Raw genomic sequence first — 57,671 nt, 5'->3', positions numbered from 1 at the left:
ATAAACTTTAATTCTATACCAACTTCAGCAAAAGCCATTTTTACAAAATCACGTACCGGAGTGGTTTTTCCTGTGGCTATCACCCAATCTTCAGCTTCTTCAGCCTGAAGGATCATCCACATCATACGTACATAATCTTTCGCATGTCCCCAATCCCGTTGTGCATCGAGGTTTCCCAGATAGAATTTATCCTGTAAGCCTAAAGCAATTCTTGCTGCTGCACGGGTAATCTTTCTGGTAACAAATGTTTCTCCACGTAAAGGAGATTCGTGGTTAAATAATATTCCGTTGCTGGCAAACATTCCGTAGGCTTCCCTGTAATTAACAGTGATCCAGTAAGCGTACATTTTTGCAACCGCATAAGGACTCCGCGGATAGAAAGGTGTGTTTTCAGATTGTGGTACTTCCTGTACTTTTCCGTAGAGTTCTGAAGTGGAAGCCTGGTAGATCCTTGATTTCTTTTCCAGTCCCAGTAACCGAACAGCATCAAGAATACGTAAAGTTCCAAGGCCATCTGCATTTCCTGTGTATTCCGGTACCTCAAACGAAACCTGAACATGGCTCATGGCCGCAAGGTTATAGATCTCATCCGGCTGAATTTCCTGAATTAACCTGATAAGATTAGTACTATCTGTCATATCACCATAATGAAGGATAAACCGCTGATTTTCTTCATGTGGGTCCTGGTACAAATGATCCACCCTGTCTGTGTTAAATTGAGAAGATCTTCGTTTTAGTCCGTGAACAATATATCCTTTCTTTAGAAGAAATTCACTTAGATAGGCTCCGTCCTGCCCGGTTACTCCGGTGATTAATGCTGTTTTACTCATGTTATTAATTTTGCTCTATGCGCTATGCTTTAAGCCTTAAGCTTTTAATTTCTGGCTCAGACTAAACAATTTTTGTTTTATTAAATTGATCCTGACATCAAGATCCTGATAAATACTCTCCTCAATAAAATTTAGATCTTTTGCTAAAAGAACAAAGTATTCCAGTTCGTGTGCAGATCCTAAGCTTATCTGTAAAAACCGATTAAAATCCTTGTCAGAGTCCCTGCCGCAGCCTTCGCTAATATTTGATGGTATTGAATATGCCGCTCTTTGCATCTGAGAAGTTATTTGAAATTTTTCAGAATGCGAGAAAGTTGATGTTAATTTTATAAATCTCAAGCGTGAGCTCGTGAGAAAGTTTCCAGACATCATATTTTTTAAAGTCTCTCATTTTTATTGCTTTGGGCCATAAGCTGTAGGCTTTTTTGCATATAGCTTAGAGCTGAAGCATTCACAAATTCGCTATAGGTCTTTTGCATAAAGCTCAAAGCATACAGCATGGAGCTTTTAAATCTACCTTACCAGTTCAATATTCTTTTTCTCCAATTCCTGATAAAGCTCTTTCACCTCCTGAGAAGCAGCTTTTGACAGCACCAGGTAAGCATCGTCTGTAGAAACCAAAATACAGTTTGTAAGACCTACAAAGGAAACATGTTTATCGCTGCCAATTTGCATATTTCCAAATTTATCCACCGGTTGACCCTGTTCTTTCAGGTAGTCATACACAGCCTCAAAACTGCCCATATCACTCCATTGGAAATCTGATCTTACCACTTTAATCCTGTTACTTCTTTCCATCACCGCATAATCTACACTTATGGAAGGAATATCAAGAGAAGATTCCGTTTCGAGTTCTCCGTTTGCTGACTTCTTCCATGCTGCCAGCGATCGCTTATAAACTTCTGGAGAATAGTTCTGGAGCTCTTCCAGAAAAATCCCGGCTTTAAAGCAGAACATTCCACTATTCCATAGAAAACTGCGACGTTTTAAAAAGTCTTTAGCCGTATCTTCATTAGGTTTTTCGCGGAAGGATATTACTTCCTCTCCCTCAAATTCGATATAACCATAACCCGTTTCGGGACGTGTTGGTTCTATTCCAAAAGTTACAATATTATTCTCCTGCGCCAGTTTTATTGCCTTTTGTACCGCACCATCATATTCTCTACCCTCTTTAATTATATGATCTGCGGGAGTAACAAGAAGAATATCTTCCGGCTGTGCTGCGAATGCGGCAAAAGCAATAGCGGGAGCTGTGTTACGCGGAGTTGCTTCAACGATATTTACGTAATCTGAAATACCTATTTTACTCAAAGTCGTCTCAGAAAGATTTCTGTTACCCTTGTTTCCGACTACAATCAGATCATTCACAAAGGAAGCATTTCGCTGTACTGCCAATTCAAAAAGGGAATGTTGCGAAAATATTTCCAGATATTGTTTCGGTCGGGATTGACGCGAAAGCGGCCAAAGCCTACTCCCAACTCCTCCTGTTAGAAGAACATGAAATATAGATGACAATGTGTTTTGGATTTTTTGTGAATTGTTAAGTGACAGCTGTTCGCATTCGTACTTTTTGCCGCCCATTATAAGAGATTTAAAATGAGTCGATTCGATACAGCTTCGCTACTGTGAATCCCATTTTTTTGAAATTCATTCGGCAAAAAGCAAAAAAAATACGATGAAAAGCATTCCCTCTTTTGCAGGTGCAAATATAGAATTTCACATAGCATTAACAAATTAAGTGAAGATTAAATTTCCCTGCGATGTGTTAATAAAAAAGTTTTCCTGTAGGAAAGCAGGTTTACAGGAAGTAGCAGAGCTTCAGTAGATTACTGAATTGATAATAATCTATTCTACTCTTAATGATTTACTAATATTAGCATGGTACAACTGCTAATTCCTTAACAAATAATTATTTCTTGCGTAGGAAGTTTTCTTCCTAAATTTTTTATTAACAGGGACAAATATTTTGGGAGCTGGTTAAGGAGATAATCTTTAGGCTGTAGACAGGGAAGTAATTTTATTTTTAAATACTAAATAAAATTTTTGTTGGTGCTAAAAAAGCCAAACCTAAGTGTAAATAGGCTTCGACAGGCTCAGCCTGACTCAAAGAAATAACGTTATTCCAGGGCAGACCGGGTGCTTAATTCTATAAGTTACTTTTCCTTCACTCTTCCCTCCATTCTATTATAAAGATCATCCTCCTAAAATGCCAGTTATCGATCTTTAAAAGGTTTGGAGTTGGAATGTTTTGGCCTATTCTCAGTGGTGAGATTCCCAATCAATAATTCTGATTCTTTTTCATTTTGAATTTTTTCGGTAAACTTTCCTGATAGTCCCACTGACTCTGAGGAAGTGCGGATGAGCTTTAACAGGCTCAGCCTGACTTAAGAAATTTGATGCTATTCTTCCCTTCACTCTTCCCCTTCATTCTATAAAGGTCATCCTCTTTTACATAATTTAAAGTTGAACAAATTCACTCTTCACTTTTTTGCAGAAGATTTCTGAATCCTGTAGATAAATTTCATTAAAAAGAATACAGAAAGCGCTCCAAGCATATGCCAGAGCCAATGTGTACCCATTTCGAGATCATCCATATGTTTATCTATTGCCTAAAGCTTACTGCGATGCTAAAACTCAGAAAAGCGAATTGAATCTGGAGAAAATGCCGATTATCTGTTCTAAAAAGATATAGAAATATAGGAAGTAAAAGTCAAAGGGCAGTTCCCGCATAGTGCATGGATTCCTGATACATTCCAAATGGCAAATATCGTATTCCGAATACCAGAATAAGGACGATAATTGTAAAAATCAATCTTTGCCATATTCCGGTAGGCGCACTTAGCTATAAAATACACTGAAACCGCAAGACATAACAGCAAAATAGGAAGCCAGTCCAATATTAGCCAAATTTCATGGCTCCTTGTGGCATGATAAACTGTACCTCCAATAAAGCCAATTTTCAGCAAATGGATACTTAAAGCAAGAAACTTCTGCTCTTTATAATAAGGAAAACTTTTTGCCCAAAAGTAGATAGCAAATATCAAAAAGAAAACACTGCTGAAAGCATTAAACGGCTCTACAGGAAACATTCCTGCTATCGCCTCCTGGTAAACAGGGCCGCTGTCGTTTGGGAAAGACAGCAATGTGACCAAAAATTTCCATTTATAGAATGTACTCCTTTTCCATGAAATACTGGACAATAGCTTCTTTCATCAAAACCGTTTGCTCTCCGGCCTTTAATACGGGAAGCTGTTCAATTGTTTTGTAGTGTGGCCAGCCATCATCATCAAAAAAGTCGAATTCGTAGTAGCCATAAGGTTCAAGCAACCGGCAAATCGCAATGTGCATTAAATCCAGTTTATGATCTTTTTTAAACTTCCGGTGCGGCTGACCCAACTCCTGGACTCCAATAATATAAATTATAGCATCCAGGTCCATTAATTCTCCATCTGCAAATTGATTGGAAATTTTCTTCTGAAGTACTTCCCAACGCTCCTTTAACTGTTCATCTCTTGCCATGCAGCAAAGATAATATTCTTACTTAATGAAATTACTATATTTGAGTTATGAATATAATCGATATCGTTCTCGCCCTTATCTTACTCTATGGTGCAGTAAGAGGCTTCTTTAGAGGAATTTTAGCCGAAATTGCGTCGCTTGTCGGGATTATTTTGGGAATTTACGGCGCGATAAGGTTCTCACATTTACTAAGTGATGTTCTGGAAAACTATGTAGACTGGGACATGCAGTATGTAAACCTCCTGTCTTTTGCCATTACTTTCTTTATCATTATGTTCCTTGTGTCCCTGGCAGGAAAAATTCTCACCAATATTGCTACTTTTGCTGCCCTCGGAATTGTAAACAAAATACTTGGTGCAGGATTTGGCCTTTTAAAGGTTGCATTTCTAACTAGCGTTATCATTATGTTCTTTAAATCTACCAATGAAGAAATTAACCTGATACAAGAGGAAGTTCTGGAGGAGTCTGAATTATACGAACCTGTAGAACGTATAGCTCCAATTTTATTGCCTTCCATTCTGCGGGAAGCAAGAGAGAAAAATATTCTTGAAGATCTGGATGAACTTACCGGATATTCTATAACAAAGATGCTGTTTTCTTTCTCTCAGGATTTGAGAAAATCCGGGTGGCTAAGCGATTGATACTACTGATATCTCTTTGTATTATTAGTTTGAGTACTTTAATTTTCTTCTTCCGACGTAATTAAAGAGCCGGAACGGTAGGAATAGTGAAGAAAACATAACTATTGAACTTCAAAAAAGTATTTTAAAACAGCTTAATTACTTAAATCAAGACATAAAAAAAGGCTGTCTTTGCAGGCAGCCTCTCTTAATCTAAGATATTTCTATTTTATAAAAAATCCACTTTACCAGAACCAAGGTTATAATAGGCCGGCACAATTTTCACTTTTCCGCTTTCCGCAGCTTCCTTTATAATTGTAGAACGGGTTTTAAGTTCTTCGGCAGTTAGCTGTGCGTTCTTCTTCACAACATCATTTACAGGAGCGTCCTTACCAGAAGCTGAGATCGCCGGAGCAATATGAGAAAGAAGGTGGTTTAAATTATACCCGTTATCTCCGCCGCTCATAGCAGCAGTAACAGCACCACAACTTTCGTGACCCATTACCACAATAATTTGGGTACCCAAATGTGCTACTGCATATTCCATACTTGCGATAGAGGAACTATTTGCCACATTACCGGCTACCCGCACAGTAAACAACTCTCCCAGGCCACTATCAAAGGCAAGTTCCGGCACCACACGACTATCAGCACAGCTCAAAACTATAGCGTATGGCGATTGTCCCTGGGTTAATTCCTCCCTTCGGGATTTATCCTGTAATTTACCTTCTTTCTTATCGGTGGTAAAACGTTCATTACCTTCTTTTAACCTGTTTAATACTTCGTCTTTTGTCATAATTTCTTTTCTTAAATATTAAATTCTTTCTCTTAATATTATGTAATATTTTGTCTAATCCACAAAAAAATACTACGTCAACTTCTGCAGGTTAGATTGACATAAAATTTATTAAGTGCTTTGAGTTTCTATGCCGGTTTCTTTTCTAAGGCAAAAAACTCCTTATAACTATCCGGATTTTCTACTACCCCTCTCTCTGAAATTACTTTAATAGATATATTTCTTTCAGCTGCTTTGACCTTAAAATCATCCAGAATTTCAATGATATCACTATCGAGATATCTGGATTTGGTGACATCTAATATAAGAATCGAATCTGTTTCGAGATTATTCAGTTCTTTAATTATTGCACCTTTATTAATAAAAGTAACTTCTTCAGCTAAAGTCATTTTAACCGTTTTGTTTCCGTTATCCTGATTTTCAATATGCAGGAAATAGGAATTTTGATAAGATTTAATCAGTATCACAACAATTCCAACAGTTAAACCTAGACCAATTCCTATCAGCAGATCTGCAAAAACGATTCCCAGAATAGTAACAATAAAAGGTATAAATTGCTTCCAACCCGCAAGAAACATCTGTTTAAACAATGCCGGCTTTGCTAGCTTATACCCCACAAGAAACAGAATTGCAGCAAGTACCGAGAGCGGAATGAAGTTAAGTATATTCGGAATTACAATTACAGAAATCAATAATAAAAATCCATGTATAATGGCCGACATTTTAGTCTGACCGCCAGACTGTACATTGGCAGAACTCCTTACAATAACCTGTGTAATTGGCAAACCACCAATTAAACCTGAAAGGATATTACCTCCTCCCTGTGCAAATAACTCCCTGTTGGTAGGTGTGGTCCTTTTATGCGGATCCAGTTTATCTATTGCCTCGACGCTCAGAAGAGTTTCAAGACTTGCCACCAATGCAATGGTAAACCCCGTTACCCACATCTGTACAGTACCAATCATTTCAAAAGAAGGAAATGTAAATTGCCCTATAAAGGAATCAAAGCTATCGGGAACCGGTACATTTACCAGATGATCTGTAGAAATAGACATTGCTGAAGAAGAATCTGCAGTAAATAAGTAGTAAAGGATTCCGACAGCAACAGCTACTAAAGGTCCCTGTACCAGTCGGAAAATTTTGGCTTTCTTGGTTAAAACCGTTTCCCATAAAACTAATATAGCCATAGCTACAATAGCAATGAACGTTGCGCCGGGACTGATGTTATTCAGCGAATTGAAGATTTCGGAAAATGTATTTTCTCCATCAATCTGGAAAAAAGCCCAGTCTCCCTGAGGATCATCATCATACCCAAAGAAATGAGGAATTTGTTTAAGAACGATTATAATACCTATACCGGTAAGCATTCCTTTAATCACCGATGAAGGAAAATAATAGCCGATAATTCCGGCCTTTAGAGCACCAAAACCAAGTTGTATAAAACCACCAATAACCACGGCCAGTAAAAGATTTTCATATCCCATATCGGTAATAGCGGCAAGCACTATCGCTGCCAGACCCGCTGCAGGACCACTGACACCAAGGCTGGCGCCACTCAACGCACCAACTACAATACCTCCAATAATCCCGGCAATAAGTCCGGAAAAAAGAGGTGCCCCGCTGGCAAGTGCTATTCCCAAACAAAGAGGGATGGCCACAAAAAATACAACAATACTTGCCGGTAAATCTTTATTAAGATTTTTAAACATAATATCTACAGATTACAAGCAGAATTTCTCTGCTTTAAATGAATAACAAAAAATGAAAATTGAAAATCCCTGGGCATAGGTTATTACAACCTAAACACATCAAGTCATTCCGGTTTTAAACCGGGTATAAGGGAATTCCTAAAAAAGTGTAGTGTATTATGCTCTTTTTGGAGGCGGCGAGACCACTTCCAGAAATACATTGTGGTATTTTAAATGGAAATAATGATCAACAACCTTTCGCTCCTGTAGAAAGTGAATACTTTCGTAATTGGAATGATGATTCTGATCAAAATTAAATTCGAAGAAATTATATCCCGAAGGAGTCTCTTCTTCATTGACTAAAAAAGCCGCAGAGACATCAACTGTCTTGTCTATGCAAACCACAATAGTTGGTGTTGCAATAAATGCAAGGAAGATAAAGGATAATATGTATGCCGCTTTTTTCACGAAATACAAAAATAAGATAAATTAATTAACGATCAAGTTTATGCTCTATACTTTATCGTTAATTCCACATGAGGTTCTTTTACAGGACCTTTACATCATCCTGTAATATCCATCCCTGATCACCATTTGCAAGTTCAATCTTAATCCATTCCTGATAGGTTTCCAGCACTTTCGTTTTTGTACCCTCGTGCAGGACAAATGCTTCTTCGCCTCTAACCGATGGTTCATTCTTGACCTGAGCTTCCTGACTAAAAATTATAGCAAACTGATTGTTTTCCTGAATTTCCTCTTTCGCATAAGCAAAGTAAAGACTGGCAAAACAGCACACCACAGCCGCCACAGACACTCCAAAGAGTATTCTTTTTACCAGAGGCTTGCTCATATAATAATAGGCGAGGAATAAGCCGGCAAAAAGCAATGAAAAGAAAATGGCAAATTTCGCCCATGAATTCGCACTAAAGCTAGAAATAAAGCTGTCCAAATATTTTTGAAAGCCTGTTTGCTCTACTTCTTCAATGGCATCTAGAGCCATATTTCTGGCGAATTCAATGTTATTGTTTATATCGGAATCTCCCGGATCTAATTGCAATGCTTTCTCGTAATTATAGATACTGGGGGCGATATTGTTCAATTTGTAATGAGCATTACCGAGATTATAATATAAGGCTACAGATGTTTCTCCTGACTCCAATATGTCCTCATATTTTTGGACTGCCTGTTCATAATTACCTTCTGCGTAGGCAGTATTTGCTTCTTCGAAAAGCTCTTCATTTTGTGCAAACAGCGAAACTGAAAAAAAGAAAAGTATGTAAAGTAAATTTTTCATTTCTAAATTTGTTTGTCTAAGGTTGAAATTACTCCTGCTGCTTTCTCATAATCCTGCTTCATAGTCACAGAAGAAGCCGGGGTATAACGTGCAAATTCACAACTTTCGAGCAGGCTTATAAATTCGTTAATAGTAGAACCATCTACCCCGCGGGAAGCCAACACTTCTTTTATTCTATCCTTACTCATTTCACTGGTCTGGATATGAAGTTTGGCCTTTAAATAGTTATGCATCGCCTTTTCCAGAGCTACATAGAATGCAGCCTGATCGCCGAGGTTCTTTTTTGCTTCTGAAAGATATTTTCTCGCAAGCCTGTCTGCCCTTTTCCTTCTGTTTCCCACTTCATCATTAGCAATTGCTTCGCGTTTTTTTCCAAAGAGTATAACAAGAGGGATGATAAGCGCTGGTAACAACACCATTCCCCAAAAGGAAACCGAATTGAAAAATTCCTGTTGCTGAAGAGGCCTTAAATTGGTATTTAATTTTATATATCTAAACTGATCTCCGTTTGTTGTAACGGCCTGCCTACTGGCAACACCTCCCGGAGAACCTGTTGCTACAGCCGGTCCTTCTTCTACATCAAGCAGGATCTCCTCTGAAGTTATTGTTTTATATGTCTCGCTGTCCAGATCAAAATATGAAAAGTCTAAAGCAGGAACAGGATATTTCCCTTTTCGGGTTGGAACAATAGTATAATTCTTTGAGATGCTTCCCTGCATCCCATTCAAAGTAGTGTTTACATTTTCTGATCGTTCCGGTTCATAAATCTCAAGAGAAGCCGGAACTGAAAGATCCGGAAGCTCAAATAACTTCAGATTTCCATTACCCGTTACCTCTACCGTAGCCTGTAAAGATTCTGAAGCATCCAGAGTCCTCTTACTGGCTGTAACTTCAAAATCAAAATCACCGACTGCGCCACTAAAATCTGCAGGCTTACCTTCCAGAGGCAAAGGTTTGACATCTATAGTCCTGCTTCCCGCGGCAACAGTCTTTTGCACCGTACGGTAAATTCTACTTCCAAAGATATCCCTTCTTTCACTGGGGACATCTACAGATACTGAGAGTGCGAGGGGTTCTATGTCCAACTCACCCGTTTTCTGCGGATATAAAACTGTTTTTCTTAGTACCACATATCGGTATGGCTGACCTTTGTATTCGCCATTTTCTGCGCGTAGCTGCCTGATATCTATGTTCTGACTCCAGAAGTCGCTGAATTTGGGGTTATCAATGTCACGCCAATTACTCACGCTAATACTTGGGCTTACGTACAGTTTATAAACCACAGTTATTGCCTCATTAAGATAAGGATTCGTATTAGATATCTCGGCTACAAGGTGAAGATTTTCTGAAGCGACTATGTCTGTATCGGTACCAGATTCAGACTCTTCCACAGCTGCCGTGACTTCAATGTCTATGGGAGAGGTTTTATAAATTTTATCATCAACTTCGATTTCTGCCTGACCTATAGTCAAATTCCCCCGTGATTCCGGCTGAAGAAAATAAGTATAGGTTTTGGAATAAGATCCTTTACCATTGATAATACTTCTGCTAACGGACTGATTTGGGCCGCCAATAATACGGAAACCATTAAAGGAAGGCGGACGAAAATTATCACCATCCTGGTTCATTTCGAAATCCACCCGTAGGCGTTCGTTTATCCCCAGCTTCTCTTTACTAACATTAGCCTCAAACCTTACCTGCGCCTGCAGCAGGTTGGCGGTAAATAGAAATAAGCTTATAAATAATATTTTCAATTTCATTTTCTATCCTCTTATTGGGATTGAGTAAATATCAAAACAGCATTACCAGTCTTTCTCAGACTGTACTTTAACCCCTTTGGCCTTTTCAGCATTTATCTTATCCTGAACTTTCTTTTCCTCATTATCCATTGCATTCAGCAAACTCTTTATTTGCTGAGGTGATAATTGTCCTTGCGCAGGTTGCTGCTGCTGAGGCTGTTGCTCCTGCTCATCACCATTTTCACCTTTATCCTGCTGCTCTTTTTGATCCTGCTCTTCCTTATCCTGATCGCCTTTATCCTGGTTTTCTTTATTCTCGTTCTCTCCTTCATCTTTCGGCTGGTTGTCCTGGTTCTCCTTATCACCGCCTTCACCATCCTTTTTCTGATCGTCCTGGTTTTCCTGCTGATCTTTATTTTCTTCCTGATCTTCGTTCTGGTCCTGGTTTTGATCCTGATTTTGCTGCTCTTCTTCAAGCATTTTCTTCGCCAATGCTAAATTATAGCGGGTTTCTTCATCTGAAGGATCATTTCTTAAAGCATTTTTATAGGCTTCTACAGCCTCTTTATATTCTTTCTGCTTCATAAAAGAATTTCCCAGATTGTGATTAATCCTGTGCTTCTCTTCTTTACTTCCAGAAATTTCATGTGCCTGCCTTAACCGGTTTGCAGCTTCAGGCGTCTTTTCTTTGTTATAGTAAAGATTACCCAAATTGTATTTTGCCGCAGTACTTGAAGGATCTTTGGCAATAGCTTTTCTATAGGAAGCTTCTGCCGAAGCAAAATCATTTTCTCCCATGGCATCTTCAGCCTCACGGAGATATTCGTTCACTTCCCTTTCAATTTTCTTTGGATTTTCCTGAGCCGTAAGCAAAGAAAAACATGAGGTAATTGCTACAAAAAGTACCGTTGCTAAACTTCTATATTTTAAATTGTTTTCCATTCTAATCCTCCTTTCGCTTTCTTTCATTAAACAGATTTAACTTCCTCACCCATGCTGTACTACGTTCCAGCAAAAATATGTCCAGAAACAGTAATAACAATCCTAATGCCAAAAACCACTGAAACTGCGATTGAAAATCGGCAAATTGTTTTGCTTCAAATTCAGATTTTTCAATATTTTGAAGTATTTCCTGTACCTCATCTGTCACCTGAGCAGTACTATTACCTTCAATATACTCCCCATTTGCTTCAGAAGCAATTTCCTGAAGCGTCTCCGGAACAAGTTTCGTAATTACAGTTTCCCCCGCATTGTCTTTTTTAAAATTAAGTACAACCCCATTTCTCTTAACAGGTATAGGCCCGCCTTTTTCAGTCCCCACACCAATAGTAATGATCTTAATCCCCTCTTCTGCAGCCTTTTCAGCAACATTTTCCATATTGCCCTCATGATCCTCTCCATCACTGATGATAAACAAAACCCTGTTGGTTTGCTCCTCATCATCATAATAGGTTGTGGCAAGGTCTATGGCATCACCAATTGCTGTTCCCTGGGACGAAATCATGTCTGTATTAAGCGCCTGTAGAAACATTTTGGCCGCAGCATAATCTGTCGTGATCGGCAATTGCGGAAAAGCGCTTCCGGCATAGGCAATAATTCCCACCCTGTCACTGCCAAGGTTGTTGAGAATTTGCGTGACCAGCTGTTTGGATTTCTCAAGCCGGTTGGGTGCTATATCTTCTGCCTCCATACTTTTAGAGACATCGATTGCAAATACAATATCAACACCTTCTCTTTTAACCGTCTCCAGCTTTGAGCCCATTTTAGGGTTTACAAGAGCCACTACCATACTTCCAATCGCAAGCAGAATAACGATTAGCTTCAATACAGGTTTAAATCGTGACCTGTGTGGCGTTAGATAGGCCAGTAGGCTGGAGTCTGCAAATTTTTTCTGAGTACGTCTTTGCCAGAATATAAGAAACAGAAACAGCAGTACTATCACCGGAATGGCAAGTAAAAGCCAGAAGTATATTTTCTCTTCTAAAACCATTTTTTAACTAGTTAATGCTATTAAATCTTAATACCTGCTTTTGTTCTCTAAAACATTTTTTATACAAAACTTCTGAATAATGTATACCTCAGCAATATTTCGAACAACAGCAATCCGCCTGCCAATAGGATTAGCGGACGAAATTTTTCATCGTAATTATAATATCTGAACTCTTCGATATCAGTTTTTTCCAACTCATCAATTTCAGCATAAATCTGCTCCAGTTTTTCATTATCTGTTGCCCGGAAGTATTTTCCACCTGTAGCATCAGCTATCTGCTGCAATAAAGCTTCATCTATTTCTACTTTACTGTTTCCATACTGAAACCTTCCGTTAGGCAAGATCCCTATTGGGGATAAAGCCATTCCATTACTTCCAACGCCAATGGTGTAAACCTTAATCCCGAATTCTACCGCGAGTTCACTGGCGATCTTAGGATCTATAAATCCGGAATTATTTACTCCATCTGTTAGTAAAATAATCACTTTACTTTCTGCTTCGCTGTCCTTAATCCGGTTTACCGCCGTGGCAAGCCCCGAACCTATTGCTGTACCGTTCTGCAAAACATTATTATACTCTATATCCTCCAGTGCACTCAGTACAATTTCTTTGTCGCTGGTAATTGGTGTTTTTGTAAAACTTTCCCCGGCATAAACCACCAGACCTATTCTATCTGAAGGGCGATCCTTCACGAACTCCTTGGCCACTTCTTTTAGCGCATCCAGCCGGTTTGGCTGTAAATCCCGTGCCAGCATACTTGCCGATACATCTATTGCCATTACAATATCTATACCTTGTGTACTGCTGGTCCTGGTCGAGACATCTACAGTTCTGGGTCTAGCCATTGCAGTAATAATAAGAGCCAGAATTAGTAATCTGATAACAAAAAGTAATGGCTTAAGCTTTGCCAGGAGGCTGTTTTCAATTTTAAAACCTTTAATAGTAGAAATTTTTAACTCAGCCGTTTGCTTATTCCTCTTCCAGAAATACCAGGCTATGGCTATTGGCAAAAGCAGCAAAAGCCAGAAAAACTGCGGATCTTCGAAAGTGAAATTTGTAAACATCAGTTATTCAAATTTTTTAATTCTACCGAATCTGTGATACGTTGAGCAATTTCTTCGGCATAGACATCATCTTCATTATATATGATAGTAATTTGCTGATAACCTCCGTTTTCAGCAAAATTCAGAATTTCATATTCATTTTGAGTTAATTCCCCTGTAACAGGATTTTCTATCTCCAGGGTTCCAAAAGCACGAATACCTTCAGCTCCGTTTATCGTGGTAAACTGCTCCCTCTTCATAATAATGTTTTTAGCACCTTGTTTTTCCAGATAAGCATAAATTCCATCTACGGCCGTTTCGAGGTTAAATTCCACCTGTTTATTGAACTGCATGGTATTTACAACCGTATAAAAATTACTTATAAGGCTACCATACATAAATGTTTCACTACCCACCAACATTTGCCTGGCCTCCTCGGGCAGCTCTATTTCCCCACGCTTTAATACCTGGGGTGTGGTAATTGCCACGGGAGGATATCCATATTCACTTCTTATCCATTCCCCTTCCAGCAACTCCTTGGTAGGATGCCCTAAATAGGTGTCCTTAACATAGGTAAAACCCTTAGTAGCAATGAGTGCCGTCGTAGCTATAACAAGCGCAAAAGCTCCAATAACTACCCCGATAATTATACGTTTGCGCCTACGTTGTTTTAGTTTTTTCTGACGGTACATCTCATCCCGCATCAGCTCCTCTTCTGTAGGAGCGGGAATTGAGGTTTTGACGTCATCCACAATGTGCTTTACATTTGACCGATCGGCTTTAGCCGTAATAACATCGGGCCTGGAATTGGCAAATTTCGCCAAATCTGCTCGCTGAAGGATAAGCTGCAGGTCATTAATCGTTTTCCTGTCCAGTTTTAAATTTCCCGAGTCACATTGCATTTCCAGATAAGCAATAAGTTCGCTTGTAGTACTCTCCAATGCGCGGTCATAAACTTTCCTGTCCAGGTATTTCCTTACCGAAAAAGTAAGCTGGGAATAATATTCTTTAACTTCCCTTTGCTCCAGTAAATGTGACTCATCAAGCTTATTAAGCTCCAGCATTGCCTGTTCATATGGTGGTAACTCTTTTTCTTTTTCAGCTTTTCTTTTCTTCCGAAGAAAAAAGAACAGAACAGCTAAAACAAGCATTAACCCTAATACCCACCAAAACCAGGCAGGAATAGAAAACCCTGAAGGTACTTCAACTGAAGGTTTTATAGGAAACATTTTTTGCTTTGTAGTGTCCACCACAACGGTAGAAACTTCTACCAGCATCGAATCTGTAAGATATTGCCGGTCATTAATAATGACGTTTTGCTGCGGAATGGTGTAAGTGCCGGAATCGAACTGCGTGAGCGAGTATTCCTTTAACAACCGGAATCTGTTTTGAACTCGGGAAGTATCGGCAGTCATGGATTCTACCACTTCCATGGGAGAAAATGTTTCTCCTTCAGGAAAAACCACCAGGTTAATAGAATCTGTTTCTACGGAAATACTATATTTTATCTGTTCCCCAATTTTAATACTGGTAGAATCAATTTCTGCTGAAACCTGTGGCTGCTGAGCTGAAGCAAGAAAGGAAAAAAGAAACAAGAAAAAAGAGAAAATGCTGCTACACCTCCTCTTACCTGTTAAATGCTCCAATATTGATCTCTTCTTTAAATATGAACTTCCTTTTTTCATATTGATTATGCTCTTCTCTTAAAATAGCCAAGTAATTTTTTTACGTAGCTCTCATCCAACCTGTTCTCAATAGTGCCGGCACCACTAAGGGTAAAGCTTTCCCGAAAATAATTGACTTTTTCTTTATAGTATTTTGCGTAGCTGTTACGCACAGACTTTGAACCTGTATTTACGGTTATAGATTCTCCGGTTTCCTCATCCAACATTTGTACCAAACCTAAATTTGGAATTTCCTCTTCGTGTCTGTCGTAAATCCTGATTCCGGTTACATCGTGCCTGCCGGCCGCTATTTTTAGTGTTTGCTGATAATCTTCTGCCATAAAATCTGAAAGAATAAAAACAATGGCTTTCTTCTTCATGACATTGGAAAGGTACTTTACAGCACCGGCGATATCGGTCTTTTTACCTTCAGGCTTAAATTCCAGGAGTTCCCGGATAATCCTTAGTACGTGAGAACGGCCTTTTTTTGGTGGGATATACAGTTCGATCTTATCTGTAAAAAGCATAAGACCAATTTTATCGTTATTCTTTGTTGCAGAAAAAGCGAGAGTAGCTGCAATTTCTGTAATTACATCTTTTTTGAATTGCTTTTCTGTACCAAACATTTCAGAACCTGAAACATCTACCACAAGCATCATGGTAAGTTCCCGCTCCTCTTCAAAAACTTTTACAAAAGGTTCGCTGTAACGTGCGGTAACATTCCAGTCGATATTTCTTACATCGTCACCAAACTGATACTGCCGCACCTCACTAAAGGTCATCCCGCGGCCCTTGAAAGTAGAATGATACTCACCACCAAAGACGTGATCGCTAAGGCGGCGGGTTTTAATTTCAATTTTCCGGACTTTTTTAAGTAACTCTTTAGTATCCATTGTTTCAGTTCACAGGATTCAGTTGCAGTTGGCAGCTTTATAAACGGAAATACTGCTACTGCATACTGCTAACTTATTTAAGGTACTTCAATTTCGTTTACAATCTTGCTTACAAGATCATCAGAAGTGATATTTTCTGCTTCGGCTTCATAGGTAATTCCAATCCTGTGTCTTAGCACATCGTGGACAACTGCTCTTACATCTTCGGGAATAACATAACCCCTGCGCTTAATAAAAGCGTAACATTTTGCAGCAGTGGCAAGGTTAATACTTCCCCTTGGAGAAGCTCCAAAGCTTATAAGCGGCTTGATTTCTTCAAGTTTATATTTTTCCGGAGTTCTGGTGGCAAAAATGATATTCAGAATATACTGCTCAATCTTTTCATCCATATACACATCACGAACAGCTTGTTGCGCACGGGCAATCTGATCCAGGCTTACCACCGGATTCACTTTTTCAAAAGCACCCTTCAGGTTTGCACGAACAATTAGCTGCTCCTCGTTCATCTGTGGATACTTAATGATCGTCTTCAGCATAAAACGGTCGACCTGGGCTTCAGGTAAAGGATAAGTTCCTTCCTGCTCCACCGGGTTTTGCGTTGCCATTACCAGGAAAGGACGATCCAGTATAAAAGTTTCATCCCCAATGGTTACCTGTTTTTCCTGCATGGCTTCCAGTAAAGCAGACTGCACTTTTGCCGGGGCACGGTTAATCTCATCTGCAAGCACAAAATTGGCAAATATCGGTCCTTTCTTAATGCTGAAGTCATTGAGCTTCATATTATAAATAAGCGTTCCCACAACATCTGCCGGCAATAAATCTGGCGTAAACTGAACCCTGCTAAAACTCCCCTGAACTGCCTGAGACAACGTATTGATGGCGAGGGTTTTTGCAAGTCCGGGAACACCCTCAAGTAAGATATGTCCCTGACCAAGAAGGCCAATTAGCAGGCGCTCCACCATATGCCTCTGGCCCACAATAACTTTGTTCATCTCTGAAGTAAGCACATCTACAAACGCACTTTCTCTTTCAATTCTCTCATTAAGGCTGGCAATGTCTACCGAAGAATCATTTTCTATCATCGCTTTTAAATTTTAAAGTCGTGAATATACATACAAGGAAACTAGGTCGCAAATTGAAAATTAAATAGTTGCTCATTTGTTAACAATTGGTTAAAAATAAAGAGCGGCTTAGTGTGGCCGCTCTTAAAGGTTTTTTAAATTTGAAAAGCTTAATCTATAAAAAGCGTTTCCAGGTCAACCATTTCGCCGGCTTTAACCACCACGTTATCCTTTTCGAAATTTGGCAAATTTGATGCCACATCTGGAATGACTGTAATTTTATAAGTTCCGGCAGGTACACCATGTAATTTAAAATTACCTTCCAAATCTGTATAAGCGGAAATAGTAGTAGAAGCATTTTGCGCCCTTACAAGACTCCTGGAATCTGAAGGGTGAACTTCCCCGATTATAGAACTGGCACCAGCCTGAGCAGAAACCCTGATTACAGGTTTAAGAGAAAATCCTCCATTACCCTGTCTTACTACAGATTCTTCTACGTCAAAATCCAAAAGAAAAGCATAATGCTCTCCCGCTTCCAGTTCCTGGTTCACGTTAAGTTTTAATCCAGACTGCTGCGCGCTGGGCACGGCAATAGCACTTTCTTCACCATCAACAACAATTGCATTGTCTGTACCAAGCACCAACCTTATTTGCCCAAGATACCCGGCTGGCACATCCACATCTGCAAGAACCTGAGAAACTCCTCCTGTTAACTCAAGCAGGTCGTACCTGCCCGTATTTACATCACCAAGACTTTCCCAACCTTCATCGTCTGTACCGTCCATATCTGTTTTAATCATCACATCCTGCACATCTATAAATACAGCATCATAATCTCCCGGGGCATCTGTAATACTTACCGTTATTTGCGCTTTACCTTCTCCGGCACTACCATTGTCATCATCACTACAGCTAAACAGTGTAAAAGCCAGAAAACTCAATACAAGAGCACTCTTCATTTTCAAATTTGTTAGGGTCATATTCATTTAGTTTTTAATTGATTTGGTGGGATAACGGCGATTTTCGCTACTAATTTTGTTACTTCAGGAAGATTAACGAAATTTAACAGGAGTTAATCCAACTTTTTTAATTCCGAAGAAATACTTTATTATTTTAGACACAAAAATTATATGAAAACTGCATTAATTACAGGAGCCTCTAGCGGAATAGGCAAAGCAACGGCTAAAATCTTTGCTGAAGAAGGTTTTAACCTCATCCTCTGCGGAAGGAGAAAGGAAAAGCTGGAAGAGCTGAAGCAAGAACTGGATGACAAGTCCAATATTCACCTCCTTACTTTTGATATACGTAATAAAGAAGAAGTATTCAGCAGCATTGAAGGTCTGCCTTCAGATTTGGCAAATATCGATATCCTGATTAATAATGCAGGAAACGCACATGGCCTGGACCCTATTCAGGATGGAAATGTAGAAGATTGGGATGCGATGATGGATATTAATGTAAAAGGACTGCTTTATGTTTCCAAAGCAATTATTCCGAAGATGATAGCGCGGGCTTCGGGACACATTATCAATATTGGATCTACCGCAGGGAAAGAGGTTTATCCCAACGGAAACGTCTATTGCGCCAGTAAACATGCGGTAGATGCAATAACCCAGGGAATGCGAATTGACCTGAACGGAAAAGGAATCCGTGTAGGAGCTATTAATCCCGGAATGGTCGAAACTGAGTTCAGCGAAGTTCGGTTTAAAGGAGATAAAGAAAAAGCACAGAAAGTCTATGAAGGATTTAAACCGTTACAACCTGAAGATGTTGCCGATATCATAAGGTTTGTAGTGACAAGACCCTCTCATATAAATATTGCAGATCTTATGGTGATGTGTACTGCCCAGGCCAGTAGCACTATTGTAGACAAGGAGTAAATATTTCTTTTTTTTTATTACTATTACTTATTCTTATGGCTCATTATGATCGTTTTGAAGATTTAGAAATTTATAAAGCGGCTCGTGTTCAATGCCAGAATATCTGGTCTTTAAGATAATATTGCAGAAGGTTTTGGAAGAGGCGGGAACAAGGAATTTATACAGTTCCCTGGCTTTGCAAGAGGTTCAAATAGCGAAACAAGAGCGCAATTGCAGAGATGCCTCGACAGATCATATTTATCTGAAGCAGAATTCAATAAATTTTACTCCGAATCTGAAAAATTAAACGAACAAATATCGAAATTTATCAATTATCTGAAGAAGTCGGATAGAAGAGGATCCAAATTCGACTAATAATTAATAGAAATAGATTAATAGAGAATTCTCTACATGATCAACAAACGTCTTTTAATAAAAAACCTGCTTGCGCATAATGACGAGAATAGCTTTTATGATAAGAAGTTACGGCTTAATCTTGGCGAAAAAGAAGGTAAGGCTAAGTTTTTAAAACACGTTTGTGCGCTTTCAAATTCTAATCCCGAAAACAATTCCTATATCGTAATTGGTGTGGAAGATGAAGATAATAATATTGTGGGCATCGACTTTTTTGATGACAGCAAAATTCAGAACCTGGTGAATGCCTATCTTCAGAACCCGCCGATTATCAGTTATGAGAATATTCCTTTTCCGCATTTGCCAGATCATCTTGTGGTAGGTTTGGTGACCATCAGGCCCAATCACGGCAAAATTTGTTCACTGCGGAAAAATATCTGGAAATACTACGGCGGTTCAATTTTTCTGCGTGATGGTAGTATAAGCATGCCCAAAGATTTTGATATTAAAATTGAAGATGTAAACTCGCAGATAGTTGCTTCCATAGAAAACCACGCGCAAAATAATATTGAACTCACTTTGGACGGGGTTTTTGATTTTATGAGAAAGCGTCAGGACTTTAATCCGACTTATAAAGTTTTTAAAGAGTACTTTGTGGTTTGTTGGGCAGGAAAACAGAAAAATGGCAAGGACTCTATTTACTTTTCCCGGGTAGATATTGAGTTAATTAACGAGCAGGTAAAATTATTTTATTCAGATTTAGATGAAGTGAGCATAAACGTAGAAGAGGATTCTTTCAGAATCATTGAATATGTCCACCTGGGGCTGCACGACAGTTTTAAATATTACCCGCTGGAAGAAGTATGTATAGAGTTTAGGGATAATGCGAGTTATGAGATACAAAGTAAATTACTTTTTAATCCGCCAAAATTTGATCAAAAAACCTTACATCATATTTATAACATCAACAATGCGCTTATCCAGCGGTTAAAGCAAAGTTTACCTCTAAATAAATTTCAGGAAAAAGATTTAAGGAGCTTACCTTCTACTTATTTATTATGTTATTTGAATAACTTTGAAGATGCTATAAATAAACTTCAAGAAGCAAAGCCTTATTTGAAGAAATATAGTCCACAGGTATACCATTCTTATAAAGAGAGTATGCGTATCTTGAGAAAAGTAAAATATAATTAAATGAGCAGGAAGATAGCAATAGGTGATATTCATGGAGGATTAAAGGCGCTCGTTCAGCTTCTTAAAAGAGTGGATATTACTCCGGAAGACGAAATTATTTTTTTGGGTGATTATGTGGATGGCTGGAGTGATTCTGCCAATGTCGTTTCTTACCTTATTGAACTTGCGAAACAAAACACCTGTATTTTTATTCGTGGTAACCACGACGATCTTGCCCACCGTTGGCTAAAAACAGGAGAACTAAATGAACAATGGCTACAGCACGGCGGCCAGTCCAGTATGGATGCGTACAGGAATTTGACTTCAGAAGAAAAAAAAGCGCATATCGAGTTTTTTGATCAGATGATGAATTATTACATTGATAAACAAAACAGGCTTTTTGTACACGCAGGTTTCACCAATCTTCACGGGCCACTAAGTGAATATCATAACACAGGCTACTACTGGGACCGGACGTTATGGGAAATGGTACTTGCCCTTGATCCCGCGATGCAAAGATCTCATAAATATTACCCGAAGAGGCTTCAGCTTTTTGAAGAAATTTATATTGGCCATACCCCGGTTACACGTATAGATGAATCAACTCCTTTTCACAAAGCAGGCGTATGGAATATTGATACCGGTGCAGCTTTTAAGGGCAAACTCTCTGCTATAGAGGTAAACACCAAAGAAATATGGCAAAGTGATCCTATACATGAGCTCTACCCCAATGAAAACGGCAGAAATTAAGAGTTTTTTATTATAGACTCTGTTAACATATTCATATCTTTGAACCTCAATGTCTTTAACTGAAAATGAAGTCACAGAGCAACATCTGTAACTATAGCGTTAAGATATTCTAGAGGAAAAAATCACACACAATTGCACAGTTTATAATGTCCAATTGCAATTATAGAGAAGAAAAATGGCTTTAGAGAATGTTCGATTAGAAGTAATGAAAACCGTAGAGAAATCTGTTGACGGTTTTATAGATAAGTACCTTATACCTGTTGACGATATCTGGCAACCTACAGATCTTCTACCCAATCTTCAGAATGAAAATTACAACGAGGAGATCATCCAAATAAGGGAAGAAGCAAAAGAGCTGGGATACGATTTTTGGGTGGTATTGGTGGCCGATATGGTTACCGAAGAAGCCCTGCCTACCTACGAATCCTGGTTAATGGATATGGAGGGGGTAAAACAACACGGTGCTTCCAGAGGAGAACAAAATAGCTGGGCCAAATGGGTTCGCCACTGGACCGGAGAAGAAAACCGCCACGGCGACACACTTAACAAATATTTATATCTCTCCGGAAGGGTGGACATGAGGGAAATCGAAAAGACCACACAGCACCTTATTAACGATGGATTTGATATTGGGACCGGAAGGGATCCCTATCGTAACTTTGTATATACCAGTTTTCAGGAACTGGCTACAAATATTTCCCACAAACGTGTAGGACAGCTGGCTAAGAAAAAGGGAAATAAGATGCTCGCCAAAATGTGTAACATTATTGCAGGTGACGAGATGAGACATTACATGGCATACCGTGAGTTTGTAAAAACAATTTTTGAGCACGATCCTAGTGAGATGATGCTTGCTTTCCAGGATATGATGAAGAAAAAGATCGTAATGCCTGCACAATTCATAAGGGAATCTGGAGATGATATCGCTTCAGCTTTTGAAAATTTCTCCAATGCTGCTCAACGTCTGGGAGTTTATACGACCTATGATTATATCGAAATTTTAAGAAAATTGAATAGTTATTGGGAGATTGATAAAATGACTTCGCTAACAGATGAAGCAGAAAAAGCGAGGGATTATTTAATGAAAATGCCAGATAGAATGGCACGTATTGCAGATCGTATTGCTGTACCAAAAGATCAGCACCAGTTTAAATGGGTAGCGCCTAATGGTACACTTTAATCCTGCATGAATAATTAAAAACAGAAACCGCTTCTAACTGGAGCGGTTTTTCTTTGTAGCATCTTTAACCTCAAATAAAAAATAGTTCCTACTTTTATAAAAACGAAAAAGCTATGAAAAAGATTATTTTAGCCATTGCAGGTTTTTTTATCATGCAAAACGGTTTCGCACAGATAGATTATATGCAAAATGAAGTAAAGCTCAACATCGGGAATACTATTGCTATCGCATCTGTAGAAGTAGGTTACGAATTTTTTCTTGATTACAACCAGTCCATTGATGCACAAATCCTTTTCAATGACCGGATGAATTACCATTCAGAAAAAAATTCCCGACAGTTTAATACCACCAGTTTCATGCTTGGATATAACTTTTATTTTGGAACAGAAAGTGCCGGTTCGGGACTATATGTAAATCCTTTTGCTAAATTAAGAACAGGAGAATTTACAGAAGTGGTGCAGATCGCAGACAATGATGTGCGGCAGGTTACAGATATGGACGCTTTTATTATAGGTATTGGCGGCGGCTACAAATGGAATTTCAACGACACTTTTGTACTGGGCCCTTTTGCAAATATCGGAAGAAACTTCAGTAACGAGGTAAAAGAGAGATTTTCTGCATTGGAATTTAACGCCGGCTTCAGCGTAGGCTATCGATTTTAAATTATCAAAAATTTCAGCAAAGATGATATCCAGACATTGGTCCTGCAGGATAAAACGAGAAGAAGAAGGTAATTACGTAAAATATCTTAAAGAGGAAGTTCTGCCACATTTATCCACTCTGGACGGTTTTCTTGGCGCGAGTATCAACCGCAGGGAAGTTGGGGATTTCCCCGAATATCTTTTTATTTCGGAATGGACTTCTAAAGAAGCCATAAGAGCTTTTTCCGGAGAAAATATCCAGCTTGCGGTTGTTTCAGAAAAAGCTCAAAATATGATGCACAGTTTTGATCGGGAAGTCCGGCACTACGAACTTATCGGCTCTGTTTGATCTGAAGAACCAGAATCAGAATCAGCTACACCACCGTTTTTCCACACTTTGTAAGCAGCAAGATCTTTTTCAATAAGGTTAAGGCAAAAAGCCACTACAGCAGCATCATCCAGGTAACCTATAACGGGAATAAAGTCTGGAATTATATCTATAGGCGAAAGTACATAAAGCAAAGCGCCCCCCACAGAAGCAATAATATTCCAGGGCATTTCTCTGTAGCTTCCATTGGCATAATCCCTCACCATTGAAAATAAAATTTGCACATCCCCAAAATACCGACTCAGTGTGCCCTTACTTTCAAATTTAGATTTTATCTTTTCCTCTTCAGCTATAACTTTATCTATATCCTTTTTTTTGAAGTTCTTCTGCCTTTTATTATGTTCCTCTTCAGCATTTCCTTTGGAAAACAAGCTCATATTCTATTTTTTAAATTATACTCATTCCCTAAATTACGGAATATAATTTAGCAGCCGCCAATGTTTAAGAATATTTAAGATTCTATAAAAATTTTACCTTTAAAAAAAATCTACTCCTCATCTGCCACAAACCTCGGGTCTACAGGCATCACTTCCCCGCAGTTATCGCAAGTCCGCAATTCTTTACTTCCGTAGAAATGCTTAAAATGTTTCAAAAAGTCCTTTTCAATATCATGTAACGGGAAATAAACCTCATAAAGCTTGTTGTTGCAATTATCACAAAACCATAAAAGTCCGTCCTTTCCGCTCTCATTTTTCCTTTTCCGTTCCACAACCAGCCCAATAGAACCTTCATCGCGAACGGGAGAATGCGGCACTTTCCCCGGATTAAGATACATATCCCCGGGCCCTAATTCCATTGTCCTTTTTTCCCCTTTATCCTGAATATGCACCCTTATATTTCCCTCCAACTGGTAAAACAGCTCTTCAGTTTCGTTATAATGGTAATCCTTCCGCGCATTTGGCCCCGCAACCACCATCACAATATAATCACCAGACTCCCGGTAAAGATTCTTGTTCCCCACCGGCGGTTTAAGCGTATGCCGGTTTTGATCGATCCATTTATTAAGGTTAAAAGGTTTATTAACAGCCATATTTTTGTTTTTATAGCTTAAAATTAAACAATCTTCACAACAAAGCGATGCGTAAGGCCAATAATCATTATGGCACCTGCTGTTTCCGCTACGCTCCAACAGCACCGCGCTATACGCTGCAAGTCCTCGTCGCCAAAAAGCTCCTGCGGGCTTTACGCTGCTATCGCTGGTGCGAAAAAGAATTGAAGAGTGAAGAGTCTTTCCACTTTCCTCTCTACACTTTAAGAGCAACGCAAAAAATGCCAATTATTGACCTATACAGAGAAAAAGAGTTAAAAAGCGAATAAGTTAAGGAGTGAAAATTACCAATTTCGACCCCAAATAAATCCGCCAGGGTTTCACGCGATTTGGTTACAGTTTCAGGCTTTCCACTTTCCTCTCTCCACTTATAAGAGCATTCAAAAATGACAATCATCGGGCTGCAGATAAGTGAAAAAGTGAAATTAAGACTACTGCGCTGCAAGAAACAAGAAGAAAGATCTTCTCCCTGTTTCCTCTAAGCACAACCCAGGATTGAGTGACAACCACTAAAAAATTTTTTGTTGTAAATGAAAACTATTCTATTCTATTCTTTTCATGTCCTGTTATTTATCTTTCATAATTAATTATCCAAATCTTTTAAAGCATTTTCAGCAGCGTTTGTTGCACTTCTGTAACCTTTAAAAACCCAATGTGAAAGAAAGAACAAGAAGATCAAAAGTACAGGAATGTAAATCCACATGTTAGAAATATTTTCTGCTTCAAAAAGATCTTTATTTTTAAAAATCTTGGAAGTGACAGGTAAAATTATAACGGCTAAAACTAAGCTTATATAAAAGATAATTTTTTGAGTGAATAGTAAATCGTTTCTAGATTTTTGAAACTTAATTAAAACGTCTTTATAGCTGTTACTGGCGATGTCCAGTTTCTTCATGTTGCCAATTTTCTTTAAAGCCAACACTGGCAATACCAGTAACGATAGCAGCGCTATTACCCCAAAAACCATTAAGTACCATTCATCTAGTTTCTGAAAACTGACAATTAGAAATAAAGCACTGCCGTAGCATATCACAGCACCTATAATTTCATAAAACTGAAGTTTGTTAAATTTGCTGTTGTATTTTTCCTTTGTCATTTTTTCTATGATTTGATTTGTTAATATTTCCTGATTTTCCAATCTTTTACTCATTTCCTCCCAGGTATTCTTCATTTCTTCCAGTTCCATAATTTTATTTTTTAGTGATATCAGATTTTAATTTATCCTTAATTCTGGAAATCTTTGTTCCTACATTGCTGGTTGTTATTCCAATAATTTCAGCAATTTCCTTGTGGCTTTTTCCTTCAAGAAAAAGCAGGATAATTCCTTTTTCCAATAGATTTAGCCTTTGGATATGCTCATAAAGCAATTTTAACCTATCCTCTTCCGGTCTGGCCAAAACCTCAGCAAACCGTGTTGTCTCCAGATTAATAGGAACCGTGTCCACTTTTCTTTTACTGCTCTTTAAACTGTAAATAGCGGTATTCATGGCGACCCGATACATCCAGGTACTTAGTTTTGACTTTTCCGCAAAGGAGTCGAAGGATTTCCAAAGCTGAAAGACAATTTCCTGATAAAGGTCTTCCCTGTCTTGAAGGCTATTGGTATAAAGCATGACTACTTTAAAGATTAGTCCTTCATTCTTCTTTACTACTTCTATGAATTGGCTCTTTTTATCCATCTAAAAATTAAACTTCAACTAATTAGTGTAGAAAAATGGAAATAAATCACAGTTTATCTGATTTTTTTTCTGAAAGGAGGTTATGAGGTGTGTAACACGTCTTTTAAGAAGAAAAGAGTGAAGGAGTGAAATTTATCAATTCGGTCAACACTAATTAGTTGAAGATCAATTTTCGACCTTGTCATTTTTCCGCTCTAAATTAAAAGAGCAGCCTCAAAAATGCCAGTTATCGATCTATAGGAAGGCTTTACTCCAAACAACAAAACCACGAACTACGAATAAAAAACTACGAACAAGCTAAAGTTTTTTGCTAACTTTCGGTGTAGTGCTATAAATATCAGTAGAGATAAGCTACCAACGAGGGTTATCAACATTAAGCAATCATGAAACATTGCAGAACAAAGAATAGTAAATGGGAACTAGTAAACTGATGGACTATCATCGTTTTTTAGATGAAGCTGGTGATACTACCTTTTATGGGAAAGGAAAGAAAAACGTCATTGGCGAAGATGGTGTATCGAAAGCTTTCATCCTTGGAATGATAAAAATAAAAGATCCTTTAGACGAAGTAAGGGATAAGATCAACAAGCTTCAAAACAAAATTGTTACCGATGAATTTTATCACGTTCCCAGTGTTTTAAAGAAAATTAACAAAACCGGATATTATCTACACGCAACCGATGATTTACCAGAGGTAAGAAAAGAAATGTTTGATTTAATGAAAACCATAAACTGCAGTTTTGAAGCTGTGGTTGGAAGAAAAGACATTGAACGTTATGAAACAAAACATAAAGGAAAAGAAGAATACTTTTATGCAGACTTGCTATCCCACCTCCTTAAGAACAAACTCTTAAAACATAACAAGCTCGTTATGCACATTTCGGAACGAGGAAAAAGCACTAAAAATCATAATTTAGAATTAGCATTTCTTAAAGCAAAGCAAAGATTCTCCAAAGGAAACAGTGACAAGGAATCGAAGACAAAAGTAGTCTTCAATATCAATTATCCGACGAAAGACCCTTTGTTGAACTTGGCAGACTATTTCTGTTGGTCAATTCAACGTGTTTTCGAAAAAGGGGAAATCAGATACTATAACTTTATTAAAGACCAGGTAAAATTGGTGATTGATGTGTATGATACCAAAAAAATTAACGGTTGGAAAAACTATTATGACAATCGAAACAATCCATTAACAGCCAAAAATAAAATAAGCCCACTAAAACACTAATTCCAAATTAAATTTGAAATAACGACCTGGAGTCGACTTTCGTGTTTTGCAGACTTAACTAGTGCAAATATACATAAAATGATGAACTTATAAAAGCGTATTTAAAAATCATAAAGCCTTAATTGTCAGAGTGGACACCCTTGATTGATCTATGTGGTTTGCTATTCGATTTTTGATAGCTATATTAGGTACTTTTAAACTCAACCCATACATATCATCACTTATTAAAATAATTATCAGATGAAAAAAATACTATTATTCTTCAGCTTTTGCCTGTTCTTCGCCTGTAACGAAAATACTTCTGCCGAAGCAGGAACCACTTCCGAAGCAAATTCAGAAAATATTCAGAAAAAAGATTCTGTTCCCAATTTTGGTATTGTGATACATGGCGGCGCAGGAACGATTTTAAAGGAAAACATGAGCGATTCATTAGAAAATGCTTACAAAGCAAAACTGGAAGAAGCCATAAGGACGGGACATAAAATCTTGGCGGATGGCGGCACGGCTCTGGAAGCAGTGCAACGCACCATTAATATTATGGAAAATTCTCCACTCTTTAACGCCGGAAAAGGTGCTGTTTTTACTAACGAAGGGACCAACGAACTGGACGCTTCCATTATGGACGGTGAAACGCTGAATGCGGGCGCGGTTGCCGGGGTTACGACGATTAAAAATCCGATAAACCTGGCTTATGAAGTGATGGTAAATTCGGAACATGTGATGTTGGCAGGAAAAGGTGCTGAACGTTTTGCTAAGGAACAGGGAATTGAAATTGTAGATCCTGAATATTTCTACACAGAGAACCGCTTTAGAAGTCTGCAAAGAATTAAAGATCGCGAAAAAACCGAACTTGATCATGACGGAAAAACGGCATTTATCGACCCGTATATAAAAGATTCCAAATTTGGGACTGTAGGTTGTGCCGCGCTTGACAAAAACGGAAATCTTGCTGCAGGGACTTCCACCGGCGGAATGACCAATAAAAGGTACAATCGCATTGGCGATGCGCCAATTATTGGCGCGGGGACTTACGCAAACAACAAAACCTGCGCGGTTTCCAGCACCGGCTGGGGAGAATTTTTTATCCGCGGGATGGTGGCGCACGATATTTCTGCAATGATGGAATACAAAGGAGTGAGCCTGGAAGAGGCTGCCCGGGAAGTGATCCAGGAGAAAATTCCTGACCTTGGCGGCGACGGGGGAATTATTGCTATTGACCACGAGGGAAATGTTGCAATGGAATTTAACACTGCCGGGATGTACCGCGCTAAAATGAACAATAAAGGAGAACTGGAAATAGGAATTTATGGAAACTAATTTTTATAATTTATCTTTTTTAGAAACTGAAGAATTGTTTGTTTTCCAATCCTTAAATGCACCTTTAACATAGAATTAGAAGTTGATAATCGCAACGTTGCCAAAGAGCTTTTAACTTTGTGAAAAAAGCAATGAAATTCTATTATTTTCTAAGTTTTCTCCTTTTTTTCTGTACTGCCATTTCCCTGAATGCACAGGGTTTGACCAGAGAACAGGTCGATGATACCATAGAAAAGATGCCTTCCTTTTCTATACACAAGAATAACTATTTTATTACCGGAGTTCCATTTAACCGCTCAGTTTCTGATAACTCTGATGCCAAATACCAGATAAGTTTCAAGCAACTTCTCACAAGAAATACGCTTCCTCTAAACACCTATCTTTTTCTCACCTATACACAAAAGGCATTCTGGGATTTGTATAGTTTCTCCAGTCCGTTTTCTGATATTAACTTTAATCCGGGCATAGGTTTGGGAAAGCCAATTTTCAACAAAGATGACAGGCTTATGGCTTTGGCTTATCTTGAATATGAGCACGAGTCCAACGGCCGGGACAGTATTTATTCCAGGTCCTGGAACAGGCTGTCACTAAGTTTTGAAACTACCATAAACCCGAGAACATCTATACGATTAAAAGGTTGGCTACCATTTAAGTACAAAGAAGATAATCCTGATATACTGGAGTACATGGGATATGGAGAGTTGAATATTTCTTACGAGCTGCAGCCTGAAAAATGGATCCTGGACTTACAGCTTCGCAAAGGCAGCAATTTTGACGATTGGAAGGGATCAATAAGAACGCAATTATTCTATCGTCCATTTAAAATGGACAATCAGTATCTCATGCTGGAATGGTACCACGGTTACGGAGAAAGTCTTATTGATTATGATCAATATAGAAGTATGGTGCGAGTAGGCTACGTGATAAAATCTAACAACCTCGGTTTCTTCAAATTCTCCGGAAGCTAAATTAACAATCTTTTAAGTTTTTTTGGTTCGGTAACTTCCGAACTAAATATATCTTTGCAGCTTGAAAAAATTTTAAGAATGAGCTGCTCACCCGAAAAAATTAAATTAATTGAAGAAATTGGTGTGCATTTTGAAAAAACGCACCAGTTAGCTCCTTTGGCCGCACGCATTTACGTTATTATGATCCTTTCTCCCAAGGAGGGCCACACATTTGATGAGATAATGACAATCACCGAGGCCAGTAAGAGCTCTGTATCTACACAACTGAATCTTCTACTTCAGCTAAATAAAATTGAGTACTTCACTAAACCCGGAGACCGGAAAAGATATTTCCGTGGGAATAAAATGTATTTAAAAAATACACTGGAAACTTACCTGGCAAGCATTTCAGAAGAAATTAAGGTAGTAGAAAAAATCACAGAGTTTAATTCAACCTACAATTCAGAAAAATATAAAAAAACAGGTGAAGTGCCTTTACTTTTCAAGGAATACCTCTTGCGCCAGAAAGAGAATCTTAAAAATACAATAGCGAAAATATCCGAAATTCAAAATAAGTAACAAGAAATCCTACCAAAAATGAAAATCATATTTAAATATATTGTCGTCATTACCGGCGTATTAAGTGTCATCTCCTGTGGAGACAATGAGGGTCAACAACAGCAGGCGCAAGGTCCCACGCCTTTTCCCGTACTGGAAGTTCCTAACAGAACCGTGACTGGCTACACCTCTTATCCGGCAAGCCTGGAAGGAGTGGTGAACAGTGCAGTAAGAGCAAAAGTACCTGGATATATTACTGATGTTCTTGTAGATGAAGGTCAAAAGGTGAAAAAAGGTCAACTCCTTTTTAAACTGGAAACCGAATCTTTAAGCCAGGAAGCCGGAGCGGCAAGTGCAAATGTTAATGCAGCTCAAGTAGAAGTAGATAAACTGAAGCCACTGGTAGAAAAGAATATAATTAGTGGTGTACAATTGGAGACTGCAAAAGCCAAGCTTGCTCAAGCCCAGGCAAATTACCAGAGCATTGCTGCCAACATAGGTTATGCAAATATAAAAAGCCCCGTAGATGGTTATGTTGGGGCAATCCCGTACCGGGAAGGTACCCTTGTAAGCCCCGGAGATCCTATGCCATTGACTACCGTCTCACAGATTAACGAAATTTATGCTTTCTTCTCGATGAACGAAAGGGACTACCTTAACTTTCTGCAGAACACGGAAGGAGCGAACCTTTCAGAAAAAATTGACAATATTCCTCCTGTAGAACTTCAGCTTGTAAACGGGACAATTTATGATCAGAAGGGAGAAATTGAAACTGTTACAGGACAGATAGATCCTTCTACTGGCACGGTTAGTTTTAGAGCTGTTTTTCCAAATCCAAATGAAATACTGGCCAGCGGAAACAGCGGGCAAATTCGCATTCCTAAAACCTATGAAAACGTTCCGGTTGTTCCTCAAGCCTCTTCTTTTGAACAACAGGGAAAAGTTTATGTTTACCGTGTACAGGGAGATAGCCTCGCTGTTTCCAAAGTAGTTGAGGTGCGTGATAGGGTGCAAAATCTAATTGTTGTTGCTTCTGGAATTGAGGTAGGTGACAAAATAGTTGCTGAAGGTGTTGGACAACTGCGAAACAATACGCCTATACAACCACAACCAGTGTCTTTTGACAGCATCGCCAATACCTTGAATCCTATTTTTAAATAACATCTAAATGCTCAAAAAGTTTATAGAAAGACCGGTATTATCCACGGTCGTTTCCATCGTCATAATCGTTCTGGGGGTTCTTGGGATTACCACTTTACCCGTGACACAGTATCCAGATATCGCTCCGCCTACGGTTCAGGTTTCTGCAAATTATCCAGGGGCCAATGCACAAACAGTTCTTGAGAGTGTTCTAATTCCTATTGAAGAGCAAATTAACGGTGTAGAGGGAATGGATTATATTACCTCTACAGCAAGTAACAACGGTAGTGCCAGTATCCAGGTATTCTTTGACCAGGGAGTAGATCCCGATATTGCTGCAGTAAACGTACAGAACAGGGTAGCGAGGGCAACACCACTTTTACCGCGCGAAGTAACCCAATCTGGGGTTACAACTCAAAAACAGCAAACCAGCTCTTTGATGTTCTTTACGGTATATTCGGACAATGATGAATATGGCGATACCTTTATACAGAATTATCTGAACATTAATGTTATTCCAGAACTAAAGCGGATTAATGGCGTAGGTGATGTGAGCGTTTTTGGAGCCAAGAATTATGCGATGCGTATATGGCTTCAACCAGAAAAACTCGCTGCCTACAACCTTATCCCAACAGATGTTACTGCTGCTATTAATGAGCAAAGTCAGGAAGCGGCCGCAGGCGCACTTGGCCAGAATAATGCTGAATCTTTTGAATATGTTATAAGATATAGTGGCCGTTATACAACCGAAGCGCAATACGAAGATATTGTTATAAAAGCCTTAGGAAATGGACGATACCTAAGACTTAAAGATATTGCCAGGGTAGAACTGGATGCCGAAAGTTACTCCTCGGTGTCGTTAACCAACGGATTACCCGGGATGACCATGGCTGTTTATCAAACACCTGGCTCTAATGCCCAGGAGATCATAGAGAATATTCATGCCCGGCTGGATGAAATGGAACAGGATTTCCCAACAGGGATGCATACCTACATCAATTTTGACACCAATGAGTTTTTAACTGCTTCTATAGATAAGGTGGTTGTGACCTTAATTGAGGCCTTTATTCTTGTATTTATAGTAGTATTTATATTCCTGCAGGATTTTAGATCTACACTTATTCCCGCAATTGCGGTTCCTGTTTCAATTATAGGTACATTTTTCTTCCTGAACCTTTTTGGATACTCTATTAACCTCTTAACGCTGTTTGCACTGGTACTTGCCATAGGTATTGTGGTAGATGATGCCATTGTGGTAGTGGAAGCAGTGCATGCCAAGCTGGAAGAAGGCGCAAAAAGTGCGTTATCGGCAACACAAAGTGCCATGGAAGAAATTTCCGGTGCTATAATATCCATTACGTTGGTAATGGGTGCTGTGTTTATTCCTGTAACTTTTATTTCAGGACCAACAGGGGTTTTTTATGAACAGTTTGGAGTAACACTTATAGTTGCCATAGCTATTTCGGCTGTAAATGCATTAACGTTAAGCCCCGCCCTGTGTGCATTATTTCTGAAACCGCACCACGATAAAGCAGGAGAAAAGAAAAATTTTCTACAGCGATTTTACTCGAGCTTTAATACGGCATTTGATATCACCACAAAAAAGTATGGCAGATCTCTTTTATTTCTGAACAAACATAAATGGATTACTGTGGCTGTTCTGATTTTGTCTATTGCCGGAATTTTTTGGGGAGCTAAAAATACACCAACAGGTTTTGTTCCTGACGAGGATAGGGGGATAATCTTTGTCAACATTGAACTTCCTGCCGGAGCATCTATGGACAGAACCGTACAGGTTACAAATGAGTTAGAAAATAAAATTCAAAATCTTCCTGGCGTATTTGGGGTCACAATGGTTAGTGGTAGGAACTTACTAGCAGGAGCAGGTAGTAACTATGCATTGGGACTTGTTAAACTAGATTCATGGGAAGATCGTGATGCAGACTCACTCTCCTCTGATGCAATTACAGCAAAATTGTTCCAAATTGGAGCAAGCGTTGCAGATGCAAACGTTTTATTCTTTGCGCCACCAAGTATTCCCGGATTTGGAATATCAGCTGGATTTGAGGCTAAAATCTTAGATCGCTCTGGAGGAAGTTTTCAGGAGTTGGAAAGCGCTACGCAACAATATTTACAAGATCTTTCTTCACGCCCTGAAATCGCGTATGCCCAAAGTTCTTTTAATACTTCATATCCACAGTACGAAATAGACCTGAATGTGGCAAGAGCCAAAGAAGCCGGTGTTGCTGTAAATAGTATATTTTCTACTCTTCAGGGATATATAGGAAGTATTTATGCTGCCGATTTTGCAAGGTTTGGCAAGCAATACAGGGTTTATGTACAGGCACTGCCTCAGGATCGTGCTGAAGTGAATGACCTTAACGCTCTGTTTGTAAGAAACGACCAGGGGGAAATGGCGCCTATTACAGAGTTTGTAAGCCTGAACAGAGTTTACGGACCTCAATCTGTAACGCGGTTCAACCTTTTTAATTCTGCCAGTATAACTGGAGCAGCTGCACCTGGTTACTCCTCGGGAGATGCTATTGCCGCCGTCCAGGAGGTCAAAGATAATGCCCTGCCCAGAAATTTTGATATTGGATTCTCAGGGTTAACAAGGGAAGAAATTTCTGCCGGTGGTCAAACAACTTTTATATTCATACTAAGTATTCTATTTGTGTATTTTATTTTGTCTGCCCAGTATGAAAGTTATATTCTTCCTTTAACCGTACTTCTAAGTTTACCTGTTGGGGTTATGGGAGCCTACTTAGTTACCTACTTTTTAGGCTTACAGGCAAATATTTATTTTCAGATCGCACTCATCATGTTGCTGGGGCTATTGGCAAAGAATGCTATTCTAATAGTAGAATTTGCCATACAAAGACGACAGGACGGTACTCCCATAGTGCAGGCTGCCTTTGATGCGGCAAAGGTGAGGCTAAGACCTATCTTAATGACTTCCCTGGCATTCATCATTGGATTGCTACCGCTAGTATTCGCAAGCGGAATTGGTGCTGCAGGAAACAGGTCGATTGGAACAGGAGCCGTAGGAGGTTTATTGGTTGGTACAGTCCTGGGAGTTTTCATTATTCCCATACTGTTCATCTTTTTCCAATGGTTACAGGAAAAAGTTAGTTCCAAACCTGCTGTTATTGAGCAAAACAACAAGAATTTAGAATAGTTTAAAATGAAAAAATTGAAGATATATAAGTTTTTCCTGGCGCCGGTAATTCTGCTATCACTACAGGGTTGTTTTGTCGCTAAAGATTATGAGCAACCGGATGTTGTAGAAGAAGAGCATTACCGTACAGATACTTTTCCGCAGGATTCGCTGAGTATGGCCAATGTTTCCTGGAGAGAAATATTTACAGATCCTTTGCTTACCGGTTATATTGAAGAAGGTTTAGAAAATAATATTGATATAAGAATAGCCGTACAGCAGATTATTGCTGCGGAAGCTTACCTGAAGCAGGGGAAACTCGGTTACTTTCCTACGCTTAATACTAATGCCCAAATCACGCATCAGGAGTTGTCTTCCAATAGCCAGTTTGGAAGCCTGTTTTCTTCCATAGATCAATATGAAATAAGCGGATCCCTCTCTTGGGAGGCCGATATTTGGGGAAAAATAAGGAGCACCAAAAGAGCTTTTCAGGCCAGATATCTACAGAGTAAAGCGGCACATCAGGCTGTAAAAACGCGCTTAATTGCTGATATTGCTTCTACATACTATCAATTACTTGCTTTAGATGAGCAAATACGTATTACAGAGCAGACTATCGAGAACCGCAGAACCAGCCTTGAAACTACAAGTGCCTTAAAAGAGGCAGGTAATGTCACCGAAGTTGGGGTGAAGCAAACAGAAGCTCAACTCTACACTGCAATGTCCATACTTGTCGACCTCAAAAAACAGGAGCGACTGTTGGAAAACTTTTTTGCGATATTACTTGGAGAAGCCCCAATGCAAATCGAAAGAACAGATCTTGCTGAACAGGAAATTACCACCGAACTTCATATAGGTGTTCCAATACAACTTTTAAGGAACCGCCCCGATGTTATTGCCGCAGAATACAACCTTATTAATGCCTTTGAAATGAGCAATGTGGCAAGGAGCGAATTTTACCCTTCGCTCACGTTAACAGCCTCTGGCGGATTCCAGAGCCTGGATATACAGGAGTTACTGGATCCTAATTCCCTGTTTGCGACAATCATTGGAGGCCTTGCACAGCCTATTTTTAATGGCAGGAGAATAAGAACCGCATACGAGGTTTCTTTGGCAGAACAGGAACAGGCCAGGTTAAATTTTCGACAATCTATTCTTACGGCCAGCCGGGAAGTGTCAGATGCTCTATACTCTTACGAGGCAGCCACAGAAAAAATTGATATTAAGCAGAAAGAATTCGACGCGTATGACACTGCAACAGAATATTCAGAAGAATTACTGAATAATGGCTTTGCCAACTATCTGGAAGTACTTACAGCCAGGGAGAACGCCCTGAATTCAAGATTAGATCTTATAAATGTCCGCTATAACCAACTGGAGGCGATGGTAAATTTATACCAGGCCCTTGGAGGAGGTTGGCAATAATTTAAGTTGTTGTTAGTTAGTTGTTAGAATGGAACAGCCCTGGTAGATAAATTTTATCGGGGCTGTTTTGTTTATCTGGTTCGTTAGAACCTGAAATTCTCCTTAATCTTTTGTACTTAAAGGAATTATATGAAGCAAAATTACACCTTTGATCTTATTAAATTTAACAATAAATTCCCACTGGCAAGTAGTATTGTGAAGCAGGTGGTGTTCTGGATAATTTCCTATAGCATGTTACTATATATCATCCACCTTGTAGCACTTTCTGTATTTAATGTTTTTGACAAGAACCTGAAAGTTAATTTTTGGCCGGTATCCTTATTTGTAATAATCGTGAGCCTTTTCCTTGGGATCGGCCTCGGATTGTTGGATGGGTTTTTAAAGAAAACTTTTTTTAAAAACCTGCCTCTCGGAGCTAATATACTAATAAGTAGTATTTCCTATTTCCTGGTGCTCATGGTGATTATCAGCATTAGCCGAATTATTATCTTTGGCATTTCAGACGATTTTATTCTTTACAATAGTGATATTGACTTTATGCTTGAAGAAAACTGGAACTATTTTAACTCTATTCTCATGGTTTACACCTTCTTTATGTCCCTGGTAATAAGCTTTGTAAATCAAATGAATAAAAAATTTGGTCCCGGGATGCTGTTGCCGTTTCTTTTCGGAAGATTTAGATATCCCAGGGAAGAAGAACGTATTTTTATGTTCCTGGACCTTACTTCTTCTACAGAATTTGCCGAAAAGCTGGGCCATATAAGGTATAGCGAACTTATCCAGGCTAGTTTCCTGGATATTAACAAGAAAGTTAAAGAATTTAATGCTGAAATTTACCAGTACGTTGGTGATGAAGTGGTGATAAGCTGGCCGGTGCAGGGTTTTAAAAAAGCCGCCTGCGTGGAATTCTTCTTTGCTGTTCAGGAGTTGCTTGTGGCGAGAAGCGAATTTTATAATGCTAAAATTGGTGTGGTTTCAAAGTTTAAAGCGGGACTCCATGTGGGCCTCGTTACTGCTGTGGAAGTTGGCGATATTAAAAGGGATATTGCCTATCATGGAGATACCCTTAATGTTGCTGCAAGAATAGAAGGCTTGTGCAATGAATATAAAGCGTCCATTCTTGCTTCAGGTTCAATAATAGAAAAAGGAAAGCTTCAGGGGATTTTCTCCACTACCTCTCTTGGATTTAAAATACTCCAGGGAAGAAAAAATCCAATTGAAATTTTCAGTATAACAAAATAAGAACAAATAGCTATGAAATTCTCTTATACCTCAAAACTGGCATTTTTAGCCCTTCTCCTTTTTTCTTTTTGCACCAAGGCCCAGCAAATAGAAACCCCAAAAGACAGTCTTCCCACCACCTGGGAACTACTAAAATATGATGGGGTAAGTGCGTTTGGTGGCTTAAAAACTACTTATACCCAGCCTCTTAAATGGCAAAAGGATGATTTTATTACCGCAGGGGCCATAGTGGCAGGAACAGCGGTCCTATATATTTTTGATGAAGAGACTACAGAATGGTTTAGAGGGCAAAAAGATGATATTCCCGGGATAGTTAGAGATTTTGGCTGGTACTATGGAAGTCCGCAGAACAACTATGCCATAAACGGTGCTGTTTATCTCTATGGATTGTTTACCAAAAATGAAAAGCTAAGGCGCACAGGGGTTTTAATGATTTCTGCAGCCTCTGCGGCAGGTTTGATTCAAACTATAAGTAAAACTGCCTTAGGAAGGGCCAGGCCGGGAGCAAATGAAGGTAAAGGCAGTTTTGAGCCTTTTAGCAAAGAAGGAACGTACCATTCTTTTCCTTCGGGACATACCATTTTATCGTTTACCACGGCTTATGCCCTTAGTAAACAGTTTGACAATATGTTTGCAAAAGCAGGAATATGGGGTGTTGGTCTAATTGCGCCGGTTTCCAGGTTGTGGTCTGGCGCGCACTGGTTTACTGATGTGGCGTTAAGCCTTGCTTTAAGTGTGGTGGTGGTGGATACCATAGATAATTACCTGAACAGCGACAGGAATTATAAAACCAAAGATCCAGATAAATTAAATATTAGCTGGGATTTTAAAGTAAGTCTGGGAAGAGTGGGCCTTGTTGGTAGTTTTTGATTCTCGCCCTACAAAAAGCCGAAAATTGCCATTTTTGAAGTGTCACCTTTCTCAGTTAAATTCTTCAGTACTTATTGAATATTAGAAGCTTATTTTTTCCAGTTTTGATAAGGATCTTTACATAATTGGGCGTTATAATATTTTTTATCGCCCGTAACTTCTTTGCCCAGCCACTTTGGCTTCTCAAACTCTTCTGTTTCTGAAGTTAATTCCACCTCGGCAACAATTAAATCTTTATTACTTCCGAAGAATTCATCAACTTCAAAAGTGTGGTGCCCCATTTTTATCAAATATCGTATTTTATCTATGACTCCGGGTTCACAAAGCTTCAGAAGCTCTTCGGCATCTTCAGTAGAAATTTCTTTTTCCCACTCAAATCTACTTAGGCCGCTTTCAGAAGATCTTCCTTTAACAGTAATAAAAGCTTTCGCTCCCTTTGTTCTTACTCTAACAGCACGATCTGGATGAGAATTTAAATAACCCTGTTTTATTTTCAATTCTTCCTCTGCTTCATACTTAAAATCGTCTGAAGTCACTAAAAACTTACGTTCAATTTCCATTATTCACTATATTTTTCAGCATTTGCGAGCTCTGCGATCTCGTTAGATTCTATTCTTGTTTGATGATGCCCGTCATTAGCAACAAAAATCATTGCTGCAGCAATCTCTTGCGGAGTTATCGATCTGTATTTCTTTAAAGCACCTATCATTAAGGGCTTAAAAAATGACAATGCATATTTGGCAATTTTCTCCCCTGTCCTCTTTTCATCGCGATCACCGGCAATTAAGGAAGGCCTGAAAATATAGGTTTTTTTAATGTCAAATTCAAGAACATCTTTTTCCATTTTACCCTTAACGCGGTTATAGAAAATTTTACTTTTAGCATCTGCTCCCATAGCCGAAACCACCAAATAGCAGGGGATGTTGTTTTTCTCACAAAGTTTTGCTGCAGTTACGGGAATTCCATGGTCTATTTTTTTATAGGTTTCATCATTTGGCGTTTTACTTTTTGTGGTTCCTATACAGCAATAAACCTCGTCTGCTTTAAATTTATCAGCATGTTCTTCCAAATGAAATAAATCAACTAAATGTTCTTCAATTTTGAAATGATCAAGATTGGCAGAGCTTCTGGAAAAAAGGATGATTTTGCCGTAGCGATCATCATCCAGCAACTTGCGGAGCAGAATACCGCCAGTAAGACCCGTTGCTCCTAAAATAATTGCAGTTTTCATATAGCCGAAAATAATAAGTGAGAAAAATTAATGCGCTCTACCAAATGTACGTAATGATTTGGATTTTTAGGATGTCGTTTTATTCATCTGAACTTTAAACTTACAGTGCTCCAGCTTAATGCTGAAAAAGACAATTATCGTCACTTCCACTGAAGGAACGCTGGTATATCTAAAGATTATATTTAAAAGCAATTTTCCGTTTAATCGTTTTATAAAGCTAAGGATCAATTTATTTCAGAAGCGAAAATGGTTAAATTTGCAAGGTGGACAAACCTATCCCTTTACGAAAGATCATTCATATAGATATGGATGCTTTTTATGCTTCCGTAGAACAACTGGATAATCCTGAGCTACGGGGAAAGCCTATTGCAGTTGGGGGAAGTTCAAAAAGAGGTGTAGTGGCTGCCGCAAGTTATGAAGCACGAAAATTTGGAGTAAGAAGTGCGATGAGCAGCGTTATGGCTATCAGGAACTGTCCTCATTTAATTTTTGTAAAAACACGTTTTGAACGCTACCGTGAAGTTTCCCGGCAGATAAGGGAAATATTTATGGAATATACAGACCTGGTGGAGCCATTATCCCTGGACGAAGCTTATCTTGATGTCACGGAAAATAAAAAAGGAAACCCCAGTGCCACCTTAGTTGCCAGGGAAATAAGGCAAAGAATTAAGGAGAAGACAGGATTAAATGCATCTGCGGGAATTTCTATTAATAAATTTATTGCCAAGATTGCCAGCGATTTTAATAAGCCCAACGGACAAAAAACGGTTAACCCTGAAGAGGTGGCAGATTTCCTGGAAAAGCTGGACATCAGGAAATTTCACGGTGTAGGCAAGGTAACCGCAGAAAAAATGTACCGCCTGGGAATTTTTACCGGAGCAGATTTGAAGTTAAAGTCGGCAGAATATCTCACTCAGAATTTCGGAAAGAGCGGTCTGCACTATTATAACGTAGTGCGCGGAATTCATCTAAGCGAGGTAAAGCCAAACCGAATAAGAAAATCTCTTGGAGCTGAACGTACGTTTAATGAAAATATTTCTTCAGAAATTTTTATGCTGGAACGACTGGAAAACATTGCTGAAGAAATAGAACGCCGACTGGAAAAAAGCAAAGTAGCCGGGAAAACTGTTACCTTAAAGATTAAATACAGCGACTTTACGTTACAAACACGGAGCAAAACCATCTCCTATTATATTTCCAGTAAAGAATTGATTCTCGAAATTGCAAAGGAGCTGTTGTATCAGGAAAAGATGAAAAATTCTGTGAGATTGCTGGGTATCTCCCTCTCCAATCTTAATACCGATAAGCCGGAAGAAAAAGAACAGAAAGAAGAAATAGAGGTGCAGCTGAAATTTGAGTTTTAAATTTATATTAGTAAAAGTTTTTAAAAGAAACATTTTATGAAACTTTGGTCTCTTATTGTTCTAATATTCTTGTTTTATTCCTGTAATAAAGATAGTGAGGAGCCTTACAAATTACCCGAAAATCCTGTTACGCTAATATCTTCAGACAGCATCAAAACCTGGAAAATAGCTGAACGCTATAATGGCAAAGTAAGAATGAATATGGGCCCTTGCTTTATGTCCTACCGCCAAACATTTCTTAGAGACAGTTCTTTTTATGATAATAATGAGAAAACAAAAGGTTGTGGTGAAACTTTAAAAGGAAAGTGGCATCTACATCACAACTCTAAAGGCGATCCTTATATAAAGTTAGTGAGCCCTCAAATTTCGCAATTATTAAACATTCCGGAAAATTATAAGTTCTTCAAGATATTGTACTTATCAAAAGACACTCTAAAATTAGCTTTTGAACATCAGCAATATGGCAATAAGAAAAGGATTATTACAGACCTTTTTGTACGTGAAGACCTCGATGTTGGCGACAGATATTATCATCATTAATTACCGATTAAAAGAACCTTTAATATTTCGCCTTTTGAAAAATAACCTCTGCGAATTTTGTCACCATTCCGCCAGAATAGTAAAAATAAAAGGCCACGAAGACAATAAGTTGAGTATCCGTGGCCTTTAAATATAGATTTATTTCTGCTATTCTATTTCCGAAACTCTTAGAGTGTTCACCATACCTTTATCTGCCATTGGCATTGCGGCAAGATTAACGGTAAAATCCCCCGGCTGCACAAAGCCGCCTTCTTTAGCAATAGAGTTGATATCATCTATGGTTTCATCTGTACTGACATATTTATCATAGTGAAAAGCTTTAACCCCCCAAAGCAGACTTAACTGAGCCAAAATTCTCATGTTAGGAGTAAAAACCAATATATGCGACTCCGGTCTCCATGCAGAAATCTGAAAAGCGGTATAGCCACTATTAGTTAATGTACAAATAGCTTTTGCTTTTATCTCATTGGCCATATGGGCCGCATGAAAGCATACTGCTTTTGTAATATATCGCTTGGTGCGTACGTGTGGTGGGTCATGAGGCACCTTAATAAGCGGTGAATTCTCCACACTCTCTAATATCTGACACATCTTTTCTATTACCTGCACCGGATATTGTCCTACAGACGTCTCTCCACTAAGCATCACGGCATCTGCACCATCCATAACAGAGTTTGCCACATCATTCACCTCTGCCCTTGTAGGCGTAAGGCTCGTAATCATGGTCTCCATCATTTGGGTTGCAATAATTACCGGGATACGTGCTTTTTTAGCAGTGAGAACAAGTTTCTTTTGGATAAGCGGTACTTCCTGGGCAGGAATTTCTACTCCAAGATCCCCACGGGCCACCATTAATCCGTCACAATACGCCACGATTTTTTCGATGTTCTGGACACCTTCAGGCTTTTCGATTTTAGCGATAATTGGAATTTTGTGTTTGCTATGCTTTTTGATCAATTCCTGCAATTCGATGAGATCTTCAGCATGGCGTACAAAGGAAAGTGCCATCCAGTCTACTTCCTGCTCGCAGGCGAATATGGCATCCTTTACGTCCTTTTCAGTCAAAGCAGGTAAAGAAATTTTTGTATTGGGAAGGTTTACTCCTTTTTTAGATTTTAAAGGACCTCCCTGTACTACCTTGGTTCTGACTTCGTCCTTTTTATTTGTACTAACGACTTCAAATATGAGCTTTCCGTCATCAAGAAGAATGCGTTCTCCGGGAGCTACATCCTGTGGGAACGTATCATAATTCATATATACCCGCTCTGCTGTTCCTTCGAATTTCTTTCCGGTAGCAAAGATAATTTCATCTCCCTTCTTAACCACAACTTCCTCCTTCATTACACCAACGCGCAATTTTGGCCCCTGCAGGTCACCCAGGATGGCAGCACTGAAATTGTGTTCTCTATTAAGGTCACGAATCATTTTGATACGTTCTTTAACCCCCTCATAATCTGCATGAGAAAAGTTAATCCTGAACACGTTAACTCCAGCCTGGAGCATATCGTATAAAACTTCTTTGGTACTTGTCGCCGGCCCTAGAGTGGCAACTATTTTAGTCTTTTTGTTTGTTGGCATTATTCAAAAATTAGATTTTCTTTCGATTTTAGGTTATCTGCATCTATGTTATATGCAGCAAGAACTTGCGGAATATTGTTTATAACATTCAGAAGTTTTTTATAAGTATTACTGGGTATTTCTTCTTGTATTTTCAAAAAAAAATCCACCTTTTTATACTCAGGTATAAGATGTACTACCAGAGGCCTCACTTCTTCTTCATAAAATAGTGACCCTGAGCTTAGTATTTTCCTGGCCTGACCTTTATATTTATTTGTGACCAGATTGTATACACAATGCGTTTTATGGTCTTTTGAAGTGAACAAAGCGTACATTGCCTGAACAGATTTATGGTTAAAGTCCACGTCCTGTCTAGCTCTTTTTAAATGTAGACTTAAATATTTATTTAGTAGGTAGGCCATCCTATATTGTTCTACAGGACAATAAATAGCTACTAACCTAAAGCTTTCTTCCTCTACCTCATCCAGCAACATCTTATGCGAATGCATATCAAATACTTTGGTTAAAGATAAAATAAGAATGACAAATTACGGGCTCCATAGATCAAAAATCCCGAACTTTTTACGAAAACGTTATAGTGGGCCCGCCTCAGTAAAAGTTGTTACATCTTATTTTGAAAGGCATAATAGGCTCGTTTTGAAGCTTTTTCTTCTGCTTTTTTCTTAGAAGTTGCTCTTGCCTTTGCCACTACCCTATCATTAATCCTGAGTTTTACTGCAAAATGTTTAAGCTCATCATTCCCTGTGTCCTCATAAACATCGTAATCAAATTCTTTTTTCTCCTTTTGGCACCACTCGATGAGCAAACTCTTATAACTGATTACCTTGCCTTCCAATTGTTCTATATCTACATAGGGCTCTATAACACGATCAAAAATAAACCTTCTGCAGTATTTGTAGCCACGATCCAGGTAAATTGCTCCAACAAGTGATTCGAATAAATTGCCATGAATATTCACACCAAATTGCTCTTTGGGAATATTCGTCTGAACATGAGAAATCAGATTAAGATCTTTGCCCAGTTCATTCAGGTGCTTACGACTTACCACTTTAGACCTCATTTTAGTAAGGTAGCCTTCATTGCCCCCAGGCACTGCCCTGAACAAATGCGAAGCAATAACGGCACTTAGCATGGCATCTCCCAGAAATTCCATCCTTTCATAATTAATCGCATTGCCATTCTCATCCCTTATATTAAGAGAACGGTGCGTAAAGGCTTTCTTGTAGTGGGAAATATTCTTAGGACGAAATCCGAGTATCCTGTGTATGGCATTAAAAAAATTCCCGCCCTTGGAAGAGCGGGAATTCAATATGTTCTGAATAACACTCATCGTGATTACTCAATAAGTTTTTTAAATAACACGCAGGCGTTATGCCCGCCAAAACCAAATGTATTGCTCATTACCACGTTTACCTCACGTTTCTGTGCCTCATTTAAGGTTAAATTTAATTCCGGATTAATTTTCTCGTCTGGATGCTCATGGTTAATTGTTGGAGGGACTATACCGTACTTCATCGAAAGAATAGCTGAAATAGCTTCTATCGCACCGGCAGCTCCAAGCAAATGTCCAGTCATAGATTTTGTGGAATTAATATTGATGTTTTTTGCATGATCTCCGAAGACTTTCACTATAGCCTTTAATTCTGCCACATCTCCAAGAGGAGTGGAAGTCCCGTGAGTATTTATTGCATCCACATCTTCAGGATTCATTCCTGCATTCCTTAAACAATTTTTCATAACCGCCACAACTCCGTCTCCTTCAGGGTGCGGTGCCGTCATGTGGTAAGCATCAGAAGACAATCCTCCGCCTAAAACTTCAGCATAGATTTTTGCTCCCCTTGCTTTGGCGTGCTCGTACTCCTCAAGAATAAGAGCGCCTCCACCTTCTCCAAGAACAAATCCGTCCCGGGTAGCATCAAAAGGTCTTGATGCTGTTTCAGGACTTTCATTTCTTGTAGAAAGAGCATGCATGGCATTAAAGCCACCCATACCAGCCTTTGTAACAGCTGCCTCTGATCCTCCTGTAACTATGACGTCGCTGTACCCTAACCTAATATTGTTAAGAGCATCTATCATAGCATTTGCAGAAGAGGCGCAGGCAGAAACTGTGGTATAATTTGCTCCCATAAATCCATGACGGATTGAAATATTACCCGGGGCAATATCTGCAATCATCTTAGGAATAAAAAAAGGATTAAACCTGGGGCTTCCATCACCTTCAGCAAAGTTTATGACCTCATCCTGAAAAGTTTCAAGTCCACCAATCCCAGCTCCCCAGATTACGCCTACGCGATACTTATCTACAACATTGAGATCCAAACCTGAATCTTCAATAGCTTCATCGGAAGCTACTATCGCATATTGTGCAAATCTGTCAAGCCTTCTTACTTCCTTACGATCAAAGAAATTTAAAGGATCGAAGTTTTTGAGTTCACAAGCGAATTTGGTCTTGAATTTTTCGGTATCGAAATAAGTGATAGGTGCACTACCGCTCTTCCCCTTCACCAATCCATCCCAATATTCTTCAATATTGTTACCAACGGGGGTTAGTGCTCCTAATCCCGTTACTACAACTCGCTTTAACTCCATATGGCTTTTTTGCTTTTACTTTTTAGCGTCTTCAATATAAGAAATTGCCTGACCAACAGTAGCAATGTTTTCTGCCTGGTCATCTGGAATCTGAATATCAAATTCTTTTTCAAATTCCATAATTAGCTCCACTGTATCCAATGAATCAGCGCCCAGGTCGTTGGTGAAGCTGGCTTCGTTTACAACTTCGTTCTCGTCAACACCTAACTTGTCCACGATTATCGCTTTTACTCTTGATGCAATGTCTGACATAATATTTTATTTTAATTTTGATTAGGTGGCAAAAATAAAAAACTTTATTTTAAAACCGATTTTTACTTTAAAAATGTGAATGTAATTTACACAAATTCACTGAAACCGGTTAATTTTACATCCTAATAAATGTTAACTTTCCTATTTTGAGGATCATGCGAGAAACAAAGCAGAAAAAAATAGTCGTCTTTGCCTCAGGCTCCGGCACGAATACCGAAAATATAATAAAATATTTTCAAAATTCACCAGAGTCTCGTGTGGTAGCAGTGTTCTCTAACCGCCGTTCTGCCGGTGTTTTAAAAAAAGCATACGATCTTAACGTAAAAGCCCTTCATTTTGACAGGGACTCCCTCTACCATTCAAATGAGCTTCTTTATGTCTTACAGGATATAGAGCCAGATCTTATTGTACTTGCAGGTTTCCTTTGGATCTTTCCCGAAAACATTCTCCAGCGATTTCCCGATAAAGTGGTAAACATTCATCCTGCACTTCTTCCAAAATATGGTGGAAAAGGTATGTATGGAGACAAAGTACATAAAGCAATTATTGAAAATAAAGAAAAAGAGAGCGGAATAACCATTCATTATGTTAATGAAAGATATGATGAAGGTGAAATTGTTTTTCAGAAAAAAATAATTATTGAAGAGCATGATACTCCCGAGAGTCTTGCTACTAAGATACACGATCTTGAATACGCACATTTTCCGAAAGTAATAGAGGAACTTCTACAAGAAAAAATTAGTGAGTAACCCCCAGGTTCATATTTACACCGATGGTGCCGCAAGAGGAAACCCAGGTCCCGGAGGATATGGAATTGTGATGGAATGGGTTGGAAAGCCCTACCGCAAAGAATTCTCACAAGGTTATAAACATACCACTAATAACCGTATGGAATTGATGGCAGTTATTAAAGCCCTGAAAAAATTAAAGAAGCCCGGAATTGAGGTTTTAATTTTTACTGACTCCAAATACGTTGTGGATTCCGTAGAAAAGAAGTGGGTGCTTGGATGGGAGAAAAAAAACTTCAAAGACAGAAAAAATTCTGATTTATGGATTGAATTTCTACAGGAATATCGCAAACAAAATGTAAGTTTTAAGTGGATTAAAGGCCACAACAACCATCCTCAAAATGAGCGCTGCGACACACTTGCTGTAGCCGCTTCAAAAGAAAAAAAGCTGCTCATTGATAAAGGTTTTGAGGAAATCTGAAGATAAAATTTCCCTAATCCCCCTTTTGGTTTATACCTTGAAAAACAAACTGTATATTTGCAGCTTATTTTAAACCTTGTTATGAGTAAACTTCTAATTGTGGGCACCGTTGCCTTTGATGCGATAGAAACACCCTTTGGTAAAACGGACAAGATTTTAGGCGGCGCCGCAACTTATATCGGTCTTTCTGCCTCACATTTTGATACTGAAAGCGCAATAGTTTCTATTATTGGGGACGATTTTCCCCAGGAATATCTTGACTTATTTAAAAAGAACAATATTAATATTGAGGGAATTGAAAAGGTAGAAGGTGGTAAAACCTTCTTCTGGAGTGGCCGTTATCACAACGATTTAAATTCACGCGACACCTTGGAAACCCAACTAAACGTACTTGCAGATTTCCAACCAATAGTTCCCGAGAATTATAAAGATGCTGAATTTGTAATGCTGGGCAACCTTCACCCGCTGGTACAGCTAAGTGTACTGGAACAGGTAAAGAATCCTAAGTTGGCAGTATTGGACACTATGAATTTCTGGATGGACAATGCCCTTGAAGATTTAAAGAAAGTAATTGCCAAAGTAGATGTAATCACCATTAATGATGAAGAAGCAAGGCAGCTTTCAGGAGAATACTCCCTTGTAAAAGCAGCCAGAAAGATAGCAGCAATGGGACCCGAATATGTGGTTATCAAGAAAGGTGAACATGGAGCACTTCTTTTCCACAAAGAAGAAATCTTTTTTGCACCCGCCTTGCCCCTGGAAGAAGTTTTTGATCCAACAGGAGCCGGAGACACTTTTGCCGGTGGCTTTATAGGTTACCTCGCCAAAACCAAAGACATTTCTTTTGAAAACATGAAAAACGCCATTATTTATGGTTCCAATCTTGCTTCTTTTTGCGTAGAAAAATTTGGAACTGAAAGGATGCAGGACTTAACTAAAGAAGAAGTTCATTCGCGGCTGGAAGAGTTCAGGAAACTTACCCAATTCAAAATCGAAGTAACATAATCTAACCGCCCTGTAATTTCAGGGCTTTTTTTGTGACAAAGTTGAAACCCAAACAGGTAAAAAAACTATGAGTGATGCCCTCAAACACGAATGTGGAATTGCACACATTCGACTTTTAAAACCACTGGAGTACTATAAAGAAAAGTACGGAAGTGCATTTTATGGAGTAAATAAAATGTACCTCATGATGGAAAAGCAGCATAACAGAGGCCAGGATGGCGCTGGTTTTGCAAGTATCAAATTAAATACCGCTCCGGGTGAAAGATATATAAGCAGGGTTAGATCCAACCAGGCACAACCAATACAGGACATCTTCGCCCAAATCAATGAGCGCATTAATGAGGAAATTAAAGCTAATCCTGAATATGCTGATGATGTAGCTCTGCAGAAGAAATTCATCCCGTACCTGGGAGAAGTATTTTTGGGCCACGTGCGTTATGGAACTTTCGGCAAGAATAATATCGAAAGCGTGCATCCCTTCCTAAGGCAAAACAACTGGATGCACAGGAATCTTATCGTCGCTGGAAATTTTAATATGACGAATGTCAACAAGCTTTTTAATAAACTTGTGGAACTTGGGCAGCATCCAAAAGAAAGGGCAGATACTGTTACGGTAATGGAAAAAATCGGGCACTTCCTGGATTCTGAAGTCAGGAAGCTCTACAAAAAACTTAAAAAGGAAGGATTTAACAAACAACAAGCCTCTCCCCATATTGCCGAGCAGCTCAATGTGGCGAAAATCCTTAGAAAATCCTCCAAAGACTGGGATGGCGGCTATGCTATGGCGGGACTTATGGGACATGGTGATTCTTTTGTTTTACGTGACCCCGCAGGAATTCGCCCTGCATACTACTATAAGGATGATGAAGTTGTGGTTGTAGCTTCAGAAAGGCCAGTAATCCAAACTGTTTTTAATGTGAAGTTTGAAGATGTGCAGGAACTTGCTCCAGGACATGCTATAATCACCAAAAAGAACGGGAAAGTTTCCATAGACCAAATTATTAAACCTCTGGAGCGAAAAGCCTGCTCTTTTGAACGGATTTATTTTTCCCGCGGAAGTGATGCTGAAATTTATAAAGAGCGGAAAAAGCTTGGGCAATTGCTGATGCCTGAAGTATTAAAATCCATCGATCATGATACTATAAATACTGTTTTTTCCTTTATTCCCAACACTGCCGAAACTTCTTTTTATGGTATGGTTGAAGCCGCACAGGACGAACTGAATAAGCAAAAGAACGATGCTATTCTTGCTGAAAAAGAAACACTCACCGATGCACGCCTGCAGCAAATTCTTTCTCACCGTCTAAGAACCGAGAAAATTGCCATTAAGGATGTAAAGCTTAGAACTTTTATTACTGAAGACAGCAGCCGGGATGATCTTGTCGCACACGTGTATGATGTGACATACGGTGTGGTAAGGCCGCAGGATAATCTTGTTATTATAGATGACAGTATTGTACGTGGCACTACCCTGAAGAAAAGTATCATTAAAATGATGGATCGGTTAAACCCTAAACAGATAGTGATAGTATCTTCTGCTCCTCAAATACGCTATCCGGACTGTTATGGAATAGATATGGCCAGACTCGAAGACTTGGTAGCTTTTAGAGCTGCGCTGGAGTTACATAAGGAAAATAACAGTTACCAGATAATCCAGGATGTATACAATAAATGCAAAGACCAGGTAGACATGGAAGATTCTGAAGTGCAGAATTTTGTCAAGGAAGTTTACGATCCGTTCACAAACGAACAAATATCAGATAAAATTTCGGAGCTAATTAGTGAACCTACCGTAAAGGCTAAAGTGAAAGTTATTTATCAAACGGTAGATAACCTTCATCTTGCCTGTCCCAAGAACCTCGGAGACTGGTATTTTACAGGAGATTATCCCACGCCGGGAGGTAACCGTGTAGTGAACCGCGCTTTTATTAATTTTTACGAAGGCACAAAAGACCGTGCATACTAGATTACACTTCAACTAATATCCATGCAGTTGATCTATTTTAATTGGTGAGTCGGTTTTACTTACATACTTTAGACTTGCCATAACATAAGTAGGTTAAGTTCATGGCAGATTTGGGGCAAAAAAAGGTGGATGTAAATCCGCCTTTTTTTATTTTCTTCCGTTTCAGACACAACGTATTTATCATCAGTAATTTGCATTTTACATGCTTAAATTCTTACAAAAACTGAACTGTCTTTACCTTTTAACAAATATCCGGGCGTTTGATCTAAAAAGTGATAGTCGCACCTTCTTTCTTATTATATTCGGTATACCATAGCATAAGTAGGTTAAGTTCATGGTAGATTTGGGGCAAAAAAAGGTGGATGTAAATCCGCCTTTTTTTATTTTCTTCCGTTTCATACACAACGTATTTAATATCAGCAACTTACATTTTAAGGTTTATATTTCTTACAAGAACTAAACTGTCTTTACCTTTTAACAAATATCCGGGCGTTTGATCTAAAAAGTGACAGTCGCACATTGTTTCTTACTATATTCGGTATACCATAGCATAAGTAGGTTAAGTTCATGGTAGATTTGGGGCAAGAAAAGGCGGATCTAAAAAATCCGCCTTTTCTTATTTTTATACACCAGGTCGCAAGCTAAAGTTCTGATCCTTTTCCTGCACTACAGGTCGATAATTGGCGTTTTACGTGGGCAGCTTTTGTTCAAGTGGAAAGTCTCTGGTTCCAAATCAGGAAAATTTTTAACCCTGCTTCTTTTGTCGTTTTCAACAATCGAAAAAATCTTTCAGGAGAAGAAAGAGCTTTAGTGTAACCCCTACAATTCAGATTTTATAACCCAAACATTTAAAAATAATTGACTGTAGATCAATAATTGCCAATTTTAGAGCTTCTTCTCTTTTCTGAATAAGAACCAATTACTTCTAATAAAGATTTTATAAATAAACATCCAACAAAAAAAGGTTGCCTTTTTCAAGACAACCTTTTTGATATTCTTAAAGAAATAATTTCTATTTCTCTTTTGCATAGCGACTTGCTACCTCTTTCCAGTCGATAACGTTAAAGAAAGCATCGATATATGCTGGACGCTGATTTTGATAATTCAGGTAGTACGCATGTTCCCAAACATCAAGACCTAAAATTGGAGTTCCACCACAGCCTATTTCCGGCATAAGTGGATTGTCCTGATTTGCAGTTGAGCAAATTTCAACTTTTCCACCTTCCTGAACACATAACCAAGCCCATCCAGAACCAAATTGTCCTGCTGCCGCTTTAGAAAATTCTTCTTTAAAAGCCTCAAAAGATCCAAAAGCATTGTCTATTGCTTTAGATAATTCACCTTCTGGTTTTCCGCCACCATCCGGTGACATAATTTCCCAGAATAAGTTGTGGTTGTAATATCCACCACCATTATTTCTAACAGCTTTATTAGACTTGTCCAGGTTCTTAAGTATATTTTCAATGGTCTTACCTTCAAGGTCAGTACCTTCAATAGCATTATTTAATTTTGTTGTATACCCTGCATGGTGCTTATCATGATGAATTTCCATGGTTTTAGCATCAATATGAGGCTCTAGTGCATCAAATGCATAATTTAATTTTGGTAACTCAAATGCCATAATATTTATTTTTAATGATTATTATTTTTACTCACTCAAAGTTAGCTATTAAGCGCTATAAAAGAAATATTTAAGTGTTATAAAATCCTTAAATAGCGCGGCTTTTCCGCAATGTCTTTTATATTATTAAGCAAAGTACGACCTTAGAAGCTTGTAGTAACTATTCAAATTTTTAAAAAAATTGACAAACTCTTTCACGATCTACAATGCGTCGGCAGGTTCAGGAAAAACCTTTACGCTTGTAAAAGAATATCTTCTTCTGCTTTTCAATTCAAAACGAAAGGAAGAATATCAAAACATCCTTGCGATCACTTTTACAAACAAGGCCGTAGACGAAATGAAGAGCAGGATTGCGGATAGTCTGCACGCTTTTTCTTCGGAAGAAATTCCGGCGAAATCCAGAGGACTTTTTGAAGTCATTTCTAAAGAAACCGGCCTAAATCAGGTCGAGATAAAAGATAAATCTGCAAAAATCCTGAAGAGTGTTATCCATAATTACGCTGCTTTTGAGGTTTCTACCATAGATGGTTTTACCCATCGTGTACTGCGCACATTTGCAAAAGACCTGGGACTGCCGATTAATTTTGAAGTGGAAATGGCGCAGGAAGAAATCCTGATGGAAGCCGTGGAAAGCGTGATTAGCAAAGCAGGTACAGATCCAAAACTGACAAAAATCCTCGTTGACTTTACACTGAATAAAGCAGATGATGACAAAAGCTGGGATATTGCCGGCGATCTTTTTGAAATTTCTAAACTGCTTATCAACGAAAATAACCAGAAACCCCTGGAACTTCTTCGGAATAAAACACTGGAAGATTTTGAAAAATTTGCCGCTAAACTTAAATCTGAAATAAAACAAGCAAAGCAGGAAAATGAAAAGTTCGCAGCAGCTTTTTTCGATCTCCTGAAGCAAAACGGACTGGAAGACTCAGATTTTAGTGGAAAATACGTGCCGGGTTATTTCAATAAAATATTAAACGGAAAGATTATTTCGAGTTTTGAAACTGGCTGGATGCAGAAATTGCAAAGTGATCCGCTCTATAAAAAAACTTTTAAAGACGCCTCCAAAAAGGCTATTATCGATAATATTCAGCCGCAGGTGGTCGATCTTTTTACTGCTACAAAAGACAATTATTTTAAAATAGAATTCCTTGAAGCAGTAAATAAAAGAACGGTTCAGCTTTCGTTGCTCAATGCGATAAACCAGGAAATACAGGCGATAAAGAAAGACCGCAATCTTGTTTTAATTTCAGAATTTAATCCGCAAATAAGTGCGCAGGTTAAGGATCAGCCTGCTCCTTTTATCTATGAGCGGCTGGGCGAGCGCTACAACAACTATTTTATAGATGAATTTCAGGATACTTCCCAAATGCAATGGGAAAATTTGATTCCACTAATGGATGCCAGCCTTTCGGGAATGGGTGGAGAAGATGTCCCGGCAAACCTTATGCTCGTAGGAGATGCCAAACAGTCTATTTACCGCTGGCGTGGCGGGAAGGCAGAGCAGTTTATCGATTTAAGCAACACCAAAACAAGGCCATTTTCGATACCGCAGAACGTGATTAACCTGCCGGCAAATTACAGAAGCGGAGAAGAAATTGTACAATTTAACAATGATTTTTTTGGATTTGCAGCAGATTACCTGAGCCATCCAGATTATAAAGATTTGTTTCAAAAAAGCAATCAGCAGCCTATCCGGAAAAATTGCGGCTATGTGAACATAAGTTTTCTGGAAGCAGAAAACAGGGAAGAAGAATTTGAAATTTATCCGGAAAAAATTCTCGAAATCATCCGGGATTTGGAGTCTAAAAACTTCAGGAAAGGAGATATTTGCATCCTTACCAGGAGAAAATCTGAAGGGATTGCCATCGCCAATCACCTGAGCGAACATGATGTTTCTGTAGTATCTTCAGAAACTTTACTCATCTCTAATTCTCCTGAAGTTAATTTTATTGCAGATCTTCTCGCCTTCTCCATCAATCCCGAAGATGACATGCTGAAAATGGCAATTTTCGACTATCTGCAAAAAATGCTGCAACTGGAAAATCCGCACAAAGTTATAAGTGCAAACCTTCCTTTCAACGGAAATGAATTCTTCAGCTGGTTGAAGGATTTTAATCTGAATTTCGATCTTGAAAACCTTACCAGGCTTTCCCTGTATGAAGCTGCAGAGTACGTGATTCAGACTTTTGATCTCGTAAAATCCTCTGATGCCTACGTGCAATTCTTTCTCGACTTTGTTTTTGAAAATACCCAAAAATCGTCGTTAGGAATTTCAGAATTTATGGATCTATGGGAAAGGGAGAAGTCACGTTTAAGCATTTTAGTGCCAAATGATGACGATGCAGTAGAGATTATGACCATTCATAAAGCAAAAGGCCTGGAATTCCCAATTGTGATTTATCCATTTGCCAATGCAGATTTTAGCGACACAAAAAGAGACGATCTCTGGCTGGAAATGGAGGAACCTATGAATGAGATTCCGGTAAGCTACCTTAGTGCCTCCAAAAAAATGCTGAACTGGCACCCGGCTTCGGGTGAAGTTTACCAGGAGTTGCTTCATCAAAAACAACTGGATACTTTAAATGTACTTTATGTTGCCTGCACGCGCGCTTCAGATCAACTCTATATTTTGACAAATTTCGACCTGGATAAAAAAGGAATTTCAAAAACTAATAAGACTTCAGGCTTACTTATCGAATTCCTTAGAAGCAAAGGCTTGTGGAATGAAGAAAAAACCTATGAATTCGGAAAAACTTCAGAAATAGCTAAAGAAAATAAAAGTAGCACCGAGACCATTTCTCCTGAACATTTTTATTCTTCAGCTACACAAAACCAGGCGGTAAATATTGTGACCCGCTCCGGCTCACTTTGGGATACCAAACAAAAAGGCGCAATAGAAAAAGGTGAAATTGCCCACGAGATTTTAGCTCACATAAATTCCTTAGAAGATATTGATGTTGCTGTAGAAAACGCTGTTATAGATGGAATGATTACAGAAAACGCTGCGACAGAAATCAAAAACCTGGTAAACAAAACCTGCAATCATCAACAGCTAAAGCAATATTTTGCGCCTGGAATTGAGAGCTTTAATGAAAGAACAATTATTACCGCAGAAGGAAAAATACGTCCCGACAGGCTGGTAATTTCCGGTAACAAATGCACCGTGATAGATTATAAAACCGGAAATGCGGCAGATTCACATAAGAAGCAGATTAACAAATATGCTGAAGTTCTTAGCGGCATGGGCTATGAAATTGAAGAAAAAATCCTGGTTTATGTTAACGAGGAGGTTTCCCCAATGTTTGTATAAAAGAAATGTAATTTTGTAAAAAAGAAGATTATGTACGGAAAAATAAAAGACTATTTAGAAAAGGAAATTGAAGACATTAAAGAGGCGGGACTTTATAAAAAAGAACGAATAATTACCACTCCGCAGGACGCCGTGATAAAAATTTCCACCGGCCAGGAAGTGATTAATTTTTGCGCCAACAACTATCTTGGTTTATCCTCTCACCCAGAAGTGATACAGGCTGCCAAAGACACTATGGACACGCATGGCTTTGGAATGTCCAGTGTGCGTTTTATTTGCGGAACCCAGGATATCCATAAAGAACTTGAGCAGAAGATTGCCGACTTCTACGGTACTGAAGATACGATCTTATATGCCGCAGCCTTTGATGCCAACGGCGGAATTTTTGAACCGCTGCTTACCAAAGAGGATGCGATAATTTCAGATTCCCTTAATCACGCTTCTATTATTGACGGCGTACGTCTATGCAAAGCAGCCAGGTATCGCTACCAGAACAGTGACATGGCAGATCTCGAGAAGCAATTAAAAGCAGCTAATGAAAACGGAGCGCGATTTAAAATTATAGTGACCGATGGTGTTTTCTCTATGGATGGTCTTGTAGCTCCGCTTGATAAGATTTGTGATTTAGCTGATAAATATGATGCGCTGGTAATGATAGACGATTGTCATGCTACCGGGTTTATTGGAGATATGGGAATTGGAACCCTGGAAGAAAAAAAGGTGCTTAACAGGGTGGACATCATCACCGGAACCCTTGGGAAAGCTCTTGGAGGCGCTATGGGTGGATATACTACTGCCAAAAAAGAAATCGTAGAACTATTAAGGCAACGCTCAAGGCCTTACTTATTTTCTAATTCACTTGCCCCGGCTATTGTAGGAGCTTCTATTAAAGTCTTTGAAATGCTGGAAAGGGACGATTCCCTCCGCAGTAAACTAAAAGAAAACACCGCATATTTTAAGAAAGGAATAAAAGATGCCGGATTTGATATTATAGATGGCGAGGCAGCAATCGTTCCGGTAATGCTTTATGATGCCAAGCTATCTCAGAAAATGGCAGACAAACTTCTGGAAAAAGGCATCTATGTAATTGGCTTCTTTTATCCTGTGGTCCCTAAAGAACAGGCCAGAATAAGGGTTCAGCTCTCTGCAGCTCATACAGAAGAACATATTGATAAAGCCGTAAAAGCTTTTATTGAAGTTGGTAAAGAACTGGAGATTATTTAAGAGAGTCTTTATAGAGGGAAATGTAAAAATTGGCTCTTTTTTGGGAAGAAGACCTCACGAAACCGCCATTGTTCAAGGGCTTATTAAGAAAACTTTATTATTTCTTTCTTTGTTAATGTTCATTAAGCGTATACTTTTGTTTTCAATAACATGTAAAACTAAACAATTGAATATGAAACATTTTAGCAAATTCCTATTGGCTTCTATGTTGGTTCTTGGACTTACTTCGGTAAACGCTCAGGATGCCAACAATCCCTGGTCTATAGGTATTCAAACAAACGCTGTGGATTTTTATCCAACAGGCCAGGATGCTCCCCAGGGTGAGTGGTTTAACCACTACTTTGAAACAGATAACTGGAACATTTTACCTTCTGTATCAAGAATTACAGTAGGACGTTATATTGGTGCTGGATTTGTAGCCGAGTTTGGCGGGTCTATAAACCAAATTGACCAATTTGGAGAACGATCTGTTGGCGATCTTTCTTATTATTCAGCAGATTTAATGGCTAATTACAGTCTTAGAGCCCTTCTTAATGACGGCTGGTTCGATCCTGTAGTTGGTGTTGGTGGTAGTTACAACTGGATTGGTGATACCGACAATGATCTGCAAGGCTTTGATGGTGCAACTTTAAATGGTAAACTTGGATTTAACTTCTGGTTTTCAGACAATGTTGCTTTAACGGTTGAATCTAATTACAAGCACTCCTTCGAAACTGAAACTGCATCACATTTCCAACATGCTGCCGGTATTAAATTTATCTTTGGTGGTACTGATTCTGATGGTGATGGTATATACGATAAAGATGACGAATGTCCTGAAACTCCTGGATTACCAGAATTTAATGGTTGTCCAGATTCAGACGGTGATGGTATAGAAGACCGTATGGACGAATGTCCAAATGAAGCTGGCTTAGCTCAGTTTAATGGATGTCCTGATACTGACGGTGACGGCGTTCCCGATCCACAGGACGAATGTCCAAACGAAGCCGGTACTGCTGAAATGAACGGATGTCCTGATTCTGATGGTGACGGAGTTGCCGATAATGAAGATGACTGTCCTAACGAAGCCGGTCCTGCCGATAATAATGGTTGTCCTTACGAAGATAGAGATGGTGACGGTGTAATCGATGATGAAGATGACTGTCCAGATGTTGCAGGTACAATGGCAAATAATGGATGTCCAGAGCCGAGTGCTGAAGTTGTTTCTGAATTAAATGAGTATTCAAATACTGTATTGTTTGATCTTAACAAAGCAACAATCCGTTCAGAATCTGAAGATGCATTAGATCAAATTGCTGAAATTATGGAAGAATATTCTAACACTGTATTCCACATTGGAGGTCATACAGATAGTACAGGAGCTGATGATTACAACTTGCAACTTTCCAGAGAAAGAGCTGAATCTGTAAGAGAAGCACTTGTAGAAAGAGGAATCTCATCTTCCAGATTAACTTCTGAAGGTTATGGGGAAACTCAACCGATTGCTACTAACAACACTTCTGCAGGAAGACAGGAAAACAGAAGAGTTGAAATTTCTCTTGATGAAGAAAAAGAAATGAGAGAATAAGAAGTAGTTATGTAGTTATATAGAATTAAATTTCTTTACTAAAAACGTCCCGATTAGTCGGGGCGTTTTTTATTTTTGGTAGCATGAGATCATTTATAAACCGCGTGCTTCAACGCCTT

At 38.8% G+C, this 57,671-nt stretch carries 55 protein-coding genes and 1 pseudogene (1 of these 56 running past the window's edge); 27 read left to right on the top strand and 29 right to left on the bottom strand.

Annotation, left to right across the window (positions count from 1 at the left end; all coding sequences use genetic code 11):
* From gmd to RM545_RS12015, 5 genes are all read right to left on the bottom strand, one after another.
* Positions 1-830 carry the 5' portion of a GDP-mannose 4,6-dehydratase gene (gene gmd / locus RM545_RS12035; RefSeq protein ID WP_311495528.1) on the bottom strand. Its footprint begins 286 nt before the window's first position, so the window shows 830 of its 1,116 coding nt (coding positions 1-830); it begins with the start codon at positions 828-830; its stop codon lies off the left edge, out of view.
* A 36-nt stretch (positions 831-866) separates the two neighbouring features.
* A complete protein-coding gene (locus RM545_RS12030; RefSeq protein ID WP_311495566.1) occupies positions 867-1,199 on the bottom strand; it encodes a four helix bundle protein in 333 nt (110 codons plus the stop codon).
* A 144-nt stretch (positions 1,200-1,343) separates the two neighbouring features.
* Positions 1,344-2,345, bottom strand: coding sequence for a mannose-1-phosphate guanylyltransferase (locus tag RM545_RS12025; RefSeq protein ID WP_311495527.1), 1,002 nt, complete (start codon positions 2,343-2,345; stop codon positions 1,344-1,346).
* A 1,163-nt stretch (positions 2,346-3,508) separates the two neighbouring features.
* A complete protein-coding gene (locus tag RM545_RS12020) occupies positions 3,509-3,982 on the bottom strand; it encodes a hypothetical protein (RefSeq protein WP_311495526.1) in 474 nt (157 codons plus the stop codon).
* Between the two features lie 10 nt (positions 3,983-3,992).
* Positions 3,993-4,349 (bottom strand): hypothetical protein, encoded by a 357-nt coding sequence (locus RM545_RS12015; protein ID WP_311495525.1) that lies wholly within the window; start codon positions 4,347-4,349, stop codon positions 3,993-3,995.
* A gap of 47 nt (positions 4,350-4,396) precedes the next feature.
* On the opposite strand from RM545_RS12015, the gene RM545_RS12010 reads away from it, so the two are divergent.
* Positions 4,397-4,990 carry a CvpA family protein gene (locus RM545_RS12010; RefSeq protein WP_311495524.1) on the top strand — a complete coding sequence of 198 codons (594 nt, stop codon included), beginning with the start codon at positions 4,397-4,399 and terminating at the stop codon, positions 4,988-4,990.
* A 208-nt stretch (positions 4,991-5,198) separates the two neighbouring features.
* Here RM545_RS12010 and RM545_RS12005 read toward each other — a convergent pair whose 3' ends face one another.
* From RM545_RS12005 to RM545_RS11950, 12 genes are all read right to left on the bottom strand, one after another.
* Positions 5,199-5,765 carry a carbonic anhydrase gene (locus RM545_RS12005; RefSeq protein WP_311495523.1) on the bottom strand — a complete coding sequence of 189 codons (567 nt, stop codon included), beginning with the start codon at positions 5,763-5,765 and terminating at the stop codon, positions 5,199-5,201.
* A gap of 128 nt (positions 5,766-5,893) precedes the next feature.
* Positions 5,894-7,474, bottom strand: coding sequence for a SulP family inorganic anion transporter (locus RM545_RS12000; protein WP_311495522.1), 1,581 nt, complete (start codon positions 7,472-7,474; stop codon positions 5,894-5,896).
* A gap of 156 nt (positions 7,475-7,630) precedes the next feature.
* A complete protein-coding gene (locus RM545_RS11995) occupies positions 7,631-7,921 on the bottom strand; it encodes a hypothetical protein (protein WP_311495521.1) in 291 nt (96 codons plus the stop codon).
* 79 nt (positions 7,922-8,000) lie between these two features.
* The gene (locus RM545_RS11990) at positions 8,001-8,747 is read right to left on the bottom strand and encodes an SH3 domain-containing protein (RefSeq protein WP_311495520.1); all 747 of its coding nucleotides are present in this window, start codon (positions 8,745-8,747) and stop codon (positions 8,001-8,003) included.
* 2 nt (positions 8,748-8,749) lie between these two features.
* Entirely contained in the window at positions 8,750-10,507 is a 1,758-nt protein-coding gene (locus tag RM545_RS11985) for a BatD family protein (RefSeq protein ID WP_311495519.1), read from the bottom strand.
* A gap of 42 nt (positions 10,508-10,549) precedes the next feature.
* The gene (locus RM545_RS11980; protein ID WP_311495518.1) at positions 10,550-11,455 is read right to left on the bottom strand and encodes a tetratricopeptide repeat protein; all 906 of its coding nucleotides are present in this window, start codon (positions 11,453-11,455) and stop codon (positions 10,550-10,552) included.
* Positions 11,430-12,476, bottom strand: coding sequence for a vWA domain-containing protein (locus tag RM545_RS11975; protein WP_311495517.1), 1,047 nt, complete (start codon positions 12,474-12,476; stop codon positions 11,430-11,432). Before RM545_RS11975 ends, RM545_RS11980 begins: the two co-directional genes overlap by 26 nt.
* Positions 12,477-12,535: 59 nt before the next feature.
* Complete coding sequence (locus RM545_RS11970; RefSeq protein WP_311495516.1) at positions 12,536-13,540, bottom strand: vWA domain-containing protein; 1,005 nt, start codon at positions 13,538-13,540, stop codon at positions 12,536-12,538.
* A complete protein-coding gene (locus tag RM545_RS11965) occupies positions 13,540-15,204 on the bottom strand; it encodes a DUF4381 domain-containing protein (RefSeq protein ID WP_311495515.1) in 1,665 nt (554 codons plus the stop codon). The genes RM545_RS11970 and RM545_RS11965 overlap by 1 nt, the downstream gene beginning before the upstream one ends.
* 5 nt (positions 15,205-15,209) lie before the next feature.
* Positions 15,210-16,076: a DUF58 domain-containing protein gene (locus RM545_RS11960; RefSeq protein ID WP_311495514.1), complete on the bottom strand. Its 867-nt coding sequence runs from the start codon at positions 16,074-16,076 to the stop codon at positions 15,210-15,212.
* A gap of 77 nt (positions 16,077-16,153) precedes the next feature.
* Positions 16,154-17,158, bottom strand: coding sequence for an AAA family ATPase (locus tag RM545_RS11955; RefSeq protein ID WP_311495513.1), 1,005 nt, complete (start codon positions 17,156-17,158; stop codon positions 16,154-16,156).
* A gap of 149 nt (positions 17,159-17,307) precedes the next feature.
* Positions 17,308-18,117 (bottom strand): DUF4382 domain-containing protein, encoded by an 810-nt coding sequence (locus RM545_RS11950; RefSeq protein ID WP_311495512.1) that lies wholly within the window; start codon positions 18,115-18,117, stop codon positions 17,308-17,310.
* Positions 18,118-18,267: 150 nt separating this feature from the next.
* Here RM545_RS11950 and RM545_RS11945 point away from each other — a divergent pair, with 150 nt between their 5' ends.
* The 7 genes from RM545_RS11945 (at position 18,268) to RM545_RS11915 (ending at position 23,443) form a co-directional block, all read left to right on the top strand.
* Positions 18,268-19,017, top strand: coding sequence for an SDR family NAD(P)-dependent oxidoreductase (locus tag RM545_RS11945; RefSeq protein ID WP_311495511.1), 750 nt, complete (start codon positions 18,268-18,270; stop codon positions 19,015-19,017).
* Between the two features lie 120 nt (positions 19,018-19,137).
* Positions 19,138-19,371 carry a four helix bundle protein gene (locus RM545_RS11940; RefSeq protein ID WP_311495565.1) on the top strand — a complete coding sequence of 78 codons (234 nt, stop codon included), beginning with the start codon at positions 19,138-19,140 and terminating at the stop codon, positions 19,369-19,371.
* Positions 19,372-19,407: 36 nt separating this feature from the next.
* Complete coding sequence (locus RM545_RS11935; RefSeq protein WP_311495510.1) at positions 19,408-20,544, top strand: ATP-binding protein; 1,137 nt, start codon at positions 19,408-19,410, stop codon at positions 20,542-20,544.
* Entirely contained in the window at positions 20,545-21,273 is a 729-nt protein-coding gene (locus RM545_RS11930) for a metallophosphoesterase family protein (protein WP_311495509.1), read from the top strand.
* A 175-nt stretch (positions 21,274-21,448) separates the two neighbouring features.
* Positions 21,449-22,453 (top strand): acyl-ACP desaturase, encoded by a 1,005-nt coding sequence (locus tag RM545_RS11925; protein ID WP_311495508.1) that lies wholly within the window; start codon positions 21,449-21,451, stop codon positions 22,451-22,453.
* A gap of 113 nt (positions 22,454-22,566) precedes the next feature.
* Positions 22,567-23,115, top strand: a complete 549-nt coding sequence (locus RM545_RS11920) for a DUF3575 domain-containing protein (protein ID WP_311495507.1) — start codon at positions 22,567-22,569, stop codon at positions 23,113-23,115.
* 22 nt (positions 23,116-23,137) lie between these two features.
* A complete protein-coding gene (locus RM545_RS11915) occupies positions 23,138-23,443 on the top strand; it encodes an antibiotic biosynthesis monooxygenase (RefSeq protein WP_311495506.1) in 306 nt (101 codons plus the stop codon).
* A 92-nt stretch (positions 23,444-23,535) separates the two neighbouring features.
* On the opposite strand, the pseudogene RM545_RS11910 reads toward RM545_RS11915, so the two are convergent.
* Together RM545_RS11910 and RM545_RS11905 are read right to left on the bottom strand one after the other, a co-directional pair.
* Positions 23,536-23,649, bottom strand: a pseudogene (locus tag RM545_RS11910) (YkvA family protein); the annotation flags it as partial.
* A 320-nt stretch (positions 23,650-23,969) separates the two neighbouring features.
* Positions 23,970-24,512 carry a 3-hydroxyanthranilate 3,4-dioxygenase gene (locus tag RM545_RS11905; RefSeq protein ID WP_311495505.1) on the bottom strand — a complete coding sequence of 181 codons (543 nt, stop codon included), beginning with the start codon at positions 24,510-24,512 and terminating at the stop codon, positions 23,970-23,972.
* Positions 24,513-24,559: 47 nt separating this feature from the next.
* Between RM545_RS11905 and RM545_RS11900 the strand changes: the two genes are divergently transcribed.
* The gene (locus RM545_RS11900) at positions 24,560-24,799 is read left to right on the top strand and encodes a hypothetical protein (RefSeq protein WP_311495504.1); all 240 of its coding nucleotides are present in this window, start codon (positions 24,560-24,562) and stop codon (positions 24,797-24,799) included.
* A gap of 314 nt (positions 24,800-25,113) precedes the next feature.
* Here RM545_RS11900 and RM545_RS11895 read toward each other — a convergent pair whose 3' ends face one another.
* Positions 25,114-25,716, bottom strand: coding sequence for a hypothetical protein (locus tag RM545_RS11895; protein WP_311495503.1), 603 nt, complete (start codon positions 25,714-25,716; stop codon positions 25,114-25,116).
* A 4-nt stretch (positions 25,717-25,720) separates the two neighbouring features.
* Positions 25,721-26,209, bottom strand: coding sequence for an RNA polymerase sigma factor (locus RM545_RS11890; RefSeq protein WP_311495502.1), 489 nt, complete (start codon positions 26,207-26,209; stop codon positions 25,721-25,723).
* A 412-nt stretch (positions 26,210-26,621) separates the two neighbouring features.
* On the opposite strand from RM545_RS11890, the gene RM545_RS11885 reads away from it, so the two are divergent.
* The 9 genes from RM545_RS11885 to RM545_RS11845 all read left to right on the top strand — a co-directional run bounded on the left by RM545_RS11885 (position 26,622) and on the right by RM545_RS11845 (position 38,093).
* Positions 26,622-27,437, top strand: a complete 816-nt coding sequence (locus RM545_RS11885; protein WP_311495501.1) for a DUF3800 domain-containing protein — start codon at positions 26,622-26,624, stop codon at positions 27,435-27,437.
* A 240-nt stretch (positions 27,438-27,677) separates the two neighbouring features.
* On the top strand, positions 27,678-28,754 hold the full coding sequence (locus RM545_RS11880) for an isoaspartyl peptidase/L-asparaginase family protein (protein ID WP_311495500.1): 1,077 nt from the start codon (positions 27,678-27,680) through the stop codon (positions 28,752-28,754).
* 131 nt (positions 28,755-28,885) lie between these two features.
* Positions 28,886-29,722 carry a phospholipase A gene (locus RM545_RS11875; protein WP_311495499.1) on the top strand — a complete coding sequence of 279 codons (837 nt, stop codon included), beginning with the start codon at positions 28,886-28,888 and terminating at the stop codon, positions 29,720-29,722.
* A 78-nt stretch (positions 29,723-29,800) separates the two neighbouring features.
* Complete coding sequence (locus RM545_RS11870) at positions 29,801-30,280, top strand: GbsR/MarR family transcriptional regulator (RefSeq protein WP_311495498.1); 480 nt, start codon at positions 29,801-29,803, stop codon at positions 30,278-30,280.
* 18 nt (positions 30,281-30,298) lie between these two features.
* Positions 30,299-31,420 (top strand): efflux RND transporter periplasmic adaptor subunit, encoded by a 1,122-nt coding sequence (locus tag RM545_RS11865; protein WP_311495497.1) that lies wholly within the window; start codon positions 30,299-30,301, stop codon positions 31,418-31,420.
* A gap of 7 nt (positions 31,421-31,427) precedes the next feature.
* The gene (locus RM545_RS11860; protein ID WP_311495496.1) at positions 31,428-34,577 is read left to right on the top strand and encodes an efflux RND transporter permease subunit; all 3,150 of its coding nucleotides are present in this window, start codon (positions 31,428-31,430) and stop codon (positions 34,575-34,577) included.
* 6 nt (positions 34,578-34,583) lie between these two features.
* Positions 34,584-35,981, top strand: a complete 1,398-nt coding sequence (locus tag RM545_RS11855; RefSeq protein WP_311495495.1) for an efflux transporter outer membrane subunit — start codon at positions 34,584-34,586, stop codon at positions 35,979-35,981.
* 129 nt (positions 35,982-36,110) lie between these two features.
* The gene (locus RM545_RS11850; RefSeq protein WP_311495494.1) at positions 36,111-37,223 is read left to right on the top strand and encodes an adenylate/guanylate cyclase domain-containing protein; all 1,113 of its coding nucleotides are present in this window, start codon (positions 36,111-36,113) and stop codon (positions 37,221-37,223) included.
* A gap of 12 nt (positions 37,224-37,235) precedes the next feature.
* Positions 37,236-38,093: a phosphatase PAP2 family protein gene (locus RM545_RS11845; RefSeq protein ID WP_311495493.1), complete on the top strand. Its 858-nt coding sequence runs from the start codon at positions 37,236-37,238 to the stop codon at positions 38,091-38,093.
* An 89-nt stretch (positions 38,094-38,182) separates the two neighbouring features.
* Here RM545_RS11845 and RM545_RS11840 read toward each other — a convergent pair whose 3' ends face one another.
* Both RM545_RS11840 and RM545_RS11835 read right to left on the bottom strand, forming a co-directional pair.
* Positions 38,183-38,656: a CYTH domain-containing protein gene (locus tag RM545_RS11840; protein WP_311495564.1), complete on the bottom strand. Its 474-nt coding sequence runs from the start codon at positions 38,654-38,656 to the stop codon at positions 38,183-38,185.
* Complete coding sequence (locus RM545_RS11835; protein ID WP_311495492.1) at positions 38,653-39,324, bottom strand: NAD(P)H-binding protein; 672 nt, start codon at positions 39,322-39,324, stop codon at positions 38,653-38,655. Before RM545_RS11835 ends, RM545_RS11840 begins: the two co-directional genes overlap by 4 nt.
* A 263-nt stretch (positions 39,325-39,587) precedes the next feature.
* On the opposite strand from RM545_RS11835, the gene dinB reads away from it, so the two are divergent.
* Complete coding sequence (gene dinB, locus RM545_RS11830; protein WP_311495491.1) at positions 39,588-40,688, top strand: DNA polymerase IV; 1,101 nt, start codon at positions 39,588-39,590, stop codon at positions 40,686-40,688.
* Positions 40,689-40,724: 36 nt separating this feature from the next.
* A complete protein-coding gene (locus RM545_RS11825) occupies positions 40,725-41,228 on the top strand; it encodes a lipocalin family protein (RefSeq protein WP_311495490.1) in 504 nt (167 codons plus the stop codon).
* Between the two features lie 147 nt (positions 41,229-41,375).
* Here the strand turns inward: RM545_RS11825 and pyk are convergent, their stop codons facing one another.
* The 5 genes from pyk to RM545_RS11800 form a co-directional block, all read right to left on the bottom strand.
* A complete protein-coding gene (gene pyk / locus RM545_RS11820) occupies positions 41,376-42,806 on the bottom strand; it encodes a pyruvate kinase (RefSeq protein WP_311495489.1) in 1,431 nt (476 codons plus the stop codon).
* Complete coding sequence (locus RM545_RS11815; protein WP_311495488.1) at positions 42,806-43,294, bottom strand: IPExxxVDY family protein; 489 nt, start codon at positions 43,292-43,294, stop codon at positions 42,806-42,808. Before RM545_RS11815 ends, pyk begins: the two co-directional genes overlap by 1 nt.
* A 113-nt stretch (positions 43,295-43,407) precedes the next feature.
* On the bottom strand, positions 43,408-44,136 hold the full coding sequence (gene rnc, locus RM545_RS11810) for a ribonuclease III (RefSeq protein WP_311495487.1): 729 nt from the start codon (positions 44,134-44,136) through the stop codon (positions 43,408-43,410).
* 5 nt (positions 44,137-44,141) lie between these two features.
* Positions 44,142-45,395, bottom strand: a complete 1,254-nt coding sequence (gene fabF / locus RM545_RS11805; protein ID WP_311495486.1) for a beta-ketoacyl-ACP synthase II — start codon at positions 45,393-45,395, stop codon at positions 44,142-44,144.
* Between the two features lie 15 nt (positions 45,396-45,410).
* Positions 45,411-45,647 (bottom strand): acyl carrier protein, encoded by a 237-nt coding sequence (locus RM545_RS11800; RefSeq protein WP_013069791.1) that lies wholly within the window; start codon positions 45,645-45,647, stop codon positions 45,411-45,413.
* A 155-nt stretch (positions 45,648-45,802) separates the two neighbouring features.
* Here RM545_RS11800 and purN point away from each other — a divergent pair, with 155 nt between their 5' ends.
* The 4 genes from purN (at position 45,803) to RM545_RS11780 (ending at position 49,827) form a co-directional block, all read left to right on the top strand.
* Positions 45,803-46,396: a phosphoribosylglycinamide formyltransferase gene (gene purN / locus RM545_RS11795; protein ID WP_311495485.1), complete on the top strand. Its 594-nt coding sequence runs from the start codon at positions 45,803-45,805 to the stop codon at positions 46,394-46,396.
* Positions 46,389-46,856 carry a ribonuclease HI gene (rnhA, locus tag RM545_RS11790; protein WP_311495484.1) on the top strand — a complete coding sequence of 156 codons (468 nt, stop codon included), beginning with the start codon at positions 46,389-46,391 and terminating at the stop codon, positions 46,854-46,856. Before purN ends, rnhA begins: the two co-directional genes overlap by 8 nt.
* A gap of 81 nt (positions 46,857-46,937) precedes the next feature.
* Positions 46,938-47,861: a PfkB family carbohydrate kinase gene (locus RM545_RS11785; RefSeq protein WP_311495483.1), complete on the top strand. Its 924-nt coding sequence runs from the start codon at positions 46,938-46,940 to the stop codon at positions 47,859-47,861.
* A gap of 67 nt (positions 47,862-47,928) precedes the next feature.
* Positions 47,929-49,827, top strand: a complete 1,899-nt coding sequence (locus tag RM545_RS11780) for an amidophosphoribosyltransferase (RefSeq protein ID WP_311495482.1) — start codon at positions 47,929-47,931, stop codon at positions 49,825-49,827.
* A 1,012-nt stretch (positions 49,828-50,839) separates the two neighbouring features.
* Here RM545_RS11780 and RM545_RS11775 read toward each other — a convergent pair.
* Complete coding sequence (locus RM545_RS11775) at positions 50,840-51,448, bottom strand: superoxide dismutase (protein ID WP_311495481.1); 609 nt, start codon at positions 51,446-51,448, stop codon at positions 50,840-50,842.
* A 181-nt stretch (positions 51,449-51,629) separates the two neighbouring features.
* Between RM545_RS11775 and RM545_RS11770 the strand changes: the two genes are divergently transcribed.
* The 3 genes from RM545_RS11770 to RM545_RS11760 all read left to right on the top strand — a co-directional run bounded on the left by RM545_RS11770 (position 51,630) and on the right by RM545_RS11760 (position 57,552).
* The gene (locus RM545_RS11770; protein WP_311495480.1) at positions 51,630-54,761 is read left to right on the top strand and encodes a UvrD-helicase domain-containing protein; all 3,132 of its coding nucleotides are present in this window, start codon (positions 51,630-51,632) and stop codon (positions 54,759-54,761) included.
* Positions 54,762-54,791: 30 nt separating this feature from the next.
* Complete coding sequence (gene kbl / locus RM545_RS11765; RefSeq protein ID WP_311495479.1) at positions 54,792-55,985, top strand: glycine C-acetyltransferase; 1,194 nt, start codon at positions 54,792-54,794, stop codon at positions 55,983-55,985.
* A 172-nt stretch (positions 55,986-56,157) separates the two neighbouring features.
* Complete coding sequence (locus RM545_RS11760; protein WP_311495478.1) at positions 56,158-57,552, top strand: OmpA family protein; 1,395 nt, start codon at positions 56,158-56,160, stop codon at positions 57,550-57,552.
* Positions 57,553-57,671: the final 119 nt, after the last annotated feature.

This window comes from Autumnicola lenta (genome assembly GCF_031846515.1).
GTDB lineage: Bacteria > Bacteroidota > Bacteroidia > Flavobacteriales > Flavobacteriaceae > Autumnicola > Autumnicola lenta.
This window is presented reverse-complemented; position numbering and strand designations above follow the sequence as displayed.

Excerpts from the sequence above, each read along its gene's own strand:
- RM545_RS11915 (WP_311495506.1), top strand. The coding sequence starts at position 23,138 with ATGATATCCAGACATTGGTCCTGCAGGATAAAACGAGAAGAAGAAGGT.
- RM545_RS11925 (WP_311495508.1), top strand. The coding sequence starts at position 21,449 with ATGGCTTTAGAGAATGTTCGATTAGAAGTAATGAAAACCGTAGAGAAA.
- RM545_RS11800 (WP_013069791.1), bottom strand. The coding sequence starts at position 45,647 with ATGTCAGACATTGCATCAAGAGTAAAAGCGATAATCGTGGACAAGTTA.
- RM545_RS11895 (WP_311495503.1), bottom strand. The coding sequence starts at position 25,716 with ATGGAACTGGAAGAAATGAAGAATACCTGGGAGGAAATGAGTAAAAGA.
- RM545_RS11870 (WP_311495498.1), top strand. The coding sequence starts at position 29,801 with ATGAGCTGCTCACCCGAAAAAATTAAATTAATTGAAGAAATTGGTGTG.
- RM545_RS11965 (WP_311495515.1), bottom strand. The coding sequence starts at position 15,204 with ATGAAAAAAGGAAGTTCATATTTAAAGAAGAGATCAATATTGGAGCAT.
- RM545_RS11890 (WP_311495502.1), bottom strand. The coding sequence starts at position 26,209 with ATGGATAAAAAGAGCCAATTCATAGAAGTAGTAAAGAAGAATGAAGGA.
- RM545_RS11845 (WP_311495493.1), top strand. The coding sequence starts at position 37,236 with ATGAAATTCTCTTATACCTCAAAACTGGCATTTTTAGCCCTTCTCCTT.
- RM545_RS11935 (WP_311495510.1), top strand. The coding sequence starts at position 19,408 with ATGATCAACAAACGTCTTTTAATAAAAAACCTGCTTGCGCATAATGAC.
- purN (WP_311495485.1), top strand. The coding sequence starts at position 45,803 with ATGCGAGAAACAAAGCAGAAAAAAATAGTCGTCTTTGCCTCAGGCTCC.
- pyk (WP_311495489.1), bottom strand. The coding sequence starts at position 42,806 with ATGCCAACAAACAAAAAGACTAAAATAGTTGCCACTCTAGGGCCGGCG.
- RM545_RS11875 (WP_311495499.1), top strand. The coding sequence starts at position 28,886 with ATGAAATTCTATTATTTTCTAAGTTTTCTCCTTTTTTTCTGTACTGCC.
- rnc (WP_311495487.1), bottom strand. The coding sequence starts at position 44,136 with ATGAGTGTTATTCAGAACATATTGAATTCCCGCTCTTCCAAGGGCGGG.
- RM545_RS12030 (WP_311495566.1), bottom strand. The coding sequence starts at position 1,199 with ATGTCTGGAAACTTTCTCACGAGCTCACGCTTGAGATTTATAAAATTA.
- RM545_RS11930 (WP_311495509.1), top strand. The coding sequence starts at position 20,545 with ATGAGCAGGAAGATAGCAATAGGTGATATTCATGGAGGATTAAAGGCG.
- RM545_RS11885 (WP_311495501.1), top strand. The coding sequence starts at position 26,622 with ATGGGAACTAGTAAACTGATGGACTATCATCGTTTTTTAGATGAAGCT.
- RM545_RS11960 (WP_311495514.1), bottom strand. The coding sequence starts at position 16,076 with ATGGATACTAAAGAGTTACTTAAAAAAGTCCGGAAAATTGAAATTAAA.
- RM545_RS11975 (WP_311495517.1), bottom strand. The coding sequence starts at position 12,476 with ATGGTTTTAGAAGAGAAAATATACTTCTGGCTTTTACTTGCCATTCCG.
- kbl (WP_311495479.1), top strand. The coding sequence starts at position 54,792 with ATGTACGGAAAAATAAAAGACTATTTAGAAAAGGAAATTGAAGACATT.
- RM545_RS11955 (WP_311495513.1), bottom strand. The coding sequence starts at position 17,158 with ATGATAGAAAATGATTCTTCGGTAGACATTGCCAGCCTTAATGAGAGA.
- RM545_RS11835 (WP_311495492.1), bottom strand. The coding sequence starts at position 39,324 with ATGAAAACTGCAATTATTTTAGGAGCAACGGGTCTTACTGGCGGTATT.
- RM545_RS11865 (WP_311495497.1), top strand. The coding sequence starts at position 30,299 with ATGAAAATCATATTTAAATATATTGTCGTCATTACCGGCGTATTAAGT.
- RM545_RS11780 (WP_311495482.1), top strand. The coding sequence starts at position 47,929 with ATGAGTGATGCCCTCAAACACGAATGTGGAATTGCACACATTCGACTT.
- RM545_RS11950 (WP_311495512.1), bottom strand. The coding sequence starts at position 18,117 with ATGACCCTAACAAATTTGAAAATGAAGAGTGCTCTTGTATTGAGTTTT.
- RM545_RS11980 (WP_311495518.1), bottom strand. The coding sequence starts at position 11,455 with ATGAAAGAAAGCGAAAGGAGGATTAGAATGGAAAACAATTTAAAATAT.
- RM545_RS11850 (WP_311495494.1), top strand. The coding sequence starts at position 36,111 with ATGAAGCAAAATTACACCTTTGATCTTATTAAATTTAACAATAAATTC.
- fabF (WP_311495486.1), bottom strand. The coding sequence starts at position 45,395 with ATGGAGTTAAAGCGAGTTGTAGTAACGGGATTAGGAGCACTAACCCCC.
- RM545_RS12015 (WP_311495525.1), bottom strand. The coding sequence starts at position 4,349 with ATGGCAAGAGATGAACAGTTAAAGGAGCGTTGGGAAGTACTTCAGAAG.
- RM545_RS11775 (WP_311495481.1), bottom strand. The coding sequence starts at position 51,448 with ATGGCATTTGAGTTACCAAAATTAAATTATGCATTTGATGCACTAGAG.
- RM545_RS11900 (WP_311495504.1), top strand. The coding sequence starts at position 24,560 with ATGCGTAAGGCCAATAATCATTATGGCACCTGCTGTTTCCGCTACGCT.
- RM545_RS11905 (WP_311495505.1), bottom strand. The coding sequence starts at position 24,512 with ATGGCTGTTAATAAACCTTTTAACCTTAATAAATGGATCGATCAAAAC.
- RM545_RS11760 (WP_311495478.1), top strand. The coding sequence starts at position 56,158 with ATGAAACATTTTAGCAAATTCCTATTGGCTTCTATGTTGGTTCTTGGA.
- RM545_RS12010 (WP_311495524.1), top strand. The coding sequence starts at position 4,397 with ATGAATATAATCGATATCGTTCTCGCCCTTATCTTACTCTATGGTGCA.
- RM545_RS11985 (WP_311495519.1), bottom strand. The coding sequence starts at position 10,507 with ATGAAATTGAAAATATTATTTATAAGCTTATTTCTATTTACCGCCAAC.
- RM545_RS11945 (WP_311495511.1), top strand. The coding sequence starts at position 18,268 with ATGAAAACTGCATTAATTACAGGAGCCTCTAGCGGAATAGGCAAAGCA.
- RM545_RS12005 (WP_311495523.1), bottom strand. The coding sequence starts at position 5,765 with ATGACAAAAGACGAAGTATTAAACAGGTTAAAAGAAGGTAATGAACGT.
- RM545_RS11855 (WP_311495495.1), top strand. The coding sequence starts at position 34,584 with ATGAAAAAATTGAAGATATATAAGTTTTTCCTGGCGCCGGTAATTCTG.
- RM545_RS11815 (WP_311495488.1), bottom strand. The coding sequence starts at position 43,294 with ATGCATTCGCATAAGATGTTGCTGGATGAGGTAGAGGAAGAAAGCTTT.
- RM545_RS11880 (WP_311495500.1), top strand. The coding sequence starts at position 27,678 with ATGAAAAAAATACTATTATTCTTCAGCTTTTGCCTGTTCTTCGCCTGT.
- RM545_RS11990 (WP_311495520.1), bottom strand. The coding sequence starts at position 8,747 with ATGAAAAATTTACTTTACATACTTTTCTTTTTTTCAGTTTCGCTGTTT.
- RM545_RS11920 (WP_311495507.1), top strand. The coding sequence starts at position 22,567 with ATGAAAAAGATTATTTTAGCCATTGCAGGTTTTTTTATCATGCAAAAC.
- RM545_RS11970 (WP_311495516.1), bottom strand. The coding sequence starts at position 13,540 with ATGTTTACAAATTTCACTTTCGAAGATCCGCAGTTTTTCTGGCTTTTG.
- RM545_RS11785 (WP_311495483.1), top strand. The coding sequence starts at position 46,938 with ATGAGTAAACTTCTAATTGTGGGCACCGTTGCCTTTGATGCGATAGAA.
- RM545_RS11825 (WP_311495490.1), top strand. The coding sequence starts at position 40,725 with ATGAAACTTTGGTCTCTTATTGTTCTAATATTCTTGTTTTATTCCTGT.
- RM545_RS11860 (WP_311495496.1), top strand. The coding sequence starts at position 31,428 with ATGCTCAAAAAGTTTATAGAAAGACCGGTATTATCCACGGTCGTTTCC.
- RM545_RS12000 (WP_311495522.1), bottom strand. The coding sequence starts at position 7,474 with ATGTTTAAAAATCTTAATAAAGATTTACCGGCAAGTATTGTTGTATTT.